This window comes from Streptomyces sp. NPDC006259 (assembly GCF_042870975.1).
Lineage (GTDB): Bacteria > Actinomycetota > Actinomycetes > Streptomycetales > Streptomycetaceae > Streptomyces.
Genome location: NZ_JBIAHY010000010.1, coordinates 170,638 through 228,308, shown reverse-complemented (window position 1 = coordinate 228,308; position 57,671 = coordinate 170,638). Strand labels below are relative to the sequence as shown.

At 72.8% G+C, this 57,671-nt stretch carries 43 protein-coding genes (2 of these 43 only partly in view); 33 read left to right on the top strand and 10 right to left on the bottom strand.

The window, feature by feature from the left end; all coding sequences use genetic code 11:
• Positions 1–458: the 3' portion of a response regulator transcription factor gene (locus ACFYO5_RS34065; RefSeq protein ID WP_356566793.1), read on the top strand. Its footprint begins 226 nt before the window's first position; only the last 458 of its 684 coding nucleotides appear in the window; its start codon lies off the left edge, out of view; its stop codon occupies positions 456–458.
• Positions 459–467: 9 nt separating this feature from the next.
• Complete coding sequence (locus tag ACFYO5_RS34060; protein ID WP_356566795.1) at positions 468–1,883, top strand: HAMP domain-containing sensor histidine kinase; 1,416 nt, start codon at positions 468–470, stop codon at positions 1,881–1,883.
• A 355-nt stretch (positions 1,884–2,238) separates the two neighbouring features.
• On the opposite strand, the gene ACFYO5_RS34055 is transcribed toward ACFYO5_RS34060, so the two are convergent.
• Positions 2,239–3,237, bottom strand: coding sequence for a TAXI family TRAP transporter solute-binding subunit (locus tag ACFYO5_RS34055; protein ID WP_388716394.1), 999 nt, complete (start codon positions 3,235–3,237; stop codon positions 2,239–2,241).
• Between the two features lie 97 nt (positions 3,238–3,334).
• Here ACFYO5_RS34055 and ACFYO5_RS34050 point away from each other — a divergent pair, with 97 nt between their 5' ends.
• Positions 3,335–3,742 carry a MazG nucleotide pyrophosphohydrolase domain-containing protein gene (locus ACFYO5_RS34050; protein WP_388716391.1) on the top strand — a complete coding sequence of 136 codons (408 nt, stop codon included), beginning with the start codon at positions 3,335–3,337 and terminating at the stop codon, positions 3,740–3,742.
• A 92-nt stretch (positions 3,743–3,834) separates the two neighbouring features.
• Here the strand turns inward: ACFYO5_RS34050 and ACFYO5_RS34045 are convergent, their stop codons facing one another.
• Together ACFYO5_RS34045 and ACFYO5_RS34040 are read right to left on the bottom strand one after the other, a co-directional pair.
• The gene (locus ACFYO5_RS34045) at positions 3,835–5,070 is read right to left on the bottom strand and encodes a cation:proton antiporter (protein WP_388716388.1); all 1,236 of its coding nucleotides are present in this window, start codon (positions 5,068–5,070) and stop codon (positions 3,835–3,837) included.
• Between the two features lie 4 nt (positions 5,071–5,074).
• The gene (locus ACFYO5_RS34040) at positions 5,075–5,560 is read right to left on the bottom strand and encodes a TrkA C-terminal domain-containing protein (RefSeq protein ID WP_356566801.1); all 486 of its coding nucleotides are present in this window, start codon (positions 5,558–5,560) and stop codon (positions 5,075–5,077) included.
• A 463-nt stretch (positions 5,561–6,023) separates the two neighbouring features.
• On the opposite strand from ACFYO5_RS34040, the gene ACFYO5_RS34035 reads away from it, so the two are divergent.
• Together ACFYO5_RS34035 and ACFYO5_RS34030 are read left to right on the top strand one after the other, a co-directional pair.
• Positions 6,024–6,992 (top strand): histidine kinase, encoded by a 969-nt coding sequence (locus ACFYO5_RS34035; protein WP_388716385.1) that lies wholly within the window; start codon positions 6,024–6,026, stop codon positions 6,990–6,992.
• Positions 6,993–7,269: 277 nt separating this feature from the next.
• Positions 7,270–7,941 (top strand): response regulator, encoded by a 672-nt coding sequence (locus ACFYO5_RS34030; RefSeq protein ID WP_388716382.1) that lies wholly within the window; start codon positions 7,270–7,272, stop codon positions 7,939–7,941.
• A 66-nt stretch (positions 7,942–8,007) separates the two neighbouring features.
• Here ACFYO5_RS34030 and ACFYO5_RS34025 read toward each other — a convergent pair whose 3' ends face one another.
• Positions 8,008–12,618: a CHAT domain-containing protein gene (locus ACFYO5_RS34025; protein ID WP_388716379.1), complete on the bottom strand. Its 4,611-nt coding sequence runs from the start codon at positions 12,616–12,618 to the stop codon at positions 8,008–8,010.
• A gap of 64 nt (positions 12,619–12,682) precedes the next feature.
• Between ACFYO5_RS34025 and ACFYO5_RS34020 the strand changes: the two genes are divergently transcribed.
• The 4 genes from ACFYO5_RS34020 to ACFYO5_RS34005 all read left to right on the top strand — a co-directional run bounded on the left by ACFYO5_RS34020 (position 12,683) and on the right by ACFYO5_RS34005 (position 16,519).
• Complete coding sequence (locus ACFYO5_RS34020; protein ID WP_388716376.1) at positions 12,683–13,066, top strand: hypothetical protein; 384 nt, start codon at positions 12,683–12,685, stop codon at positions 13,064–13,066.
• A gap of 70 nt (positions 13,067–13,136) precedes the next feature.
• Complete coding sequence (locus tag ACFYO5_RS34015; RefSeq protein WP_388716373.1) at positions 13,137–13,949, top strand: hypothetical protein; 813 nt, start codon at positions 13,137–13,139, stop codon at positions 13,947–13,949.
• A gap of 219 nt (positions 13,950–14,168) precedes the next feature.
• Complete coding sequence (miaB, locus tag ACFYO5_RS34010; RefSeq protein ID WP_388716370.1) at positions 14,169–15,698, top strand: tRNA (N6-isopentenyl adenosine(37)-C2)-methylthiotransferase MiaB; 1,530 nt, start codon at positions 14,169–14,171, stop codon at positions 15,696–15,698.
• 104 nt (positions 15,699–15,802) lie between these two features.
• Positions 15,803–16,519 carry a class III extradiol dioxygenase subunit B-like domain-containing protein gene (locus tag ACFYO5_RS34005; protein WP_388716367.1) on the top strand — a complete coding sequence of 239 codons (717 nt, stop codon included), beginning with the start codon at positions 15,803–15,805 and terminating at the stop codon, positions 16,517–16,519.
• Positions 16,520–16,622: 103 nt separating this feature from the next.
• Here the strand turns inward: ACFYO5_RS34005 and ACFYO5_RS34000 are convergent, their stop codons facing one another.
• Positions 16,623–16,892: an antitoxin gene (locus tag ACFYO5_RS34000; RefSeq protein WP_356566815.1), complete on the bottom strand. Its 270-nt coding sequence runs from the start codon at positions 16,890–16,892 to the stop codon at positions 16,623–16,625.
• A 23-nt stretch (positions 16,893–16,915) separates the two neighbouring features.
• The gene (locus ACFYO5_RS33995) at positions 16,916–17,203 is read right to left on the bottom strand and encodes a hypothetical protein (RefSeq protein WP_356566817.1); all 288 of its coding nucleotides are present in this window, start codon (positions 17,201–17,203) and stop codon (positions 16,916–16,918) included.
• Between the two features lie 181 nt (positions 17,204–17,384).
• Here ACFYO5_RS33995 and miaA point away from each other — a divergent pair, with 181 nt between their 5' ends.
• The 6 genes from miaA (at position 17,385) to hflX (ending at position 25,745) form a co-directional block, all read left to right on the top strand.
• On the top strand, positions 17,385–18,323 hold the full coding sequence (gene miaA / locus ACFYO5_RS33990; RefSeq protein WP_388716362.1) for a tRNA (adenosine(37)-N6)-dimethylallyltransferase MiaA: 939 nt from the start codon (positions 17,385–17,387) through the stop codon (positions 18,321–18,323).
• 108 nt (positions 18,324–18,431) lie between these two features.
• Positions 18,432–19,088: a hypothetical protein gene (locus ACFYO5_RS33985; protein WP_388716477.1), complete on the top strand. Its 657-nt coding sequence runs from the start codon at positions 18,432–18,434 to the stop codon at positions 19,086–19,088.
• Between the two features lie 66 nt (positions 19,089–19,154).
• A complete protein-coding gene (gene dapF / locus ACFYO5_RS33980; RefSeq protein ID WP_356566821.1) occupies positions 19,155–20,024 on the top strand; it encodes a diaminopimelate epimerase in 870 nt (289 codons plus the stop codon).
• Between the two features lie 298 nt (positions 20,025–20,322).
• A complete protein-coding gene (locus ACFYO5_RS33975) occupies positions 20,323–22,476 on the top strand; it encodes a RelA/SpoT family protein (protein ID WP_388716358.1) in 2,154 nt (717 codons plus the stop codon).
• 122 nt (positions 22,477–22,598) lie between these two features.
• The gene (locus ACFYO5_RS33970) at positions 22,599–24,119 is read left to right on the top strand and encodes a M1 family metallopeptidase (RefSeq protein WP_388716356.1); all 1,521 of its coding nucleotides are present in this window, start codon (positions 22,599–22,601) and stop codon (positions 24,117–24,119) included.
• A gap of 132 nt (positions 24,120–24,251) precedes the next feature.
• Positions 24,252–25,745 carry a GTPase HflX gene (gene hflX, locus ACFYO5_RS33965; RefSeq protein WP_388716353.1) on the top strand — a complete coding sequence of 498 codons (1,494 nt, stop codon included), beginning with the start codon at positions 24,252–24,254 and terminating at the stop codon, positions 25,743–25,745.
• Between the two features lie 70 nt (positions 25,746–25,815).
• Here hflX and ACFYO5_RS33960 read toward each other — a convergent pair whose 3' ends face one another.
• Positions 25,816–27,039 (bottom strand): trypsin-like serine peptidase, encoded by a 1,224-nt coding sequence (locus tag ACFYO5_RS33960; RefSeq protein ID WP_388716350.1) that lies wholly within the window; start codon positions 27,037–27,039, stop codon positions 25,816–25,818.
• A 373-nt stretch (positions 27,040–27,412) separates the two neighbouring features.
• Here ACFYO5_RS33960 and ACFYO5_RS33955 point away from each other — a divergent pair, with 373 nt between their 5' ends.
• The 4 genes from ACFYO5_RS33955 to ACFYO5_RS33940 all read left to right on the top strand — a co-directional run bounded on the left by ACFYO5_RS33955 (position 27,413) and on the right by ACFYO5_RS33940 (position 33,634).
• Positions 27,413–28,879 (top strand): diaminobutyrate--2-oxoglutarate transaminase family protein, encoded by a 1,467-nt coding sequence (locus ACFYO5_RS33955; RefSeq protein WP_388716347.1) that lies wholly within the window; start codon positions 27,413–27,415, stop codon positions 28,877–28,879.
• Positions 28,876–30,756, top strand: coding sequence for an IucA/IucC family protein (locus tag ACFYO5_RS33950; RefSeq protein WP_388716344.1), 1,881 nt, complete (start codon positions 28,876–28,878; stop codon positions 30,754–30,756). Before ACFYO5_RS33955 ends, ACFYO5_RS33950 begins: the two co-directional genes overlap by 4 nt.
• 28 nt (positions 30,757–30,784) lie before the next feature.
• Positions 30,785–31,486 (top strand): GNAT family N-acetyltransferase, encoded by a 702-nt coding sequence (locus ACFYO5_RS33945; protein ID WP_388716341.1) that lies wholly within the window; start codon positions 30,785–30,787, stop codon positions 31,484–31,486.
• Between the two features lie 174 nt (positions 31,487–31,660).
• Entirely contained in the window at positions 31,661–33,634 is a 1,974-nt protein-coding gene (locus ACFYO5_RS33940) for an ATP-dependent DNA helicase (protein WP_388716338.1), read from the top strand.
• Positions 33,635–33,783: 149 nt separating this feature from the next.
• Here ACFYO5_RS33940 and lexA read toward each other — a convergent pair whose 3' ends face one another.
• Positions 33,784–34,563, bottom strand: a complete 780-nt coding sequence (gene lexA, locus ACFYO5_RS33935) for a transcriptional repressor LexA (RefSeq protein ID WP_388716335.1) — start codon at positions 34,561–34,563, stop codon at positions 33,784–33,786.
• A 593-nt stretch (positions 34,564–35,156) separates the two neighbouring features.
• Between lexA and nrdR the strand changes: the two genes are divergently transcribed.
• The gene (nrdR, locus tag ACFYO5_RS33930; RefSeq protein WP_356566839.1) at positions 35,157–35,741 is read left to right on the top strand and encodes a transcriptional regulator NrdR; all 585 of its coding nucleotides are present in this window, start codon (positions 35,157–35,159) and stop codon (positions 35,739–35,741) included.
• A gap of 165 nt (positions 35,742–35,906) precedes the next feature.
• Positions 35,907–38,801: a vitamin B12-dependent ribonucleotide reductase gene (locus tag ACFYO5_RS33925; RefSeq protein ID WP_356566841.1), complete on the top strand. Its 2,895-nt coding sequence runs from the start codon at positions 35,907–35,909 to the stop codon at positions 38,799–38,801.
• An 89-nt stretch (positions 38,802–38,890) separates the two neighbouring features.
• Here the strand turns inward: ACFYO5_RS33925 and ACFYO5_RS33920 are convergent, their stop codons facing one another.
• Positions 38,891–39,424: a TerD family protein gene (locus tag ACFYO5_RS33920; protein WP_388716331.1), complete on the bottom strand. Its 534-nt coding sequence runs from the start codon at positions 39,422–39,424 to the stop codon at positions 38,891–38,893.
• Between the two features lie 154 nt (positions 39,425–39,578).
• Between ACFYO5_RS33920 and ACFYO5_RS33915 the strand changes: the two genes are divergently transcribed.
• From ACFYO5_RS33915 to ACFYO5_RS33895, 5 genes are all read left to right on the top strand, one after another.
• Positions 39,579–40,184, top strand: coding sequence for a YdbC family protein (locus ACFYO5_RS33915; protein WP_388716328.1), 606 nt, complete (start codon positions 39,579–39,581; stop codon positions 40,182–40,184).
• 118 nt (positions 40,185–40,302) lie between these two features.
• Positions 40,303–40,983, top strand: coding sequence for a histidine phosphatase family protein (locus tag ACFYO5_RS33910; RefSeq protein WP_356566847.1), 681 nt, complete (start codon positions 40,303–40,305; stop codon positions 40,981–40,983).
• On the top strand, positions 40,973–41,878 hold the full coding sequence (locus tag ACFYO5_RS33905; RefSeq protein WP_388716325.1) for an ADP-ribosylglycohydrolase family protein: 906 nt from the start codon (positions 40,973–40,975) through the stop codon (positions 41,876–41,878). The genes ACFYO5_RS33910 and ACFYO5_RS33905 overlap by 11 nt, the downstream gene beginning before the upstream one ends.
• A 524-nt stretch (positions 41,879–42,402) precedes the next feature.
• Positions 42,403–43,104 (top strand): ribonuclease HII, encoded by a 702-nt coding sequence (locus ACFYO5_RS33900; protein WP_388716322.1) that lies wholly within the window; start codon positions 42,403–42,405, stop codon positions 43,102–43,104.
• Positions 43,105–43,171: 67 nt separating this feature from the next.
• Positions 43,172–43,816, top strand: a complete 645-nt coding sequence (locus ACFYO5_RS33895; protein ID WP_388716319.1) for a hypothetical protein — start codon at positions 43,172–43,174, stop codon at positions 43,814–43,816.
• A gap of 474 nt (positions 43,817–44,290) precedes the next feature.
• Here ACFYO5_RS33895 and ACFYO5_RS33890 read toward each other — a convergent pair whose 3' ends face one another.
• Positions 44,291–44,908, bottom strand: a complete 618-nt coding sequence (locus tag ACFYO5_RS33890) for a hypothetical protein (protein ID WP_388716316.1) — start codon at positions 44,906–44,908, stop codon at positions 44,291–44,293.
• A gap of 398 nt (positions 44,909–45,306) precedes the next feature.
• On the opposite strand from ACFYO5_RS33890, the gene ACFYO5_RS33885 reads away from it, so the two are divergent.
• The 7 genes from ACFYO5_RS33885 to ACFYO5_RS33855 form a co-directional block, all read left to right on the top strand.
• Positions 45,307–47,460, top strand: coding sequence for a RecQ family ATP-dependent DNA helicase (locus ACFYO5_RS33885; protein WP_356566856.1), 2,154 nt, complete (start codon positions 45,307–45,309; stop codon positions 47,458–47,460).
• Positions 47,461–47,628: 168 nt separating this feature from the next.
• Positions 47,629–49,476 (top strand): DUF4192 domain-containing protein, encoded by a 1,848-nt coding sequence (locus tag ACFYO5_RS33880; RefSeq protein WP_388716313.1) that lies wholly within the window; start codon positions 47,629–47,631, stop codon positions 49,474–49,476.
• 551 nt (positions 49,477–50,027) lie between these two features.
• Positions 50,028–51,947 (top strand): glycogen debranching N-terminal domain-containing protein, encoded by a 1,920-nt coding sequence (locus ACFYO5_RS33875; RefSeq protein WP_388716474.1) that lies wholly within the window; start codon positions 50,028–50,030, stop codon positions 51,945–51,947.
• A 128-nt stretch (positions 51,948–52,075) separates the two neighbouring features.
• Positions 52,076–52,834 carry an NUDIX domain-containing protein gene (locus ACFYO5_RS33870; RefSeq protein ID WP_388716310.1) on the top strand — a complete coding sequence of 253 codons (759 nt, stop codon included), beginning with the start codon at positions 52,076–52,078 and terminating at the stop codon, positions 52,832–52,834.
• Between the two features lie 282 nt (positions 52,835–53,116).
• Complete coding sequence (locus tag ACFYO5_RS33865; protein WP_388716307.1) at positions 53,117–55,735, top strand: ATP-binding cassette domain-containing protein; 2,619 nt, start codon at positions 53,117–53,119, stop codon at positions 55,733–55,735.
• Positions 55,736–55,898: 163 nt separating this feature from the next.
• Positions 55,899–56,786, top strand: a complete 888-nt coding sequence (locus ACFYO5_RS33860) for a FadR/GntR family transcriptional regulator (RefSeq protein WP_388716304.1) — start codon at positions 55,899–55,901, stop codon at positions 56,784–56,786.
• 448 nt (positions 56,787–57,234) lie between these two features.
• Positions 57,235–57,671 carry the beginning of an RNA polymerase sigma factor gene (locus ACFYO5_RS33855; protein ID WP_356566865.1) on the top strand. 1,105 nt of this gene lie beyond the right edge of the window, so only the first 437 of its 1,542 coding nucleotides appear in the window; its start codon is at positions 57,235–57,237; its stop codon lies off the right edge, out of view.

Genomic DNA, 57,671 nt, shown 5'->3' with positions numbered 1-57,671 from the left:
TGATCATGGTGACGGCACGCTCCGACGTGCGCTCCCGCATCCACGGCCTCAACCTGGGCGCCGACGACTACGTGGTGAAGCCGTACGACACCGGTGAGCTGCTGGCCCGTATCCACGCCGTGAGCAGGCGCACCGTCCCCGAGGACGCGGCCGCCGCAGGCGACAGCGAGCTGCTGCTCGGGCCCGTACACATCGAACTGCCCACCCGACGCGTCACCGTGGGCGGTTCCGTCGTCCAGCTGACCCGCAAGGAGTTCGACCTCCTGGCGCTGCTCGCCCAGCGGCCCGGCGTGGTCTTCCGGCGGGAGCAGATCATCAGCGAGGTCTGGCGCACCAGCTGGGAGGGGACCGGGCGGACCCTGGAGGTGCACGTCGCCTCCCTGCGCGCCAAGCTGCGTATGCCCGCCCTGATCGAGACCGTGCGCGGCGTCGGCTACCGGCTCGTGGCTCCGGCCTAGCGGGGACCGTTGCGCACACGTCTCCTGCCGCTGCTCATCGTCCTGATGGCGGCCGTCCTGCTCGCCCTCGGAGTGCCGCTGGCGGTCAGCGTGGCCGGTGCCGAGCAACAGGACGTCGTCGTCGACCGCATCGACGACACGGCGCGCTTCGCCGCCCTCGCCCAGTTCGTCACCGCCCCGACCGGCGACTCCACCCCCGTTTCCACGACCAACGACGAGCGGCGCGGGGCGCTGATCCGTGAACTGGTCAACTACTACGACGTCTACGGCATTCGGGCCGGTGTCTTCTACGGCGGCGACACCCCCATGGCTCATGCACCGAGGGACTGGTACCTCCCCGAAAAGGGTGAGGTGAGGGAAGCGTTCAAGGAGGCGCTGCTGAGCCGGCGCAGCCACGACCCGAAGCAGGTGTGGCCCTGGCAGCGCAACCGGCTCGTGGTGGCCTCCCCGGTGATCCGGGACGGTGACGTCGTCGCGGTCGTCGTCACCGACTCGCCGACCGGGGCGATGCGTTCGCGCATCCTGCACGGGTGGCTGGTCGTCGGCGCCGGCGAGATCGCGGCGATGCTCCTCGCCATCGGAGCGGCCCTGCGCCTGACCGGCTGGGTGCTCCGGCCCGTACGTGTCCTGGACGCCACCACCCATGACATCGCCACCGGACGCCTCAAATCCCGGGTCGCGGTCGCGAGCGGCCCGCCGGAACTGCGGCGGCTCGCCCGGTCGTTCAACGAGATGGCGGACAACGTCGAGGACGTGCTGGAGCAGCAGCGCGCCTTCGTCGCCGACGCCTCGCACCAGCTGCGCAACCCGCTCGCGGCGCTGCTCCTGCGCATCGAACTGCTCGGCTACGCACTTCCGGAGGGCAACGAGGAGATCGCGTCCGTGCAGAACGAGGGCAAGCGCCTCGCCCAGGTCCTGGACGACCTGCTCGACCTGGCCCTCGCCGAGCACACCCAGGCCGACCTGCGGGTCACCGACATCGGCGCGCTGACCGCCGAGCGCGTCGCCGCCTGGGCGCCCACCGCCGAGGCCAAGGGCGTCCGCCTGGTCGGCGACTGCCCGCCCACCACGGCCTGGGCCGACCCGGTCACCCTCTCCAGCGCCCTGGACGCGGTGATCGACAACGCGGTCAAGTTCACGCCGGAGGGCGAGCGCGTCGAGGTGACGGTCGCCGTCGACGGCGACACCTCGACCGTCGTCGTCACCGACCACGGTCCCGGCCTGACCGACGAGGAACTCACGCGCGTGGGCGACCGCTTCTGGCGGAGCGGCCGGCACCAGAACATCAAGGGCTCCGGCCTGGGCCTGTCCATCTCCCGCGCCCTGCTCGCCGCCGGCGGCGGCACGATCTCGTACGACCGTCACGAGCCCACCGGGCTGAAGGTGTCGGTGTCGGTACCGAGGTCGAGACCTGTGGCCGCCTGACGCCGGTCCCGCCACGCGACACGGACGCGGACGCGGACCGGCAGCGGCGGGTGTGGTCCCTGTCGGGGCTCGACGCGTTGGGCGCTGGTGTCGGTCCCCTGCCGCGGCTCGACGCGGGCGCGGTGGTGTCGGCCCGGCCCACGGCTCGACGGCGGCCCGCGTTGGCGTCCGGCCCTGGTGGTGTCCGGCTCTGGTGGTGTCCGGCCCCGGCGGGCTCGACGGCGGCCCGCAGCGGGCGTCGACCCCCGCTACGGCGTTACGGCGGCGGCGGGCGTCAACCCCCGCTACGGCGAGACGGCGGCGGTGGTGTCCGCTGCGCCAGGGCTCCACGGACGGACCGTGGCGCCGGCACGCGTCACGGCTTGACGGAGCGGTAGTAGCGCCGGGCGCCCTCGTGCAGAGGGAGCGGGTCGGTGTAGATCGCCGTGCGCAGATCGACCAGCTGGGCGGAGTGGACGTGGCGTCCGATGCCGTCGCGGCTCTTGATCACGGTCCGGGTCAGCCACTCGGTGAGCCGGGGGTTCACGTCCGTGCGGGTCATCAACAGGTTGGAGACCGCGATGGTCGGCACCGTGGAGCCGTTCTGGATGGTCGGGTAGGCCGACTCGGGCATGTTCGTGGCCCGGTAGAAGCCCGTCGCGTCGTCCTGCTGATGCATCTTGGCCACCAGCGCGGCGTCGATCGGCACGAACCGGAAGGGGAAGTTGTCGGCCAGCTTCTCCAGTCCGGCCGTCGGCACCCCGCCGGACCAGAAGAACGCGTCGATCTTCCCCTGTTTCAGCCGCTCCGGGCCGGTGTCGATGCCCTGCGACACGGCCTCGATGTCCTTCGCCGGATCGACGCCCGCCGCCTTCAGGACCCGCTCGGCGATCAGCCGCACCCCCGAGCGGGGCAGCCCGGTCGCGACCGTCCGCCCTTTCAGGTCCGCCACGGACCGCACCTGCGAGTCGCGCGGTACGACCAGCTGCACATAGTCGTCGTAGAGCCGCGCGACGCCGCGGAGCCGGGCGGCCGCGCCGTGATGCTCCCGCTCGTACGTCTCCACCGCGTCGGCAGCGGCGATGGTGAAGTCGGCCTCGCCGGTCGCCACGCGCGCGACGTTCTCCTGGGAGCCGTTGCTGGTGGTCAGCTTCACGTCCATGTCGGGCATGTCCTCGTCCAGCTCGGTGCGCAGCCGGCTGCCGTACTCGTAGTAGACGCCGCTCGTGGTGCCGGTGCTGAAGGTGATCGTGCCGCTCGGCGGGTCCTCGCCCAGGGGGAGCAGCCACCACAGCAGCAGCCCGAGGACGACGACGGCGGCCGCGGCGCCCTGAAGGGCCCGGCGCCTGCCGATGGGAGCGAACACCTTGGACATGCGCGCGATCCTGCCAGGTGGCGCGCCGCACTGGCCAGGGCGGGGCGCACCGGGCGACGCCCGGTGACTGTCAGTGGCCGTCGTTACCGTCGGTCGCATGAGTTCTTCGCCCGCCGACCTGGTCCGTCAGTTCCACCTCGCCTTCGGCCTCGACGCCCGCGGTACACCGTCGGAGGTGTCGCCCGGCCTCGCCGCCCACCGCGGGGAACTCCTCGCGGAGGAGGCCGCGGAGGTCGCCGAGGTGTCGGTGACCGGCCCCCTGGACCGCCTCGCGCACGAACTGGCCGACGTCGTCTACGTCGCGTACGGCACGGCTCTGGTGCACGGGATCGACCTCGACGCCGTGACAGCCGAGATCCACCGCTCCAACATGACCAGACGGGGACCCGACGGGCAGATCGCCCGCCGCGAGGACGGCAAGATCCTCAAGGGCGAGCACTACGAGGCACCGGACGTGTCGGCGATGCTGCGCCGCCAGGGCTGGGTCCCCGGCGGCGCGGCCTGACGGGCGGCCGGGACCTGTCGTCGGCGCCGATGCCGATGCCGGTGCCGTTCCGTGCCGGTCCCGGTGCTCGCGCCCGTGACGGCGTCCCTCAGTCAGTCGCCCACCGGCGTCTCCGCGCGCGCCTCGGGTGCCCGTTGCTCCCGTTGCTCCGCCGGGGGCCGACGCGTCTCGCGGAGGCGGGTCCAGCGGGTGGCCAGGGGTTCCGTCCAGCGGGCGGTGAGCGGGCCGAGGACGACCAGGATCAGTACGTACGCCGTCGCCAGCGGGCCCAGGGACGGCTCGATGCCGGCGGTGACCGCGAGCCCCGCGATGACGATCGAGAACTCCCCGCGGGCCACCAGTGCCCCACCGGTGCGCCAGCGCCCCTTGACCGATATCCCGGCGCGGCGCGCCGCCCAGTACCCGGTCGCGATCTTCGTCGCCGCGGTCACGACGGCCAGCGCCAGGGCGGGCACCAGCACCGGGGGAATGCTGGCCGGATCGGTGTGCAGCCCGAAGAAGACGAAGAAGACGGCCGCGAACAGGTCCCGCAACGGACTCAGCAGCGTGTGCGCGCCCTCGGCCACCTCACCGGACAGTGCGATGCCGACCAGGAACGCGCCGACCGCCGCCGACACCTGGAGCTGCTGCGCCACACCGGCCACCAGGATCGTCAGCCCCAGGACCACGAGCAGCAGCTTCTCGGGGTCGTCGCTCGACACGAATCGGGAGACGACCCGGCCGTAGCGCACCGCCGCGAAGAGGACGAGCCCCGCGGCGCCCAGCGCGATCGCCAGCGTGAGGCTGCCGGCGGCCAGTCCCACGCCGGCCACCAGCGCGGTGACGATCGGCAGGTAGACCGCCATCGCCAGATCCTCGAGCACCAGGACGCTGAGGATCACCGGCGTCTCCCGGTTGCCGACCCGGCCCAGATCGCCCAGCACCTTGGCGATCACCCCGGACGAGGAGATCCAGGTGACGCCCGCCAGCACCACGGCCGCCACCGGGCCCCAGCCGAGCAGCAGCGCGGCGGCGGCGCCCGGCAGCGCGTTGAGCGAGAAGTCCACGAGGCCGGACGGATAGTGCGCCTTGAGGTTGGAGACCAGATCGCTCGCCGTGTACTCCAGGCCGAGCATCAGCAGCAGGAGGATGACGCCGATCTCGGCACCGATGGCCACGAACTCCTCGCTGGCGCCCAGCGGCAGCAGCCCGCCCTCGCCGAAGGCCAGACCGGCGAGCAGATAGAGGGGGATCGGCGAGAACTGGAAGCGGGCGGCGAACCGGCCGAGCAGTCCGAGGGCGAGAATGATGGAACCGAACTCGATCAGCAGGACCGCGGAGGAGTGCACGGGTTCACTCCCGACCGAGTATCGCCGCGGCCGCGTCCACGCCCTCGCGGGTGCCGATCACGATGAGGGTGTCTCCGCCCGCCAACCGGAAGTCCGGCGCCGGCGAGGGGATCGCCTCGGCCCGTCGCAGGACCGCCACGATCGACGCCCCGGTGTCCGTGCGCATCCGGGTCTCGCCCAGCAGGCGCCCGTTCCATCGGGAGGTCGCGGCCACCTCGACGCGCTCGGCGACCAGTCCGAGGTCGGTCGTGTAGAGCAGGCTCGCGCTGTGGTGGGACGGCTTCAGCGCGTCGATCAGCGAGCCGGCCTCGGCACCCGAAAGGCGCAGCGACTGGGCGCAGGAGTCCGGGTCGTCGGCCTGGTACACGCTCACCGTCCGGGTCCCGTCGCGGTGGGCCACCACGGACAGGTGGCGCTGTTCCCGCGTCACGAGGTCGTACCGGACCCCTATGCCTGGCAGTGGTGTCGTCCGGAGGCGTGGAGCGGACACGGTTTCTTCCCCTTGCTGGTCGTCGGCGGTGGTCGCCGGAGTACTGGCGGTATCGGGGCCGGCGCGGGTTCCGGCGTCGGCACTGGTCCCGGCCCGGTGCCGATTCCGGTTCCGGTGCCGATTCCGGTCCCGATTCCGGTCCCGGTTCTGCCACCAAGGACGGGCGCCGGTCGGCGGTGCCCGACCGGTCTTCGGGACCGTCGATCACCAGTACCCCGAACCGCCATGCTGTCATCCCCCGTACCGTGGCGACATGGGTGTCGTCACGGATGGACAGGGCCGGCGCGGGGCGGAGAACCTGGTCAGGGGGACGGCATGGTCCCGGACGGACCGTGCGGACTGTGCTGACCGGACGGACCGTGCGGACCGGGCGGACCGGGCGGACCGGATGGACCGTGCGGGCACGGCTGGGCCGCAGCGGGCGAACCGGCCGTCGACGAGGACCGGGGGAGGAGTCGCGCGCGTGTCGTTGTTCTGGCGGATCTTCGCTCTCAACGCCTGCGGTCTCGTCGTGGCCGCCGCCCTGCTCCTGGGTCCGGTCACCGTCTCCACCCCCGTTCTGCCGACCGAGGCGTTCGTCGTCCTGGCGGGCCTGGCCTCGCTGCTGACCGTCAACGCGGTCGTGCTGCGCGTCGGGCTGGTTCCGCTCAAGCGGCTGGGCCGGGCCATGAGCGACGCCGACCTCCTGCACCCGGGAGCGCGTGCCGTCGTCTCCGGCCCGGTGGAGACGGCCGAACTGATCAGGACGTACAACTCCATGCTCGACCGGTTGGAGGCCGAGCGCACGAGCAGCGCCGCCCGAGCCCTGTCCGCGCAGGAACGCGAACGCCACCGCGTCGCCCGCGAACTGCACGACGAGGTCGGCCAGACCCTCACCGCCGTACTCCTCCAGCTCAAGCGCGTCGCCGACCGGGCCCCCGACGAGCTTCGCGGCGAGGTGGGGCAGGCGCAGGAGGCCACCCGCGCCGGCCTCGACGAGATCCGCCGTATCGCCCGCCGCCTGCGCCCCGGCGTCCTGGACGAACTCGGCCTGGTCAGCGCCCTGCGCTCGCTCGCCGGGGAGTTCACCACGCACGGGCTGACGGTCCGCCCCGACCTGCGGACCGTGCTGCCCGCACTGACCGAGGAGACCGAACTCGTGCTCTATCGGGTGGCGCAGGAAGCCCTCACCAACACCGCCCGGCACGCCGGTGCCGACCGTGCCGAACTCCGGCTCCGCCCGGTCGCCGACGGCGTCGAACTCCTCGTGCGCGACAACGGCCGGGGCCCTGGTCCGGCCGACGGGGAGGGAGCGGGCGTCCTGGGCATGCGGGAGAGGGCCCTGCTGATCGGGGCGGCGTTCAGCTTCGGCCCCGGCCTCGGCGGCGGAACCGTCGTACGCCTGCGGACCGGGCCCGGCACCGCCGCGTCGGCCGAAGGCGGCCCCCGGTGACGGAATTCCGCCCGTCTCGGTACGGGGCCTCGTCGACCGCGCTCCGTGCCCTTCCCGCAGCCTCGCCGACCGTGCCCCATGTCCTTCCCACGCCCTCGCCGACCGTGCCCCACGCGTTCCCCACAGCCTCGGTGACCGTCCCCCACGCCCTCCCCACCGCCTCGCCGACCGTGCCCCACGCGTTCCCCACAGCCTCGGTGACCGTCCCCCACGCCCTCCCCACCGCCTCGCCGACCGTCGTCCCCCACGCCCTTCCCACCCTGCCCGGAGGCCGCCGATGACCGACGAGCGCGCACCGATCCGTGTGCTCCTCGCCGACGACCACACCCTCGTGCGCCGCGGAGTACGGCTCATCCTGGACGGCGAACCCGACCTGACGGTCGTGGCGGAGGCGGGCGACGGGGCCGAGGCGGTCGAGCGGGCCCGCGCGGGCGACATCGACCTGGCCGTCCTCGACGTGGCCATGCCCCGGATGACCGGTCTCCAGGCGGCCCGCGAACTCTCCCGCCTCCTGCCCGACCTGCGGATCCTCATCCTCACCATGTACGACAACGAGCAGTACTTCTTCGAGGCCCTCAAGGCCGGGGCGGGCGGATACGTCCTGAAGTCCGTCGCCGACCGTGACCTCGTCGAGGCGTGCCGGGCGGCCGTGCGCGACGAGCCGTTCATCTATCCGGGAGCGGAGCGCGCGCTCGTGCGGTCGTACCTCGAACGGCTGCGCCGCGGCGCCGACGTGGACGGTCTGCCCGACCGGTTCATCACCGAGCGCGAGGAGGAGATCCTCAAGCTCGTCGCCGAGGGGCACACCTCCAGGGAGATCGGCACGCTCCTCTTCATCAGCGTCAAGACCGTCGAACGGCATCGCGCCAACCTCCTCCAGAAGCTCGGCATGCGCGACCGCCTGGAACTCACCCGCTACGCCATCCGGGCGGGCCTGATAGATCCCTGACCCGGCTGCCCCAGCCGTCCCGCGGACGGCGGCGCCATGCTGGTGCGGATCCGGCCGCCCGCGCGCTCACGCGCCCGCGTGCACGTACGCCGCCCAGACGTGGGGGCGCTCCGGCAACCGCTCGCGCAGGGCTCGGACGCTGTGGTGCAGGGCCAGGGCCGGGCCCTGCCCCGAACCGCCCACGGCCCGGCGGTAGAAGTCGCGGGTGACGTGGTCCGCGTACGTGCTGTCGATCTCCCAGAGCGTGCCCACGGCGGTGGGGAAGCCGGCGAGCAGGAAGGCGCTGGTGATGTGGATCGCCTCGTCGCTGAGCCGCTCGGAGGTGCGGGCCGTACCGCACGCCGCGAGGAAGGCCAGGCGCGCGGTGCCCGGCCGCGCGCGGCAGATGTCCAGCACCGGGAGCGACTCACCGCTGGGCAGGTGGAGCAGGGCACCGGACGGAGCCCCGGGGTCGGTCGCCGCGTGGCAGCCGAAGTGCGCCCAGGCCGCGCCGCCCAGCCCGGCCAGGACGGCCTCCCGCGTCGCGGCGGCCCCGATCAGCGGCTCACCCGCCCCCAGCAGCCCGGCGGCGTAGCGGGTCGCGGCCGCGACACCGGGCAGCTCCTCCTCGGACGAGGCGACCAGCAGCGCGTCGCCGTCGGAGGCCAGGCCGCGTCGCCCCGCCCGGTCGCGTGCGTAGGCGAGCGTCTGGAAGCCGGGTACGTACGACGACACCACCGTGTCCAGCGCGGCACCGCAGCCGTCCAGCTCGCAGTCCGGCAGGGTGCACTGGGCCGCGTGCAGGGGCAGGGCGTGGAAGGCGCCCGTGGGCACCCACCAGATCCGGGGCCACGGCCCTGCCTCGGGAACCGGTTCGGCGGCACCGACATGCTCCAGGACGGGCCGCACGATCCGGTGCCAGGCCCAGGACAGGGTTCGGCGGATCTCCGCCCCGGCGCCGACCAGCTCGGCCGGGGAACTCCTCGCCGCGCCCTGGGCGTTGATGACGTCGACGGACTCCCGGAGTCGGCGGGCCGCCTCGGCCGCGTCCTCCGCAGTCGGTTCGAGGACCAGCGCGGCGATCGACCGTTCCGTCACCACGAGGGCGTGGCACAGCCGTCGCGCGTGGTTGAGCAGTACCACCGGCCCGTCGACCGCGAGGGCCCGCAGCCGCTCCGCCGTGAGCGGGCGCAGGAAGCTGTCGAATCCGGGGCGGTCACGGATGCCCTCGACCAGCCCGTCGAGGGCACGTGAGGTTCGGAGCTTGTCGAGCCGGTGCCGTTCGGCGTCCCCGGGGGCCGTCGGCTCCTGCTCGGCGGCCAGCAGATCGGTGAGCCGCTCGAACTCGTCCGCCAGCTCCGGATGGGCCGACCGCAGCTCGCCGAGGTCGGCCCGCGCCTCCATCCGCCGGGACAGCAGCAGACCGCGGCCGCGCTCCAGAAGCTCCGTGGCACGGTCGACGTCGGGACCGGTCACGGTGCGCCGGAGCGCGGAGAGGTCGGGCATCGCCTCCGGCGGGCGGCCGTCTCGTCTGACCGCGGCCAAAATCCTCTTCAGCCTCTCCATGTGGTCCCGGAGCCGGGCGGAGCCGTCACGGACCAGGACCGCCGCCAGGATCAGCTCGACGATGCCCCGGATGTCCCCCTCGAACTGCGTCAGGCCGTGCTCGGCGGACTCCTGGTCGCTGCCCCGGTCGGTGATGCCCGGCAGCACGGCGACCGCCGCTTCGAGATGGGACAGGGCCAGGTCGATGCGCGGCCGCGGCCTGCCCAGCGCGCCCGCCGCGGCCCCGATCTCGCCGTGCGCCCGGAACAGGGCCGGAATCCTCGGATCACGTATCGAGGCCGGGTCGTCGACACCGGCGAGGCGGTTGCGCAGCGGCGTCATCAGCGCCTCGAACACCTCCGGCAGGGACGACGCGACCTGCGGTGCCGGGGGAGCCTGCTCCGAGGTGACCGGGGGAAGCCGACCGCCGCCGGTGACGCCGATGGCGGTCATCGTGACGAACGGACGCATCGAGTCGGCCCAGCCGGCGGGCGCCTCCGGCGCGACGGCGTCCACCAGGTGCCCCGCCTCGGCGACGAGGCTCCGCGCGCGCTCCGGTTCGGTCTCTCGCAGGGTGAGGGCGCGCATGGCCAGCACGCGCATCAGCGTCATCGCGGTGAGGACCCGCGTCCCGGGGACGGCGGCCGACTCGTACCTGCGGCGACACTGGTCGACCAGGTCGTCGGTGACGTCGCTCCTCGGGCCACCGCCCGGCCCGACCGTCTCCAGCAGGTCGAGAAAGGCGTCGCTCATCATCTCGGCCCCAGGCGCGCCGACCTGTGATGTCGCGGTCTCCGCCGTCGCGGTGTGTCGCGTCCCGGTTCGTGGCCTCCCGCTCCGTCGCCTCCCGCTCCGTGGCCTCCCGCTCCGCGGTGTCCCGGTCTCCGTCGTCGCGGTCTCCGCCCTGTCTCCGCCGAGGGTGCGCAGCCGCCGGGCGATCCCGCGGGCCCGGTCGAGCTGCTGCGGATCCTGGCCGAAGAGGTAGAGCTGCAGGGCGTTGTGGAGTTCGGTGTGGGCGGCCATGAAGGCGTGGGCCGGGTCGGCCGAGGGGGCGCGCGTGGCGGCGTCCGGTGAGGCGGCACGCGCCCCCGATGCTCCCGTCGCTCCGGATGCGTCCGCCACCCCCGGGGTTGCGGGGGTCCCAGGGGCTTCCGAGGTTCCCGTCGCCCCCGACGTCGTCGCGAGGAGCACCGCCGCCTCGCGCGCGGCCTCGGTGTCCATCGTGGTGGCCGATACGACCGTGAGCGCCTGCGCGAGCACCACGTCGATGCCCGCGGGAAGTTCCGAGGCGTGCGCGCGGGCGTATCGCAGCAGCGGCACGGCTTCTTCCAGGAGGGCGGGATCGCCGAGGTGGGCGGCGTGCGAGGACAGCGCGCTGCCGAGCGCCGCGGACAGCTGGGCCCGCTGCTCGGTGGCGTCCTCGGGGAGCCCGTCCAGGAGTTCGCGCAGTACGGCGATGTCGGAGCCGAGGTCGGCGGGATCGTCGAGCCTGACGTCGGCCATGCGGGACAGCTGGGACACCACGCGGGCCAGCTCGGGGTCGGTCCGGCCGTCGGGTTCGCCGGTGAGGACGGTCGTCGCGGCGACGGCCAGCGCGACATCGAGAGCGCCCTTGCGGAACAGACCTGGCAGCAACAACCCGTCCGGAGCGGTGGCGGTCACCTCCCGCACCAGCGCGCGGGCCTCCGCGTCCAGCCGGTCGGCGGCGCGGACGGAGCCGGACTCCCGCAGCTCCCCGGCCCGCAGACCGGTGAGCGCGGCCAGTACGGCCACGCACGCGTACCGCTGCGGCGCGTCCGCCGGCACCCCGGCCAGCGCGGCACGGTAGCGGGTGATCCGCTCGTCGCGGGCGGTGTCCGAGGCGCCGTCGGCGAGGCTCTCGGAGAGCGACGACATGACGCCGTAGGTCTCCAGCGTGATGTCCGGGGCCTCGCCCCGCCGCGCGGAACCGTCCCGCAGCCGGTCGAGCAGCGGGCCGAGCGCCGCCACCGTGCCGTCCTCACCGCCCGACGGCGAACCGTCCTGGTCGAGCGACAGCCGGCGCAGTGCGCGGACCACTTCCAGCCGCTCCCTGTCGGCGTCGCCCAGAGCGGCCGCGTCGACGGCGTCGAGGAGCGCCGTCGCCTCGCGCGCGGCCGTGTCGTCGCCCCGCTCCTCGGCGAACGCGGCGAGCGCCTCGCTCAGGGCCATCGTGACGGCCAGGTGGGCCGGATGACCGGCCGGAGCATGGCCGAGAGCCGCGCGCAGCCGTCGTACGGCGCAGGCGATGCGGGCCGCGTCGTGCTCCCGTGTCCCCGCTTCGGCGACCACCGCACCGATCCGGAGATCGGGCTCGCCCGGCCAGGCGGAGCGCTGGGCGTGCAGGGCGCGCAGGAAGCGCAACCCCTCCGTGCCCTCCGGGTCGAGCGTGCCGTCGGGGGCCGCCGCCACCAGCCGTTCGACCTCGGCGAGCGAGGGCTCACCGAGCAGCCGGGCCGCGTCCACGACCGTCCTCAGCGCGAGGGCGGCCGCGTCGGCGGCGGCCGGGCCGAGGACGTCGGAGCCGAGGCCGGGCAGCCGCTCGCACACCGTCCTCGCGTGCCGGGCCGCGGCGGCGAGCGCGTCCGGCTCCGCCTCCAGCCGGAACCGGAACAGTTCGACGTCGAGGGCGTGCAGCGTCAGCTCCACGACCCCCTCGTGTCCCTCCGGCAGCAGCTTCCGCGCCGTCTCCGACCAGCTCAGCGCACGCTCCAGCGCGGTCCGCCGCTCGGGGTCGGGCAGGTCCGGGTCCTGGAGCAGCTCGCCGTGCGCCGAGCTGACGAGAGAGGCGAACTGCGCGTCGAGAGCCGGATCGTCAGGGTCGTGGGCCTCCTCCAGGACCGGCGGGAAGGGCACACCCTCCGGGGCGCGCGGCCGGAGGAAACCGAAGGTGCCGACGGCGATCGTCATGTTCAGCCGGATGTCCGGATCGTCGGGGCCCAGATGCCGGAACCAGAACGTCCAGAAGACGGCGGCGACCGCGTCCAGGTCGACGGCCCCCTCCGGTGAGGGCGCCGCCGCCCGCAGCAGGGCGAGCGCCTCGGCGACCGCCACCGGCTCGCGCAGGGGCGCCGGGTCGCGGCTGTTCTGGGCCGCCAGCAGACGGGCCACGACATGTTCATGAAGTTCCGTCATCCCACCCATGGTGTGGTGATTTACCGTCAGAATCGAGTGGTCGTCGCGAAGTCGAGGGGGCACGGTGGGGCACGGGGCCAAGGCGCAGAGGCTGTACGAGGACGCCGTCGCCTACGTGTGCCGCAATGCCGGCCCACTGCGCGACCTGATCGGCGCCGCCCACTGGGACGCTCCGTTCGCCGTCGTCCGGGACGGCGACCCGTCCGCGCGGTCCTGGCGGGACGCCGTACGCGCGCTGCACGACGCGGCGGAGACGGCCGGGATCCCCGGTGGACTCGGCCTGCGCCCCACGATGGGCGTGGGCGACTGGCCGTCCGCCCCGGCCCCGCGGTCGACCGGCTGGGTCTGCCCCACGGGTCGCTGCGCGCGCGTGGACCTGCACGAGGAGAGCGCCCCCGACACGGGCGTCTGCGCCCTGGCGGACGGCCCGATGAGGCGCGTGGACTGACCGCCGGGGCAAGGGGTTCGGGGCACGGCACCGCGGATTCACGGGGACACCCGGGGGAGGGGCTGAGACGGTGGCACTGCTTCTCGAACTCCAGAGGCGCATCCCCGACGGATGGTTCCTGCGGCGGCTGCTGCCCGCCCTGCTGTTCGTCGTCGTGGCCGTCGTGGGCGGCGGTCAGCTCGGTCATCGCCGCTGGGACGACGTGGGGCTCGCCCGCGACCGGATCGCCGGCGCGCTGCCGCTGGACCCGGGGCTCACCGCCGACGGCGCCGCCACACTGGTGCTCGTCGTCCTGGCGGCGGTGACGGCCGGGCTGGCGGTGCCCTTCGCCGCGGACGGGGTCGGCGCGCTGTCCGCCGGGGCCTGGCCCTGGTGGCTGGCGCCGTCGGCCCGGCGCCTCACCCGGTGGCGGGCCCGCCGCTGGACCTCCCCGCAGGAGATCGGCCGGGACGCCGTACGGGCCCGCGCGGCCGGGCACGAACTGCGCGCCGCCCGGCTGGACGCCCGAAGGGTCCGCGCCGCACCGGTCAGGCCCACCTCCCCGACCTGGTCGGGGGACCGGATCCGCGCCGCGGAGCGGAGCGCCGGGGCGGAGACGGGAACCGACCTCCCCGGCGAGTGGACCAGGCTCCTCCTCGAAGTGCCGGACGCCTCCCGCGCCGCGCTGGGCGAGGCCCGCGACGCCTACCAGGCGGCCTGCGAGGCGCTCGTCTGGAGCGTCGCGTTCACCGCCGTCGGCCTCTGGTGGTGGCCCGCCGGCCTCGGCGGGACCGTCCTGTGGCTGGTGTCCTGGCGGGCCCTGCGCCGGGCCGCGGACGGCCTGTGCCGTACGGCCGAGGCGGTCGTGGCCCTGCGCGGGACCGCTCCGCCGCCATCGGGCTGAGCCCCGTCGTCGCGGACGGGGCAGGGAGGGCAGCGGACGAAGGCCGGGAAGCGGCGGCCGGGGGGCGGGAAGCACCGGGCAAGGGTCGGGAAGCGGCGGCCGGGGGTCGGGAAGCACTGGGCCGGGGCTCGGGAAGGACTGGGCCGGGGCCGGGAAGCAGCGGCCGGGGGCGGGGACGCACCGGGCAGGGGTCTCCTGGGGACCGCCTACCCTTGAGGCATGACCAGCAGCAGCGACCGGAGCCTCGCAGTGGACGTTCCCGCACCCAAGAGCTACGAGATTCGCACCTACGGGTGCCAGATGAACGTCCACGACTCCGAGCGATTGTCCGGGCTGCTCGAAGACGCCGGGTACGTGCGCGCCCCCGAGGGCTCGGACGGTGACGCGGACGTCGTCGTCTTCAACACGTGCGCCGTACGGGAGAACGCCGACAACCGGCTCTATGGCAACCTCGGCCGCCTCGCGCCGAAGAAGGTCTCGCGGCCCGGCATGCAGATCGCGGTCGGCGGCTGCCTGGCGCAGAAGGACCGCGACACCATCGTGAAGAAGGCCCCCTGGGTCGACGTCGTCTTCGGCACGCACAACATCGGCAAGCTCCCGGTGCTGCTGGAACGCGCGCGCGTGCAGGAGGAGGCGCAGGTCGAGATCGCCGAGTCCCTGGAGGCGTTCCCCTCGACCCTCCCCACGCGCCGCGAGAGCGCCTACGCGGCGTGGGTGTCGATCTCCGTCGGCTGCAACAACACCTGCACCTTCTGCATCGTCCCGGCCCTGCGCGGCAAGGAGAAGGACCGCCGCACCGGTGACATCCTCGCCGAGATCGAGGCCCTGGTGGGCGAGGGCGTCAGCGAGATCACGCTGCTCGGCCAGAACGTCAACGCGTACGGCTCCGACATCGGCGACCGTGAGGCCTTCGGCAAGCTGCTGCGGGCCTGCGGGACGATCGAGGGCCTCGACCGCGTGCGGTTCACCTCCCCGCACCCGCGCGACTTCACCGACGACGTCATCGCCGCCATGGCCGAGACGCCGAACGTGATGCCGCAGCTGCACATGCCGCTCCAGTCCGGCTCGGACACCGTCCTGAAGGCGATGCGCCGCTCCTACCGCCAGGAGCGCTACCTCGGGATCATCGAGAAGGTCCGCGCGGCCATCCCGCACGCCGCGATCACCACCGACATCATCGTGGGCTTCCCCGGCGAGACCGAGGAGGACTTCGAGGAGACCCTGCACGTGGTGCGCGAGGCCCGGTTCGCCCAGGCGTTCACCTTCCAGTACTCCAAGCGGCCCGGCACCCCGGCCGCCACCATGGAGGACCAGATCCCCAAGGCGGTCGTCCAGGCGCGCTACGAGCGTCTCGTCGCCCTCCAGGAGGAGATCTCCTGGGAGGAGAACAAGAAGCAGGTCGGCCGCACCCTGGAGCTGATGGTCGCCGAGGGCGAGGGCCGCAAGGACGGCGCCACGCACCGCCTCTCGGGCCGCGCCCAGGACAACCGCCTGGTCCACTTCACCAAGCCGGAGCAGGAGGTCCGTCCCGGCGACGTCGTCACGGTCGAAGTCACCTACGCCGCCCCGCACCACCTCCTCGCCGAGGGCGCCGTCCTCGACGTGCGCCGCACGCGCGCGGGAGACGCGTGGGAGAAGCGCACCGCCGAGAAGACGGCCGAGTCGGCCGGCGTCATGCTGGGCCTGCCCAGGATCGGCGTCCCCGCCCCGCTCCCGGTGGCCACCGGCAGCGGCTGCGGCTGCGACTGACCCGCGCGGGCGACGTCCGTCCGGACCACGACGTCCGTCCGGACCACGGCGTACGCCGGTCCCGCCGCGCGCGAGGCCGGCGCCTCGGGGTTACCCTGCCGGTCATGCTTGTCGCCGCCGCAGTCTGTCCCTGTCCGCCCCTGCTCGTGCCCGAGGTGGCCGCGGGTGCCGCGCCCGAGCTGGCCGCCGCGCGTACCGCCTGCTCGGACGCGCTGTCGGTGCTCGCCGCCGCCCGGCCGGACCGGCTCGTGGTGATCGGCCCCGCCGAGAAGGCCGGGCGGGGCACGTACCCCGCGGGCACGCCGGGTTCCTTCCGCGGCTTCGGCGTGGACCTCTCCGTACGGCTCGGCCGGGCCGACGGGGACGTGGTGGCGGAGCGCGAGCTGCCGCCCTCCCTCGCCGTCGGCGCCTGGCTGCTGGAGCGGGTCGGATGGTCGCACGCCCCGGTCGAGGGCCTGGGCGTGGGGGAGTCCCTCGCGCCCGAACGGTGTGCCGAGGCCGGCCGCGAGATCGGCGCCCGGCCCGGCCGGATCGCGCTCCTGGTGATGGGCGACGCGAGCGCGTGCCGCACGCTGAAGGCGCCGGGCTATCTGGACGAACGGGCGGCGCCCTTCGACGCGGCGGCCGGGCGGGCGCTCGGCGCCGCCGACATCGCGGCCCTCGAGGCGATCGACGCCGAACTGGCCCGCGAGCTGAAGGCGGCCGGACGGGCCCCCTGGCAGGTGCTCGCGGGCGCGACCGGGAACGCCGGTCTGTCCGGCACCCTGCTGTACGAGGACGCGCCGTACGGCGTCGGATACGTGGTCGCGGCCTGGTCGTAGCCGGTTCGGTCCCGCCGGCCGGGTCGGCCGGCGGGAAAGGCGGACGGCCGCGTGCGCCAGGCGCCTCGCGACCGTCCGTCGGTATGCCGCTGCCGACCGTCGCTCAGGGAGTCGGCGGGGGCGTGGTCGGCGGCGTGAACGTGTCGCCGCCCGCCCCCGGCTCGTCCTTGTGCGCGAGCCGGTCCACCGCGCCCTTGGCCTTGCCGGTGCCCGACTGGATCCTGTCCGAGTACTTGCCCTTCGTCCTCTCGTCGACGACGTGGGCGGCCTTGTCGATCCCGTGCTGGATCTTGTCCCCGTGCTGTTGCGCGAGACCGGAGACCTTGTCCTTGGCGGGGCTGAGTCTGGCCTTCAGGTTGGTCAAGAGACCCATGGGTCACCTTCCCTAGCGGTCCGTCAGGTGCGGGCGCTCCCGCCGGCCTCACTGTCGACGGCCTCCCCGGACGAGTCGGCGGCCTCCCCGGACGACTGCTGCCGCGGGATGCCGACACCGTCCTCGGCGGGCTGCTCCGCCCCGGGCCCGTCCTCGGACGGACCGGTGAGCGCTCCGGCGGCGCCGGTCGCCTCCTGTCCGGCTTCCTCGGCAGCCGCTCCCGCGGTACCCGTCTCCTCCGTGACCGTCTCGCCCGTGGCCGCCTCCTGTGCCGTCTTCGACCTCCGGAAAAGCCGTGCCAAAACGCCCATATTCACTCCATACGGTACTCGTGCGGGCGAAATCCCGCGTCGCCCGGTGCGTCCGTTTGCGTCACCGGGTTGCGCCGCCCCGTGAACGGCGACGGATATCTCGCAACGGGCAACGACTCGGGACGAGTCCTGTCACCTAACTCGTTCGAGGGCATGGTGTGACGTTTGGGAGACTGGTCCCGTGAGCAGCGCACCCCCCGCCCCCCGCGTCATCGCCGTCGTCGGACCCACCGCGGCCGGAAAGTCCGATCTGGGCGTCTTCCTGGCCCAACGGCTCGGCGGCGAGGTCGTCAACGCCGACTCCATGCAGTTGTACCGAGGGATGGACATCGGCACCGCCAAGCTGACGCCCGAGGAACGCGGCGGCGTTCCGCACCACCTCCTCGACATCTGGGACGTCACGGTCACCGCCTCGGTCGCCGAGTACCAGCGACTGGCCCGCGCCCGCATCGACGCCCTGCTCGCCGAGGGCCGCTGGCCGGTCCTCGTCGGGGGCTCGGGGCTGTACGTCCGCGGCGCCGTCGACAACCTGGAGTTCCCCGGCACCGACCCCGAGGTCCGGGCCCGGCTGGAGGAGGAGCTGACGCTGCGCGGCTCCGGCGCCCTGCACGCCCGTCTGGCCGCCGCCGACCCCGGGGCGGCGCAGGCGATCCTGCCGAGCAACGGCCGCCGCATCGTCCGCGCCCTCGAAGTGATCGAGATCACCGGGAAGCCCTTCACGGCCAATCTGCCGGGGCACGACTCCGTCTACGACACGATCCAGATCGGTGTCGACGTGGCCCGCCCCGAACTCGACGAGCGCATCGCCCGCCGTGTCGACCGGATGTGGGAGGCCGGGCTCGTGGACGAGGTGCGCGCGCTGGAGGCGCGAGGCCTGCGCGAGGGGCGTACGGCCTCCCGCGCGCTCGGCTACCAGCAGGTCCTCGCGGCGCTGGCCGGTGAGTGCACCGACGACGAGGCGCGCGCGGAGACGGTCCGTGCCACGAAGCGCTTCGCGCGCCGTCAGGATTCCTGGTTCAGGCGCGATCCGCGGGTGAACTGGTTGAGTGGAGCCGCGGCGGACCTCACGGAACTTCCGCGGCTCGCGCTGGCATTGGTCGAACGACCGGTCACAGCCTGATCACGTCATGGCATCGGGACGCTCAGGCCGTCATACGGGCCTCCGGCACCATGCCATCATCGAGCTTCGATCGACCAAGTGGAGTCCGAGTTGGGAGGGCGCGTGGCGATGGAGGCCGGCCCTCGCGACACCGCACAAGGCACCGAGCACGGCACCACCGGGCGTGGTGAACCGGAGCCGGAGGAAAGCCGTCCGGATCTTGCCGGACCGGACGGCACCGACGCCGTCGACGGACCGGACGCCATCGACGGACCGGACGGCACCGACAGCGGGAGCGGCGTCGACGGCGTCGAGATCGCCGGTGGCGCCGACGACCTCCACGGTGCCGGCGCCATCCATGGTGTCGACGACCTCGACGACACGGACGACGCCGAGGACGGTGTGACCGCCGACGGTCCGGAGCCGGAGGAGATGTTCCCCGGCGGCCCGGAGGTCGAGGTCGAACTGCGCCCCCAGCGCAGGCTGCGGATCTGGCAGCTCGCCCCGATCGTCGCCCTGGCCGCCGCGGGCTCCCTGATGTTCGCCTTCCCGCTCGCCTTCGACTTCGGCGACAGCGGGGCCGTGATCGCCATGCTGGGCCTGCTGATCTGCTCCTGCGCGGCCGGCTGGGGCATGACGGCCGCGCGCCGCGTCGGCTACACCTGGCCCGGCCTGCCCCAGCGCGGCTCCGGCCGCCGCCCCGACTGGCGGGTCGTCCTCGCCTACGTCGTCCTGGTCGCCGCGGTCGTGGTCCTGGCCGTCTGGCGGGTCGCCCGGCTGCGCTAGCCGTGTCCGTCCGCCCACGGTCGCGCTCCGGGCGGGACGGTCGTGGTCACCCCGTACGATCGAGGGATGAGCACGCGGATCGCCTTCCTCAAGGGGCACGGCACCGAGAACGACTTCGTGATCGTCCCGGACCCCGAGAACGCCATCGACCTCTCCCCGGAAGCCGTCGCCGCGCTGTGCGACCGCCGGGCGGGCATCGGCGGCGACGGGCTGCTGCACGTCGTGCGTTCCGCCGCGCACCCCGAGGCCAGGGACCTGGCGGCCGAGGCCGAATGGTTCATGGACTACCGCAACGGCGACGGCTCGATCGCCGAGATGTGCGGCAACGGCGTCCGGGTCTTCGCCCGCTACCTCCGGCACGCCGGTCTGGTCCCCGAGGGGGACCTCGCGATCGCCACGCGCGGCGGCGTGAAGAGCGCGCATCTCGCCAAGGACGGCTCCATCACCGTCGGCATGGGCAAGGCGCGCCTCCCCGAAGGGGACGTCACGGTGAGCGTCGGCGAGCGCAGCTGGCCCGCACGGAACGTGAACATGGGCAACCCGCACGCCGTCGCCTTCGTCGACGACCTCGCGCACGCGGGCACCCTGCACTCCCCGCCGCCCTTCAGTCCCGCCTCCGCCTACCCGGACGGGGTCAACGTCGAGTTCGTCGTCGACCGCGGCCCGCGCCACGTCGCGCTGCGCGTGCACGAGCGCGGCTCCGGCGAGACCCGCTCCTGCGGCACGGGCGCGTGCGCGGTCGCCGTGGCCGCCGCCCGCCGGGACGGAGCCGACCCGTCCGTCACCGGTACTCCGGCCACCTACACCGTGGATGTGCCCGGTGGTCGGCTGGTGATCACCGAGCGGCCCGATGGCGAGATCGAGATGACCGGCCCGGCGGTGATCGTCGCCGAAGGCGAGATCGACCCGGAGTGGCTGGAAAACGCCGTCCGCTGAGGAGCGGGGCGGCTTGGCATCGGAGGCCGCGACCGTCCGGCACACACGGGAGTGCCGGCGGGGCAGGTGATGTGCGTGCGAAATCAAGACCGACTCCAGGTCGGCGGCGCGAACTCGTAAACCTCTGAGCCTTCGCTCGAATGGGTGATCCGTTTCACGCTCGGCGAGAGGCGGTCGGTCGGGCGTGATGGGCTCGGTAGCATCAAGCACCGGCCCGGACGGGGGATTGTCGCCGGCCCCCTGAGCCGTGTCCGCCCTGGGGCACCCCGTCCGCCGGTCAACGCAGCCGGAGGTGCCCATGAGTGCGGAGGCCACGAACCCCGCGACCCCAGGCCCGGTAGTGCCTGCCGCGCCCCGCAGGCGCAGCCGCCCCCGGATCGACCTGCGCCGTCTGGGCCGGGCGGCCCTGCTCGGCCCCGCCTCCCGCGGCAGGCTGCCCGACGCGATCGGCCACGTCGTCGAGGCCCACCGCTTCCACTATCCGGACGCGGACCTCGAACCGCTGCGCCGCGCCTATGTGCTCGCGGAGTCCTCCCACCGCGGCCAGATGCGCAAGAGCGGTGAGCCGTACATCACGCACCCGCTGGCGGTGACGCTCATCCTGGCCGAACTCGGCGCCGAGACCACCACGTTGACGGCCTCGCTGCTCCACGACACCGTGGAGGACACCGACGTGACGCTGGACCAGGTCGGTGACCAGTTCGGCGCCGAGGTGCGCTATCTCGTCGACGGCGTCACGAAGTTGGAGAAGGTCGGCTACGGCGCCGCCGCCGAACCCGAGACCTTCCGCAAGATGCTCGTCGCCACCGGCAACGACGTCCGCGTGATGTCCATCAAGCTCGCCGACCGGCTGCACAACATGCGCACCCTGGGCGTCATGCGTCCCGAGAAGCAGGAGCGCATCGCCAAGGTGACCCGCGACGTCCTGATCCCGCTCGCCGAACGCCTCGGTGTCCAGGCTCTGAAGACCGAGCTGGAGGACCTGGTCTTCGCGATCCTGCATCCCGAGGAGTACGCGTACACGCGTGAGCTGATCGTCGGCAACGCCTCGCGCGCGGACGATCCCCTCGCCGAGTTCGCCGACGCGATGCGCGCGGTGCTGCGCGACGCCGACATCCAGGCCGAAGTCCTCATCCGGCCGCGGCACTTCGTCTCCCTGCACCGCACCGCCCGCAAACGCGGGCGGCTGCGCGGCTCCGACTTCGGGCGTCTCCTCGTCCTCGTCAACGAGGACGCCGACTGTTACGCGGTCCTCGGCGAACTGCACACCTGCATGACGCCCGTGGTGTCGGAGTTCAAGGACTTCATCGCCGTGCCCAAGTTCAACCTGTACCAGTCGCTGCACACGGCCGTCGCCCGCGAGGACGGCCAGGTCGCCGAAGTCCTCATCCGCACCCACCAGATGCACAAGGTCGCCGAGGCCGGGGTCGTCGCGCTCGGCAATCCCTACGCTCCTCCCTCCGAGGAGCAGTCCGCGCCGGACGGCGAGCGCGTGGACCCCACCCGTCCCGGCTGGCTGTCCCGCCTCCTCGACTGGCAGGAGGCCGCGCCCGACCCGGACACCTTCTGGTCCACCCTGCGCGAGGACCTCGCCCAGGACCGCGAGATCACCGTCTTCCGCCCCGATGGCGGCGCCCTCGGCCTGCCCGAGGGCGCCACCTGCGTGGACGCCGCGTACGCGCAGTACGGCGAGGACGCCCACGCGTGTCTCGGCGCCCGCGTCAACGGCCGCCTGGCGACCCTGAGCACCGTGCTGCGGGACGGCGACACCGTCCAGCTCCTCATGGGCCAGGACCCGGCCTCCGAGCCCTCCCGGGAGTGGCTGGAGCACGCGCACACCCCCGCTGCCCGTATCGCCATCCAGCGGTGGCTGGCGGCCCACCCGGGCGCGGACGGCCCGGCCGCCGAGGCCGACGACACCAGGACCGGCCCCGCCCAGCCCCCGTCCGACGCCCCGGCGACCCGCCCGGCGCCCGAGGCCCCCGCACCCCGGCCCGGCGCCGCGATCACCGTCGTGGACCGCCCCGGCGCCGGGGTCCGGCTCGCCGGGTGCTGCACGCCCGTACCGGCCGACGAGATCACGGGCTTCGCCGTACGCGGGGGAGTGGTGACCGTGCACCGCGTGGAGTGCGTCGCCGTGGAACGCATGGCGCAAGCGGGGCGCGCGGCGGTCGACGTGCGCTGGGGGGACACCACCGAGTGCCGGGTCACCCTGTTCGCCGAATCGTTCGGCCGCCCCCACCTGCTGGCCGACCTCACCGAGGCGATGGCCCTGGAAGGCGCCGAGATCGTCTCCGCGACCGTCGAACCCCCCACCGAGCAGAGGGTCCGCCACACTTACACCGTCCAGCTCCCCGACGCGGCCCACCTGCCCACCCTGATCCGCGCCATGCGCAACGTTCCCGGCGTGTACGACGCGGGCCGCGCGCACCACCAGGCGCCGCCCTCCTGAGACGCGGCTCCGGCCGCCGTGTCCGCCCCGTCCGTCATCGCACGCGCGCGTCGGCAACCCGTTCGGGTGGGCCGGTCGCGCGTCGGCGCCGTACGGACGGGGCGCGCTGGTAGCGGTGGTGCATGCTGCTCTCCCCCCGCGCCCAGGCCCACCGGTACGGCACCGGCGTCCGCCGGCCCCGTACCGCCCGCTCCCGGCGGCTCGCCTCCGCCCTGCTCGCCTCGGCCGTCTCCGTCTGTCTCGTCGCCGCGGGCGCCCCGCCCACCCCGCTCGGCGTCGGCGACCGTCTCTACCCGCACCTGGGCAATCCCGGGTACGACGTGGCGTCGTACGACCTGGCCCTCACCTACTCCGGAAGCAACAGTGAGCCGCTCCAGGCGGTCACCACGATCGACGGCTGGACCACCGACGCCCTGGAGAGGATCAACCTCGACTTCGCGCACGGCGACGTCCGGTCGGTCGAGGTCGACGGGGAGCCCGCCTCCTTCGCCACCGCCGGCGAGGATCTCGTGATCACGCCTGCGGACCCGCTGTCCCGCGGTGACTGGACGCGCGTCACCGTGCGTCACACCAGTGATCCGGTGAGCGCCGAGGACCGGGACGGCGGCTGGGTGCGGACCGCGGACGGGCTCGCCCTGGCCAACCAGGCCGACGCCGCCCACCTGGTGTTCCCGTGCAACGACCACCCCTCCGACAAGGCCATGTTCACCTTCCGGGTCACCGCGCCCAACGGCTACACGGCCGTCGCCAACGGCCTGCCGACCGGCGTCGACCGCGCGGGCCGCACCACGACATGGACGTACCGCACCCTGCACCCGATGGCCACCGAACTCGCCCAGGTCTCCATCGGCCGCTCCGCCGTCCTGCACCGCGAGGGACCGCGCGGGCTGCCCGTACGGGACGTCGTCCCCGCCAAGGACCGCGAGACCCTCGAACCCTGGCTGAAGAAGACCCCCGACCAGATCGCCTGGATGGAGAGCAAGGTCGGCCCCTACCCCTTCGAGACGTACGGCGTCCTCGTCGCCGACACGGCCACCGGCTTCGAACTGGAGACACAGACCCTCTCCCTCTTCGAGAAGGGCCTGTTCACCGAGCCCGCCTACCCCGAGTGGTACGTCGATTCGATCATGGTGCACGAACTGGCCCACCAGTGGTTCGGTGACAGCGTCAGCCCGCGCACCTGGTCCGACCTGTGGCTCAACGAGGGACACGCCACCTGGTACGAGGCCCTGTACGCGGAGGAGAAGGCCGACCGCACCCTGCGGGCGCGCATGAAGGCGGCGTACGGCGCCTCCGACCGCTGGCGCACGGCTGGCGGCCCGCCCGGCGCCCCCAAGCCGCCCGCCCGCGGCCAGAAGATCGGCATCTTCCGTTCCAACGTCTACGACGGCGCGGCCCTCGTGCTGTTCGCCCTGCGCCAGGAGATCGGCGAGCAGGCTTTCGACCGCCTGGAGCGGGCCTGGCTGACCGACCACCGCGACGCCACCGCGAGCACCGCCGAGTTCGTCCGCCTCGCCGGCCGGGTCTCCGGCCGTGACCTCGCGAGCTTCTTCCAGCACTGGCTGTACGACGAGAAGACCCCGGCGATGCCCGGCCACCCGGAGTGGAAGACGGTCGCGCCCGCCGCCAGGGCTCCCGAATAAGGCGATGACGAGACGGGCCGTACCGTGCGACCATCGTCGAGTCGGCGGGCACGCGACCCGGGAATCTCCCGAGGTGCTCGTGCGTTGAGCACTATGCCCGCCGAACAGGCAACCCAACGACGTAAGGACCCAATGACCTCCTCTTCTTCCCCTTCCCAGGACACCAAGCGCTTCGCGAACGCCTACCCCGAAGGTCTTCGGGCCGATGCCCTGATGGAAGAGGACGTCGCCTGGAGCCTCGACACCGACGGAGACCGGGACGGCGACCAGCTCGACCGCTCCGAGCGCGCGGCCCTGCGCCGCGTGGCCGGCCTCTCCACCGAACTCGAGGACGTCACCGAGGTCGAGTACCGTCAGCTCCGCCTGGAGCGGGTCGTGCTCGTCGGCGTCTGGACCTCGGGGACCGCGCAGGACTCGGAGAACTCCCTCGCGGAGCTGGCCGCCCTCGCGGAGACCGCGGGCGCCCTCGTGCTCGACGGCGTGATCCAGCGCCGCGACAAGCCCGACGCGGCCACCTACATCGGCTCCGGCAAGGCCGACGAGCTGCGCGACATCGTCCTCGAAACGGGCGCGGACACCGTCATCTGCGACGGTGAGCTGAGCCCGGGCCAGCTGATCCACCTCGAGGACGTCGTCAAGGTCAAGGTCATCGACCGCACGGCCCTGATCCTGGACATCTTCGCCCAGCACGCCAAGTCCCGAGAGGGCAAGGCACAGGTCGCCCTCGCGCAGATGCAGTACATGCTGCCGAGGCTGCGAGGCTGGGGCCAGTCGCTGTCCCGTCAGATGGGCGGCGGCAAGGGCGGCGGCCTCGCCACCCGTGGCCCCGGTGAGACCAAGATCGAGACGGACCGGCGCCGGATCCGCGAGAAGATGGCGAAGATGCGCCGGGAGATCGCGGAGATGAAGACCGGCCGCGAGATCAAGCGCCAGGAGCGCAAGCGCCACAAGGTGCCCTCCGTCGCCATCGCGGGCTACACCAACGCCGGCAAGTCCTCGCTGCTCAACCGCCTCACGGGCGCGGGCGTGCTGGTGGAGAACGCGCTGTTCGCGACCCTCGACCCGACCGTGCGCCGGGCCGAGACCCCGAGCGGCCGGCTGTACACGCTGGCGGACACCGTCGGCTTCGTCCGGCACCTGCCGCACCACCTGGTCGAGGCGTTCCGCTCCACCATGGAGGAGGTCGGCGAGTCCGACCTGATCCTGCACGTGGTGGACGGCTCGCACCCGGCCCCGGAGGAGCAGCTCGCCGCCGTACGCGAGGTGATCAGGGACGTCGGCGCCACCGGCGTTCCCGAGATCGTCGTGATCAACAAGGCTGACGCGGCCGACCCGCTGACGCTCCAGCGACTGATGCGCAACGAGAAGCGCTCCATCGCCGTCTCGGCCCGCACCGGCCAGGGCATCGGCGAACTGCTGGCGCTGATCGACGCCGAACTGCCGAGGCCGTCCGTCGAGGTCGAGGCGCTCGTGCCGTACACCCACGGCCAACTGGTCGCGCGCGCCCACGACGAGGGCGAGGTGATCTCCGCGGAGCACACGGCGGAGGGCACCCTGCTGAAGGCGCGGGTGCACGAGGAACTGGCGGCCGATCTCGCGCCGTACGTTCCCGCGCCGCTCGGCTGACGCGTCGAACACACACCAGGGCCCGCCTTCCGCTCGTCGCGGAGGGCGGGCCCTCGTCGTGCGTGCCGGTCTACCGGCCGGCGAACTTGTCGCTCACCGAGTCGTACACGCCCTTGGCGACCTCGCCCAGCCGCGGTCCCGCGAGCCAGCCGGCGCCGACCGGGCCGATCGAGGTGTTGGACACCAGCGCGGGCTTGCCGTCCGACCCCGCGGCCACCCAGCCGCCGCCGGACGAACCGCCGGTCATCGTGCAGCCGATGCGGTACATCGTCGGGTCGGTGCCGTTGAGCGACAGCCGCCCGGGCCTGTCCTGGCACTGGTACAGCGTCTGCCCGTCGTACGGCGCCGCAGCCGGGTAACCGGTCGCGGTGATGCTCTTCACCTTGGTCACGGCGGGAGCCGCGAAGTCCACCGGCAGCGCCGAACCGACCATCTCCTCCAGCGACTTGCCCGAGCCACCCTCCTCGGGCGTCACGTGGATGACGGCGAAGTCGTACGAGGCCCCGTCGCCGCCGGTCTGACCGCCCTGCTCGATCCACTGGTCGGACGTCTGCGCCCAGTCACCCCACCAGACCCCGTACGGCGCCACCTCCTCCTTGGTGGCGGTCTGCAGCTTCGCGGCCGACATGCCCGAGTCGTTGTACGACGGCACGAAGGCGATGTTGCGGTACCAGCCGCCCTTCTTGCCGGCGTGCACGCAGTGGCCCGCCGTCCACACCATGTTCGACTTGCCCGGGTTGGCCGGGTCCCGCACGACCGTAGCCGAGCAGACCATCGTGCCCTCGGGGGAGTCGAAGAACACCTTGCCCGCCTCGGGAGCGTTGGCGTGGTACGTGGTCGGCACGGCCGCCGCGTCCACCGCCGCCGGCTCCGGATCGGTGACGCCCTGATCGTCGGAGAGGTCGTTCTCGTCGACGCTTCGGTCCGGGTCCTCCGCCTCACGCATCCGGTCCGGGTCCCACAGGCCCTTGATGATGGGGTTGACGTAGTCCTGCGCCTCGCGCAGCCAGTCGTCCCTGTCCCAGTTCTTCCAGGCGCCGTTCTTCCACTTGTCCAGGTCGATCCCGTGCTCTTTGAGCCGGTCCTTGATGTCGTCCGGGATCGTGATCTTTCCGTCGCCCGCGGCCGACGCGGAGGCGCTGGCCCGGCTGTCCGCGTCGGTGCCGCCCGAGTCGCAGGCGGTCGCGGTGAGGGCGAGCGCCGAGGCGAGGGCGACGGCGGTCAGCGCGGGGGGGATTTGGCGTGAGGCCTTCCTCCCCCGTCGGGCGACGAACGACGGCCGTATGGATCGCATGGTGTGACTCCCCGTGGTGTCAAGGAACTTGGAGCGGTGGCCGTGCCCGGCACGGGAACCCGGCGTCTTCTCATGCCTGGTTCACGTGGGTCTCACGGCCGGGTGGGACGGCATCACACGATAGGCGTTCGCCGCGGGCGACTGCCGACGGAACAGCAACGGTTCCGTCACGGCAAGGATCTTGAGGCAACCCGTAACCCGGTGGGAAACCGGCGGTTGGTAGCCGTGGGGCGGCCGCCCGAGCGTGGCCCGTCCAGCGGAACTCCCCCCGAGGGCGGAGCCGCCGCCCTCCGCCCGGCGCACCGGCGCGGACCCGGCGAGGGGGTTCCGCGGTGAACCGACTCGCCTCTGGACAGCGGGAGGACAGGAAGCCGTGGCCGTGACGGAGCCAGTGCCGGGGGAGACGCCCACGGGGCGCTTCACCGGCGGAAGTGACCTCGTGCCCACATCGGTTCGCGGGAGCGAGGGCGCCCCCACCCTCCCGGCCCCCGCGCCGGGGCGCGTCGTCCAGGAGGGCATCCTGCGCCGGCAGGCGGCACGCGAGTCGGCGGCGCGCACCTACGCCCGCGCCCTGCCGATCGTGCCGGTACGAGCCCGGGGACTGACCGTCGAGGGCGCCGACGGCCGCCGTTACCTCGACTGCCTCTCGGGCGCCGGAACCCTCGCCCTCGGCCACAACCACCCCGTCGTCCTGGAGGCCGTCCGCAAGGTTCTCGACTCGGGCGCCCCGCTGCACGTGCTCGACCTCGCCACTCCGATCAAGGACGCCTTCGTCACCGAGCTGTTCCACACCCTGCCACCGGGGCTGGCCGACCACGCGCGCGTGCAGTTCTGCGGACCGGCCGGCACGGACGCCGTGGAGGCCGCGCTCACACTGGTCCGGGCCGCCACCGGCCGGACCGGAGTCCTGGCCTTCACCGGCGCCTACCACGGAATGACCGCGGGTTCCCTCGAGGTTTCCGGCGGCGCCTCGGAGGTGCGGGTGACCCGGCTGCCGTATCCGCAGGACTACCGCTGCCCCTTCGGGGTCGGCGGCGGGCGGGGCGCCGAACTCGCCGCCCGCTGGACGGAGTCGGTCCTCGACGATCCCAAGTCGGGTGTGCGCCCGCCGGCCGGGATGATCCTCGAACCCGTCCAGGGAGAGGGAGGCGTGATCCCCGCGCCGGACGCCTGGATGCGCCGCATGCGCCGGATCACGGCCGACCGGGCGATCCCCCTGATCGTCGACGAGGTCCAGACGGGCGTCGGACGGACCGGCGCCTTCTGGGCGGTCGAGCACAGCGGCGTCACCCCCGACGTGATGGTCCTGTCCAAGGCCATCGGCGGCAGCCTCCCCCTGGCCGTGATCGTCTACCGGGACGAACTCGACGTCTGGGAACCGGGCGCCCACGCGGGCACCTTCCGCGGCAACCAGCTCGCCATGGCCGCCGGCACGGCCACCCTCGCCCACGTCCGCGCCAACGGCCTCGCCGAACGCGCGGCCACCCTGGGCGACCGCATCCTGCGCCAGCTCCGCCCCCTGGCCGACGACCACCCGTGCGTCGGGGACGTGCGCGGGCGCGGCCTCATGATCGGCGTCGAGATGGTGGACCCGGAGGGGGACCGGGGCGGACCCGACGCCGTCCGGAAGAGGCCTCCCGCCTCTCCCGAACTGGCCGCCGCCGTCCAGCGCGAGTGCCTGCGCCGGGGCCTGATCGTCGAACTCGGCGGACGCCACGCCGGCGTCGTACGCCTGCTGCCGCCCCTGACGATCACCGACGAACAGACGGCCGCCGTACTCGACCGACTGTCGGACGCGGTGCGGGCCGTGGCCCGCGCGCGAGCGAAGGAACGACCATGAGCACCCCACCCCTGCCACCGTCCGCCCCGCCCGTCCTGCCGGCCCCCCGCCGGCACACGGGCAGCGAGGCCGACCCGCTGAACCACCCCGACCCCCACCGGGCGGCCCAGGCGTCGGCCGTGGAGAACCTGCTGCGCTGCTGGGTCCGCGAGAGCGGCCTGCCCGCACCCGACGACGACGTGCTGAGCATCCCGCTGCCGGCCACCGCCACCGCGCTCCTCGTCCCCGTCCGCTACTGGTCGCCCACCGGCTGGCACCGTTTCGGGCCTCCCCGGCTGGCCCACACCCCCGAGCACTCCCCGCCCGCGGACGCGGTCACGGTCGCGGCGCTGCTGAGCCGGGAGACGTCGGGGACGGTCGCGGCGACCGGGGTCGCCCCGGCCGACGCCCGCCACCCGGAGCGCGCCCTCCCCGGCGGCGCGGCGGAGGGCCTCGACCTCGTCGCCCGTGTCGCCGACTCGGTCCGTCGCACGGCCGACTTCATCGGCGCCCACCGGGAACGCCCCACGGACCGGCCCGACCTCTTCCTCTCCGCCGAGCAGGCTCTGACGCTCGGGCACCCCCTCCATCCGACCCCCAAGAGCCGTGAAGGCCTCTCCGACTCCGAAGCCCGGCTGTACTCGCCCGAGTCGCACGGCTCCTTCCCCCTGCGATGGCTGGCTGTCGCCCCTCAGCTGCTGGCCGCCGACTCCGCGTGGACCGAGCGCGGCCGCCCGCTCGCCGCCCAGGTGCTCACGGCCCGGCTCGCCGGAACCGGACTGCCGCTGCCCGACGGACACGCGGCCCTGCCCGTGCACCCCTGGCAGCTCCGCGAGGCCCGGCACCGTCCCGAGGTCGCGGCCCTGCTCGACGCCGGGCTGCTCCGGGACCTCGGCGCCCACGGCCTCCCGTGGCACCCCACCTCCTCCGTGCGCACCGTTCACCGCTCCGGCGCTCCGGCGATGCTCAAGCTCTCGCTCGGACTGCGCATCACCAACTCCCGCCGCGAGAACCTCCGCAAGGAACTGCACCGGGGAGTCGAGGTCCACCGCCTGCTGCGCACCGGCCTCGGTGAGCGGTGGCGGGCGGCCCACCCGGGCTTCGACATCGTCAGGGACCCGGCGTGGCTGGCCGTGGACGGACCGGACGGCCGCCCCGTGACCGGCCTGGACGTCATGATCCGGCACAACCCGTTCGCTCCGTCCGACGACGTCTCCTGCCTCGCCGGGCTCGTCGCGCCCCGCCCCGGCCCGCACCGCACGGAGGGGGGAGGCCCCGCGCCCTCCCGGCTCGCCGCGCTCGTGTCGCGGCTCGCCGCCGCGACGGGCCGGCCGCGCGAGACCGTGGCCGCCGAGTGGTTCCTGCGCTACCTGCACCAGGTCGTACGGCCCGTGCTGTGGCTCGACGGCGAGGCGGGCATCGCACTGGAGGCGCACCAGCAGAACACCCTGGTTCTGCTGGACCCCGACGGCTGGCCCCGGGGCGGCCGCTACCGCGACAACCAGGGCTACTACTTCCGGGAGTCCCGCCGCCAGGAGCTGGACGCCCGGCTGCCGGGCATCGGCACGGCCAGTGACACCTTCGTGCCGGACGAGGTCACCGACGAGCGCTTCGCCTACTACCTCGGCATCAACAACGTGCTGGGACTCGTCGGCGCCTTCGGCTCCCAGCGCCTCGCCGACGAGCACATGCTGCTCGCCGCCTTCCGGCGGTTCCTGACGCATGCCGACGCCACCTCCGGCCGGACCGGGAGTTCCCTGCCCGCCCGGCTGCTCGACTCACCCGTGCTGCGCTGCAAGGCCAACCTCCTCACCCGCCTCCGCGGCCTGGACGAACTCGTCGGCCCGGTCGACACCCAGTCCGTCTACGTCACCGTCGCCAACCCCCTCCACCGCTGAACCACCGTTTCCCGCGAGGAGCCGAGCCGTGCCCGCCACCGTCACCGCCATCGACACCGAGGACGCGCGGGAGGCACGTCTGCCCGACGGCCTCCTAGGCCCGCCCGCGGAGGCGGCGTCCGGGACCGCGGCGGGCGGGACGGGTGCCGCGCTCCCCGGTGAGCCGCTCGACCACGTGGGCGACTGGGGACGGGCAGCCACCCCCGCCGGGGCCTTCCACCTGCTCCCCGTCCGGATCGAGAGGGACCTGCCTCGCGTCGCCCGGTGGATGAACGACCCCGCGGTCGCGGCCTTCTGGGAACTGTCCGGCCCGGAGGAGGTGACCGCGGCGCACCTGCGCCGCCACCTCGCCGGCGACGGCCGCTGTGTGCCGTGCCTGGGTGTCCTGGAGGGCACCCCGATGAGCTACTGGGAGATCTACCGGGCGGACCTCGACCCCCTGGCCCGCTGCTACCCGGCCCGCCCCCACGACACCGGCGTCCACCTTCTCCTCGGCGGGGCCGCCGACCGGGGCCGCGGGCTCGGTCCCGTACTGCTCAGGGCGGTCGCCGATCTCGTGCTCGCCAGGAGGCCCCGGTGTTCGCGGGTCGTCGCCGAACCCGACATCCGCAACACCCCCTCCGTCGCGGCCTTCCTGACCGCCGGCTTCCGGTTCTCCGCGGAGATCGTCCTGCCGGCGAAGCGAGCCGCCCTCATGATCCGGGACCGGGCGCCGCGTGATCCGTCCTGACACCTCGCCGACTTCCCCGATCACGGGCCGGTCCCGCAGGCGAACCGGATCGGTCATGCCCGAACGGAAACCGGCACCACTGGCTCGCCGAGCGGGCGGCCCCGTCCTGATCGCGTGCCTCCCGTCCCCCGTGACCACACCTTTGTCAGTGCCGCCCCGTAGGGTGGTCGCGCTATGACGAAGCCCTCACTCCCCGAACTCCTGCATGCTGCCGTCGCCGCCGTCGGCGGCACGGAGCGCCCCGGCCAGGTGACCATGGCCGAAGCCGTCGCGGAGGCGATCGACGACGGATCCCATCTGCTGGTGCAGGCAGGCACCGGCACCGGCAAGTCGCTGGGGTACCTGGTCCCCGCGCTCGCGCACGGGGAGCGGGTCGTCGTGGCGACCGCCACCCTCGCGCTGCAACGCCAGCTCGTCGAGCGCGACCTGCCGCGCACGGTCGACGCGCTGCATCCGCTGCTGCGTCGCCGCCCAGAGTTCGCGATGCTCAAGGGCCGGTCGAACTATCTCTGTCTGCACCGGCTGCACGAGGGCATGCCCCAGGACGAGGAGGACGGCCTCTTCGACCAGTTCGAGGCGACCGCGCCCACCAGCAGACTCGGCCAGGACCTGCTGCGGCTGCGCGACTGGGCCGACGAGACGGAGAACGGCGACCGGGACGACCTGACACCCGGCGTCTCCGACCGCGCCTGGGGCCAGGTCTCGGTCTCCTCCCGCGAATGTCTCGGCGCCACGAAATGCGCGTACGGCGCCGAGTGCTTCGCGGAGATGGCGCGGGAGCGGGCCAAACTGGCCGAGGTCGTCGTCACCAACCACGCCCTGCTGGCCATCGACGCCATCGAGGGCGCTCCCGTCCTTCCGCCGCACGAGGTGCTGATCGTCGACGAGGCCCATGAGCTGGTCTCCCGGGTCACCGGCGTCGCGACCGGCGAGCTGACCGCGGGCCAGGTCAACAGGGCCGTACGCCGCGCGGCGAAGCTCGTCAACGAGAAGGCGGCCGACCAGCTCCAGACCGCCGCCGAGGGCTTCGAGCGGCTGATGGAGCTGGCCCTTCCGGGCCGCCTGGAGGAGATCCCCGAAGACCTCGGGTACGTCCTGATGGCGCTGCGCGACGCCGCCCGCACCGTCATCTCCGGGATCGGCGCGACCCGGGACAAGTCCGTCCAGGACGAGGACTCGGTCCGCAAGCAGGCGCTGGCCTCGGTGGAGAGCGTCCACGACGTGGCGGAGCGCCTCGTGAACGGCTCCGAGTACGACGTCGTCTGGTACGAGCGGCACGACCGTTTCGGCGCCTCCCTGCGCGTCGCCCCCATGAACGTCTCGGGCCTGCTGCGGGAGAAGCTCTTCGCGGACCGCTCGGTGGTCCTGGCCTCGGCGACGCTGAAACTGGGCGGGGACTTCAACGGCGTGGGCGCCTCCATGGGGCTCGCCCCGGAAGGCACCCAGGGCGAGGACGTGCCGCAGTGGAAGGGCATCGACGTCGGCTCCCCCTTCGACTACCCCAAGCAGGGCATCCTGTACGTCGCGAAGCACCTGGCACGCCCGGCGCGCGACGGCGACCGCGCGGACATGCTGGACGAGCTGACCGAGCTGATCCAGTCGGCCGGCGGGCGGACCCTCGGTCTCTTCTCCTCCATGCGCGCGGCCCAGCTGGCCGCGGAGGAGTTGCGCTCCCGCATCCCCGAGTTCCCGATCCTGTTGCAGGGAGAGGAGACGCTCGGCGAGCTGATCAAGAACTTCGCGGCGGACCCGGAGACCTGTCTCTTCGGCACGCTGTCACTCTGGCAGGGCGTCGACGTGCCCGGTCCCAGTTGCCAGCTGGTGGTGATGGACAAGATTCCGTTCCCGCGTCCGGACGACCCGCTGATGAGCGCGCGCCAGAAGGCGGTGGAGGAGGCGGGCGGCAATGGCTTCATGGCGGTCGCGGCCACCCACGCGGCGCTGCTGATGGCGCAGGGCGCGGGCCGGCTCGTCCGTGCGTCGGGCGACCGCGGTGTCGTGGCCGTGCTGGACCAGCGGCTCGCCACCGCGCGCTACGGCAGCTATCTGAAGGCGTCGATGCCCGACTTCTGGTTCACGACGGACCCGAACCAGGTCCGCAGATCGCTGGCGGCCATCGACGCGGCGGCCAAGCGGACGGAGGCATAGGGAAGAGGGCCTGTCCCGCACGGGGACAGGCCCTCTTCCGGTGGGTCCTGTCGGTGACCGGCTCCCGGACAACACAGGGCCCCGGAACCGGCGCAGGGATCCCGGGGCCCAGTCAGGGAGGCGGTCGGAAGGCCCGTCCGCCGCCGCTCTCAGACGCGGCGCAGTACGGCCACCACCTTGCCGAGGATGGTCGCGTCGTCGCCGGGGATCGGCTCGTACGCGGCGTTGTGGGGGAGGAGCCAGACGTGGCCGTCCTCGCGCTTGAAACGCTTGACGGTGGCCTCGCCCTCCAGCATGGCGGCCACGATGTCGCCGTTCTCCGCCACCGGCTGACGGCGGACGGTGACCCAGTCGCCGTCGCAGATCGCGGCCTCGATCATCGAGTCACCGACGACCTTCAGCACGAACAGCTCACCGTCGCCGACGAGCTGCCGGGGGAGCGGGAAGACGTCCTCGACCGACTCCTCGGCGAGGATCGGGCCACCGGCGGCGATGCGGCCGACCAGCGGGACGTAGGACGCGGCGGGCTTGCCGGCGGTGTCCGTGGGCTGCACCGCCGCGGCCTGGTCGGACCCACGCACCTCGTACGCGCGTGGGCGGTGCGGGTCGCGGCGCAGGAAGCCCTTGCGCTCGAGTGCCATCAGCTGGTGTGCGACCGACGAGGTGCTGGACAGGCCGACCGCCTGGCCGATCTCCCGCATCGACGGTGGGTATCCGCGCCGCTGCACGGAATCCCGGATGACCTCGATCACCCGACGCTGACGGTCGGTGAGCCCCGAGCTGTCCGCCCGGATGCCTGGAGGTCGGCCCGGCAGGGACCGCTTGTGGCCCTCCGGGTTCGTGGGTTCGTTCATCGCATGCACCGGCTCGAGTCGGCCCTGGGAGCGGTCCTGGGCGGTGATGGTGGCACTGTCTGCGGTGGTGGTCACGTCGGCCCCTCTCGGTTGTCTCCCTGCTGGACAACGGTAGTTGCTTTCGAAAGGTTGCGCCAAACACACGTTCGAGTGAAAAAGCGTGGATAACCTGACTTGATCATGTGTCTGGGTGTATTGGCTGACGCGTTGCCCGCCGGGGAAGGGCTGCTCGGCCTACCCTTCGCCGCCGGAGCCGATGACCTCGTGGAGGCGTGCCCCAGTCTGCCATCCGTCTTCCCGCCGGGCGGGAGCCGGGCCCGGGTCTGCGCGAGAGTCCCACCTCTCCTCCTCCTGGCGCTCACGCTATCCCTCCGCGCGCCCCGGCTCCACGGCCGTACGCGCGCGCGTACGGCGAGCCGCGCGGGGCCGCTTCCGTGTGCTCGCTGTGACCGCCGGGCCGCGGCCTGTGAAGGCCGTCGGTGCGACACGCGACACAGCCTGGGTGAATGAGCAAAGCCCCATATCTAGTGGTTGGATGTCCCCAGTGGCCCACAAGTTGTGGTCCCCCGGGACTTCGGACCCTCTGGGATCGCCTATGCTGAGGGCTGCTTCGAGGGGCCCCTGAGGTCCTGCGAGGCCCATGAGACCGCTGTGAGGAGGGATGGACCATGCACTGCCCCTTCTGCCGGCACCCCGACAGCCGCGTCGTCGACAGTCGTACGACGGACGACGGCACGTCGATCCGCAGGCGCCGCCAGTGCCCTGACTGCTCCCGTCGTTTCACGACCGTGGAGACGTGCTCGCTCATGGTGGTCAAGCGGTCCGGGGTCACCGAGCCCTTCAGCCGCACCAAGGTCATCAACGGCGTGCGCAAGGCCTGCCAGGGACGGCCCGTCACCGAGGACGCGCTCGCCCAGCTCGGCCAGCGGGTCGAGGAAGCGGTGCGGGCCACCGGGAGCGCCGAGCTGACCACTCACGACGTGGGACTGGCCATACTCGGTCCCTTGCAGGAACTCGACCTCGTCGCCTATCTGCGGTTCGCCTCCGTCTACCGGGCGTTCGACTCGCTCGACGACTTCGAGGCCGCGATCGCGGAACTCAGGGAGACGGGGCGCCCCGCCGCGGACGACGGAGACCGCGAAGACGCCGAGGAGGCGGACGAGGCGGAAGGCGCTGCCGCGGGGAGCCAGGAGGACGACGGCGGGCGCGAAGGAACCGTACGGGTTCCCGAGCCCGCCCACTCCGCCGACTGACCGGCGGGCCGGTTCCGGGACGGCAGCTCCGGATTCCGGCCGGACGGCGGCGGACCAAAGACCTGTTGCGGGCGTGGCCAGCCATGCCCAAAACACAAGACAGAACACCGTGTCACGGGAACAACGTGGCATTTATGGGCGTTTTCGCCCGTACAGGGAGGCGGCATGACAGAGACGGCGAGCGGTCCGGCTCGGGGTACCCGAGCGAAGGGCGCCAAGGCGACCAAGGGCCTGCGTATCGAGCGCATCCACACGACCCCCGGCGTGCACCCGTATGACGAGGTGGCCTGGGCGCGCCGTGACGTCGTCATGACCAACTGGCGCGACGGCTCGGTCAACTTCGAGCAGCGTGGCGTCGAGTTCCCCGACTTCTGGTCGGTGAACGCGGTCAACATCGTCACCAGCAAGTACTTCCGTGGTGCCGTGGGCACCCCGCAGCGCGAGGTCAGCCTCAAGCAGCTGATCGACCGCATCGTGAAGACGTATCGGAAGGCCGGCGAGGACCACAAGTACTTCACGTCGCCCGCCGACGCCGAGATCTTCGAGCACGAGCTGGCGTACGCCCTCCTGCACCAGATCTTCAGCTTCAACAGCCCGGTCTGGTTCAACGTGGGCACCCCGCAGCCCCAGCAGGTCTCCGCCTGCTTCATCCTGGCCGTCGACGACTCCATGGAGTCGATCCTCGACTGGTACAAGGAAGAGGGCATGATCTTCAAGGGCGGCTCCGGCGCCGGCCTGAACCTCTCCCGCATCCGCTCCTCCAAGGAGCTGCTCTCCTCCGGCGGGAACGCCTCCGGCCCGGTCTCCTTCATGCGCGGCGCCGACGCCTCCGCCGGCACCATCAAGTCCGGTGGTGCCACCCGGCGCGCCGCCAAGATGGTCGTCCTCGACGTCGATCACCCCGACATCGAGGACTTCATCGAGACGAAGGTCAAGGAGGAGGAGAAGATCCGCGTCCTGCGTGACGCGGGCTACGACATGGACCTGGGCGGCGACGACATCACGTCCGTCCAGTACCAGAACGCCAACAACTCCGTCCGCGTGAACGACGAGTTCATGACGGCCGTCGAGCAGGGTGGCAAGTTCGGCCTGCGCGCGCGGATGACCGGTGACGTGATCGAGGAGGTCGACGCCAAGTCGCTCTTCCGCAAGATCGCCGAAGCCGCCTGGGCCTGCGCCGACCCGGGCATCCAGTACGACGACACCATCAACACCTGGCACACGTGCCCCGAGTCCGGCCGGATCACCGCGTCGAACCCGTGCAGCGAGTACATGCACCTGGACAACACGTCCTGCAACCTCGCCTCGCTGAACCTGATGAAGTTCCTGAAGGACGACGGCCAGGGCCACCAGTCCTTCGAGGCCGACCGTTTCCAGAAGGTCGTCGAGCTGGTCATCACCGCGATGGACATCTCCATCTGCTTCGCGGACTTCCCGACCCAGAAGATCGGCGAGAACACGCGAGCGTTCCGCCAGCTCGGCATCGGCTACGCCAACCTCGGCGCCCTGCTGATGGCGACCGGCCACGCGTACGACTCGGACGGCGGCCGCTCCCTGGCCGGCGCCATCACCTCCCTGATGACGGGCACGGCCTACCGCCGCTCCTCCGAGCTGGCCTCGGTCGTCGGCCCGTACGACGGCTACGCGCGCAACGCCGACGCCCACAACCGCGTCATGAAGCAGCACTCCGACGCCAACCAGAAGGCCGTCGGCATCGACGACCTGGACAGCCCCGTCTGGGCCGCCGCCACGGAGGCCTGGCAGGACGTGCTGCGCCTCGGCGAGCGGAACGGCTTCCGCAACTCCCAGGCGTCCGTGCTCGCCCCGACCGGCACCATCGGTCTCGCGATGTCCTGCGACACCACCGGCGTCGAGCCCGACCTCGCCCTGGTCAAGTTCAAGAAGCTCGTCGGCGGCGGCTCGATGCAGATCGTCAACGGCACGGTGCCGCAGGCCCTGCGCCGCATGGGCTACCAGGAGGAGCAGATCGAGGCGATCGTCGCCCACATCGCCGACCACGGCAATGTGATCGACGCCCCCGGTCTCAAGCAGGAGCACTACGAGGTGTTCGACTGCGCCATGGGCGAGCGCGCCATCTCCCCGATGGGCCACGTCCGCATGATGGCCGCGATCCAGCCGTGGATCTCCGGCGCCATCTCCAAGACGGTCAACATGCCGGAGACGGCGACCGTCGAGGAGGTCGAGGAGATCTACTTCGAGGCCTGGAAGCTCGGCGTCAAGGCGCTCGCGATCTACCGCGACAACTGCAAGGTCGGCCAGCCCCTCTCCGCGAAGACCAAGGAGAAGGAGAAGGCCGAGGTCACCGAGAAGGCCGAGGACACCATCCGTGCCGCGGTCGAGAAGGTGGTCGAGTACCGCCCGGTCCGCAAGCGCCTCCCCAAGGGCCGGCCCGGCATCACCACCTCCTTCACCGTCGGTGGCGCCGAGGGCTACATGACCGCCAACTCCTACCCGGACGACGGTCTCGGCGAGGTCTTCCTGAAGATGTCCAAGCAGGGCTCGACGCTCGCGGGCATGATGGACGCCTTCTCCATCGCGGTCTCCGTCGGCCTGCAGTACGGGGTGCCGCTCGAGACGTACGTCTCGAAGTTCACCAACATGCGCTTCGAGCCGGCCGGTATGACGGACGACCCCGACGTGCGGATGGCCCAATCGATCGTCGACTACATCTTCCGCCGCCTGGCGCTCGACTTCCTGCCCTTCGAGACGCGCTCCGCGCTCGGCATCCACTCCGCCGAGGAGCGTCAGCGCCACCTGGAGACCGGTTCCTACGAGCCGTCCGACGAGGACGTCGACGTGGAGGGCATGGCCCAGTCGGCCCCGCGCCCGACGGACCTGAAGGCCGTCGCCACGCCGAAGGCCGAGGTCGAGGCCGCCAAGCCGGCCCCGCAGCAGGCCCACACCAGCGCCGAGCTGGTCGAGATGCAGCTGGGCATCCAGGCCGACGCCCCGCTGTGCTTCTCCTGCGGCACGAAGATGCAGCGCGCCGGTTCCTGCTACATCTGCGAGGGCTGCGGCTCGACCAGCGGTTGCAGCTGAGCGAGTAGTACCGGCCAGGCCTGAATGACCTGGCAAGAGGGCGGTGGAGCCGGTCCCGGCTGCACCGCCCTCGTCCGTCCCCGGGATGTTCAGGACCGGCGCAGTCGCCCCATGATCCTGGTGAAGGTCGCCGGATCGTCCTCGTAGCCCTGCACGCCGTCGTGGAGCGACCAGCCGTCGGCCGGGTCACGCACGAACTCCGCGACCGTGGCGGCCGTCGCGCCGAGCACGCCGCCGAAGTCGTCCTCCGCCAGCACGGTGTAGCCCTCCCGGATCCGGAACGCCGGATTGAGCACGCTGACGAAGGTGCGCTCCTCGGGGCGCTGCTGGATCACGACGCCGACGACCACGCGCGTGTACCGGGCGTCCAGCCGGTCGAGTTCGAGCGTCATGACCTCGTCCCAGCCGAAGCCCTTGCCGTCCGTGCTGTCGCGGTTGAGCGTGATGGTGCCGTCCGGGGAGCGGCTGTCGAAGTGCACCACGTAGGCGGGCTCGCCCCGCGGGTCGTCCGCCAGGTAGGTCCCGGCCACTATGTCCAGGTCGGTCGGGGGTTCACCCGCCGGACTCGGGTCCCACTTGAGCGCCATCTCGACCTTGCGGATCCCCTTGTTGAGCCCGTTCACCGGTCTTCCCCTCCCCGTCCCCGTCTGCTGTCGCGCCGAACTGGCCGCTCATCAGGGCCGGTTGTCCATCCTGCCACGCCCGTGCGACAGCCCGCACGGATGCCGGTCGTCCAAGAGTGACCGACGCCACGCCTGCTGGCCTTACCATGGCGCGGTGCTGGTCAAGTGGATTCGCTGCACCGTGGTGGACCGCCGCGGTTTCGAGCGGGGGCAGCGGAAGTGGGCGGGGCTTCTGGGGGAGCCGGGATTCAGGGGACAGGGCGGGGGCTGGAGCAGGGCGCGGCCCTCGGTCGCGCATGTCTTCGCCTTCTGGGAGAGCCGGGCCTTCTACGACTCCTTCATGGCACGCTCCCACGACCGGCTCGCGACCGCGCAGGCGGGCACGTTCAAGGACGCCCAGGTCAGGCTGTTCGACTACCGCTTCGACGTGAAGACGGGTTTCGAACCCCGCTTCACCGACTCCGACCTGGTGCGGGTGGCCCTGTGCCGGGTCCACGGGGAACGCGCCGAACACTTCAGCCTGATGCAGGAGAAGGTGTGGAACCCGGCCATGGCCGGGTCGCCCGGCATGATCCGCGGCCTGTTCGCCGAGGCGCCGGGACACGAGTTCCTCGTCCTGTCGATGTGGCGCTCGCAGGCCGAGCACGGCAAGTACCGCACCGAGCGGGTGGAGCGGCTCGCCCTGCGCGCGCAGACGGAGGCGGACGTCTCCGCCCTCACGGGCGACATCGTCGAGCTGGAACCCACCTGGATAGTGTGAACCGGGACCCACCGGTGGTGCGGGCCGACGCCCTCCCAGGTGCGGGTTTGGTGTGACCTACGCCGTATGGAGGCCGTACGAGTGCTCGATCGGCCGCTACCCGATCTAGTGTTTTCGCATGGCAAGACCACGGCGCATCGTCCTTGTCCGGCACGGGGAGTCAACGGGCAATGTTGATGACACCGTCTACGAGCGTGAACCCGACCACGCACTGGCCCTGACGGAGCGGGGCCGGCAACAGGCGGAGGAGACGGGCAAGCGGCTGCGGGAGGTGTTCGGCAACGAGCGGGTCAGCGTCTACGTCTCGCCCTACCGGCGCACGCACGAGACCCTGCGCGCCTTCCACCTCGGCCTCGACCTCATACGCGTGCGGGAGGAGCCCCGGCTGCGCGAGCAGGACTGGGGGAACTGGCAGGACCGCGACGACGTCCGCCTCCAGAAGGCCTACCGCGACGCCTACGGGCACTTCTTCTACCGTTTCGTCCAGGGCGAGAGCGGCGCGGACGTGTACGACCGGGTCGGTGGCTTCCTGGAGAGCCTGTTCCGCAGCTTCGAGGCGCCCGACCACCCGCCGAACGTGCTGATCGTGACGCACGGCCTCGCCATGAGGCTGTTCTGCATGCGCTGGTTCCACTGGACGGTCGCCGAGTTCGAGTCCCTGTCGAATCCGGGGAACGCCGAGATGCGGATGCTCGTTCTCGGGGACGACGGCAAGTACGCCCTCGACCGGCCCTTCGACCGCTGGCGAGATCCGGAGCCGTACGGGATCACTGGAGAGTGGCAGAGCGATGACCGTTGACACCTCCCCCGAGGGGCGCCTGGGGCGGGCCCTGGCAGCGTTGCGCGGACTGGCGGTGGGGGACGCGCTGGGCTCACAGTTCTTCGTACCGGCGCACTACCCGCTGCTGAAGCACCGCGAACTGCCCCCCGGCCCGTGGCAGTGGACGGACGACACGGAGATGGCCTGCTCCGTCGTGGCCGTCCTGGCCGCCCACCACCGTATCGACCAGGACGCCCTGGCCCACTCCTTCGCCGCACACCACGACTTCGACCGCGGCTACGGTCCCGCCGTCAACCGGCTGCTGAGACTGGTCCGGGAAGGCGGCGACTGGCGTGAACTCGCCGCCGCCCTGTTCAACGGCCAGGGCTCCTGGGGCAACGGCGCCGCCATGCGGATCGCCCCCCTGGGCGCCTGGTACGCCGACGACCCCGAGCAGGCGACCCACCAGGCGGAGATCTCCGCCTACCCCACGCACCAGCACAGGGAGGCCGTGGTCGGCGCCATGGCCGTCGCCGCGGCCGCCGCGCTGGCCGGTGCGCCGGGCGGCCCACCCGGCGCGGACGCCCTCCTCGAGGGAGTCATCGGCCTCATCCCCAGGAGCGCGGTGACCGCGGGACTGAGGCGCGCCCGCGACATGCTCGACTACGACGACGCCGGCACCGTCGCGGCGGTGCTGGGCTGCGGACGCCGAACGACGGCCCATGACACGGTGCCGTTCGCGCTGTGGTCCGCGGCCCGCTCCCTTGGGGACTACGAGGAGGCCTTCTGGACCACCGCTCAGGTCGGCGGCGACGTGGACACGACCTGTGCCGTCGTGGGCGGCGTCATCGCCTCCAGCCGGACCGGGGCGCCTCCGGCCGACTGGGTGGAGCGGGTCGAGGCCCTGCCGGCCTGGATGCTGTCGCCCGCCTGAGCGGTGCCGCGTCTGGTCTTCGCGACGCCCTCCGTGCCGGACGGCCGCGACCGGACCCGCTGCTCGACCTCGGGCACGTCCGCGAGGACCTGCCCGCCCTGACGCGCAGGCACGCTGCGCCATGTACACCGGCCCGGTGTCGCGCCGCGTTCCGCCATTCGCGAACGCGATCCGCATCAGGCGGAACGCTTCCCCAGCTTGATCGTCATGGGGTCGTCGAGCCGACCGTACGGCTGCTGCGCGAGGTCGTCAGCCGTGGCATCGAGCGTGCACGGGTGCGTCCCAGGACCATGAACGGCTATGTCTCGGATGCGATCCGCGCCGTGATGACGTACCGCTCCAAGGTGTGCGACAGCGAATGGAGCGATCGGTGAGCTGGAGGAGTCGATCGACCAGCCCATGCTCCCGCCGCCGCGGCCGGACGCGGGCTGAGCGGGGCGCCGCGCGTCCCTCGGCGATCGCGCGGACGGTCCAGGCGACCGGGGTGTCGCGGGGGGATCAGGGCGGCGTAGGCTAGGCCCGCCATGCCGTACGAACCACCCACTCACACCGTCGAGCGCTCCCTCCGCGCCACGACCGGAGCCAAGATCATCGCCGGTGTCGACGAAGTGGGCCGCGGCGCGTGGGCCGGCCCCGTCACCGTCTGCGCGGCGGTCACCGGACTCCGTCGGCCTCCCCTCGGCCTCACGGACTCCAAGCTCCTCTCCGTCAAGCGTCGCAACGAACTCGCTGTGGAACTGCACAAGTGGGTGACCTCCTATGCCCTGGGGCACGCCTCTCCGGAGGAGATCGACGACCTCGGGATGACCGCCGCCCTGCGGCTCGCAGCGGTGCGCGCTCTGGACGCCCTGCCGGTCCGTCCCGAGGCGGTGATCCTCGACGGGAAGCACGACTATCTCGGCGATCCCTGGAGGGTCCGCACCGTGATCAAGGGCGATCAGTCGTGCGTGGCGGTCGCGGCGGCCTCGGTGCTCGCCAAGGTGCGGCGCGACAAAATGATGGCCGAACTGGGTGTCGAGCATGCAGACTTCGGTTTTGCGGACAACGCCGGGTATCCGTCACCCGTCCACAAGGCCGCACTGGAGGAGCGGGGCCCCACCCCGTACCACCGGTTGTCGTGGGCGTATCTTGATGCGCTGCCCCAGTGGCGGCATCTCAAGAAGGCCCGTACCTGGGCGAACGTAAGCGTCCCGGAGATCGAGGGCCAACTCGGATTCGACTTCTGACGATTCGCTCGCACTGATGTGCCACCCGCTGGCGCGAGCCGCACCAATGTCTGATAGATAACAGCCCATGCCTCTCATTCCCGAGGAGCCTCAGATTCACGAGAGTGCCCAGGGTCCCCGCGCCACTCCGGCCAGCGGCCGTATCGCGCCGACCCCTCGCCCCGTACCCGGTCCCCGTCCCGCGGCTCCGTCGCGTCCCGGTCGGCCTGGTCCCGTCCGGCCCACGCCGCCCGTGCAGCGCACGCCGCGCGATGTGGCCGCAACGCTCGGGCCTTCGGCCCCGGCCGTCCCCGCCGCTCCCGTCTCCGTGTCCGCTCCGGCGGGCCCGCAGGTCCAGCTGATCCCGGCCTCGGCCGAGGGCGCGCTGGACGCCGCCGAGGAGGCCGTCGACCTGCTGCTGGAGTCGGGCCGCGCCCCCGGTGAGGTGCTGGTGGTCACCACCGGCGAACAGCACCCCTGGGCGGCCCACGAACTGTCCTTCGGTGAGGCGTCCTACTGGGCGCAGCACGACACGGGGGACGACGTCTTCTACGCCGACGCCGCCGCGTTGGAACGGACGGCGGTGCGTCCCGTGGTCGTCGTCGCGGTCAACGGCGGGCCCGATGCCGTCGTCGCCACCGCTCTGCCGAAGGCCCGCGCCCGGGCCGGTGCCCTGTTGATCGTCTGTGGCACGCCGCAGCAGGTCAACTCGGTGCTGGCCGCGGGGATCTGAGCCCACTCCCGGTCGCCCCGGGCGCGTACCCGGGGCGGGTGGCGCCGTTCGCGGCACCTGCACCACGGGCCTTCGCCTGCGTGGGACGGGGGACGTCGGGGAGGTCCGGGGGGCGTCGGGGTCAACGCCTCGGCGCACGCGCGGACCGGGCCTCTGCGTCCTCCGGTGTCGAGGGAGCCCGGACTCCCGCCTGTTCGTCCGGCGCCGGGACAGCGTCATGGGCGGAGCCGACGCCCGGACTTCGTCAGGAGCGGTGGACGTCGTCGTGACCGGTGCCGGCGCCCAGCTGCGTTTCCGCACCACACGGCACCGGGCGCTCGGTCACATCCGGAGGGCCGCTGGGTACTTCGTTCCCCGCGACCCACCGGGCGCTCGGTCATCCCGGGGGCCGCTGGGTACTCCGTAACCCGCGACCCTTGACGGCGGCGAAGGCGCATCGTCTCTGCCGACCCGGCGAGGGAGTCGGCGGCCTTTTCAGCGGGCGGCCGCGCGGCGCAGCACCTCCGAGGCCGCGCCGCCGGTCCGCGGCAACGGTGGCGGCGCCTCGGACAGCCCGAAGGGCTCCGGCGGCGAACCCGCGTGCGGCCGACGGCCCCCGCGGCCCTCGCCGAGGACCTGCCAGCCGTCCCGGGTCAGCGTGATGTACGCCCCGCAGCGCAGCCCGTGCAACGTGCAGGCGTCACGCAGCCCCCACATCCAGGCGCCGTCCTCCTCCGTCCAGCGTGCGTCACCCTCGCGGCAGTAGAGCAGTACGGCGGTGCGCACCGGCGTGCGACGCCGTAGGTCGTGCGGGATGACCCGGCGCAACTGGGCGAGGAGCGCGTTGCGGAACATCCAGCCGTCGGCCTGAGCCTGGCGCCGCGTGAACGAGGCGCTGGCCAGCAGCCGTTCGTCCGGATCGAGCACCGCCACGATCGCCGTGTCGGGCGTCGGCCGATGTCGTGTGTGCAGGCCGCTGACGACCTCCCGCGGGCTGCGCAACAACGGAATGCCGGCCGAAGCCCACTCCGCGGGTTCGAGCAAGCGGTTGGAGGAAGCGGCGGACGTTGAGGTCGACAACGGTGCCGAGGACGGAGCGATTCCGAGGGTCACGAGCCTCCCTTCGGCTACGGCCCACACCTGCGGGCGGGTCGGATTCGGGGGCGCGCACACCGCAGGAGAGCCCTACCGGACCACGGGCGAGCCGTGCGGGGAGCGGAACTCAATTCTTCCTGTCGAACTTGGATGCGGCAACGAGCAATTGGGGCCACCGACCCTTATGTGGCAGAGAGTGTCTTATATCCTTACCCCATGAGCGCAGGGTGACGCGTGCGCCGGCCGAACACCGCACCTTCACCCGCGCCGGAGGCGGCCGTTCCCCGCCTGCGCGCATGCGGCGGCCCCCTGCCTCGGTTCCTGCTTCGGCCTCTGCTCCGCCGTGCACCCGCGGCCGCGATCGCTCACGGAGCGTGAGGTGGCCGATTGTCAGTGCCATCGGGTTGCATGGGGGCATGGACAACCTGGAGCTCCGCACCGAAGCAGATGCCATCCTCGCCGAGCTGGTGGGTACGCCGGGCGCGCGGCTGCGGGAGGACCAGTGGCAGGCGGTTGCGGCCCTGGTCGAGGAGCGCCGACGGGCACTGGTGGTGCAGCGCACCGGCTGGGGAAAATCGGCGGTGTACTTCGTCGCCACCGCTCTCCTGCGCCGACGCGGTTCGGGGCCGACGGTGATCGTCTCGCCGCTGCTGGCGCTGATGCGCAACCAGGTCGAGGCGGCGGAGCGCGCCGGTATCCAGGCCCGCACCATCAACTCGGCCAATCCGGAGGAGTGGGAGACGATCTACAAGGAGGTCGAGCACGGCGAGACCGACGTTCTCCTCGTCAGCCCCGAACGCCTCAACTCCGTCGACTTCCGTGACCAGGTGCTTCCCAAGCTGGCGGCCACGACCGGTCTCCTGGTGGTCGACGAGGCGCACTGCATCTCCGACTGGGGCCACGACTTCCGCCCCGACTACCGCAGGCTGCGGGCCATGCTGGGCGACCTCGCCCCCGGCGTGCCGGTCCTGGCCACGACCGCGACCGCCAACGCGCGGGTCACCGCGGACGTGGCCGAGCAACTGGGCACCGGGGCCGGCGAGGCGCTCGTGCTGCGCGGTTCGCTGGAGAGGGAGAGCCTTCGGCTCGGAGTCGTCCGGCTCCCGGACGCCGCGCACCGCCTGGCATGGCTCGCCGAGCACCTGGACGAGCTGCCGGGCTCCGGGATCATCTACGCGCTCACGGTCGCCGCGGCCGAGGAGGCCACCGCCTTCCTTCGGCAGCGCGGCTTCACGGTGGACTCCTACACGGGCCGCACCGAGAACGCCGACCGGCTCCAGGCCGAGGCCGACCTCCAGGGGAACCGGGTCAAGGCGCTCGTGGCGACCTCCGCGCTGGGCATGGGGTTCGACAAGCCGGACCTGGGATTCGTCGTCCATCTCGGCTCGCCCTCCTCACCGATCGCCTACTACCAGCAGGTGGGCCGCGCCGGCCGAGGAGTGGAGCACGCCGAGGTGCTGCTGCTGCCCGGCAAGGAGGACGAAGCCATCTGGCGCTACTTCGCCGACACCGCCTTCCCGCCCGAGGCCCAGGTCCGCCAGACCCTCTCGGCCCTCGCCGACGCCGGGCGGCCGCTGTCCGTCCCGGCCCTGGAGGCGCTGGTGGACCTGCGGCGCACCCGGCTGGAGACGATGCTGAAGGTCCTCGACGTCGACGGGGCCGTCAAGCGGGTGAAGGGCGGCTGGGAGAGCACCGGGCAGCCCTGGACGTACGACGCCGAGAGGTACGCCTGGGTGGCCCGGCAGCGGGCCGCCGAGCAGCAGGCCATGCGCGACTACGTGAGCACGACCGAGTGCCGGATGGAGTTCCTGCGCCGGCAGCTGGACGACGAGGGCGCGGTCCCGTGCGGCCGGTGCGACAACTGCGCCGGTGCCTGGATCGGCTCATCGGTCTCCACCGAGGCCCTCACCGGGGCGACGAAGGAACTGCACCGCCCCGGCGTGGAGGTCGAGCCGCGCCGGATGTGGCCGACGGGCATGCCTGCCCTGGGCATCGACCTCAAGGGACGCATCCCCGCCCGCGAGCAGTGCGCCACCGGGCGCGCCCTGGGCCGCCTCTCGGACATCGGCTGGGGCAACCGGCTGCGCCCCCTGCTGGCCGAGAACGCCTCCGACGGGCCCGTACCCGACGACGTCCTGAAGGCCGCGGTGGCCGTCCTCGCCGACTGGGCGCGTTCCCCGGGCGGCTGGGCACCGGACGTCCCGGACGCCTCGGCGCGCCCCGTCGGCGTCGTCGCCGTCCCGTCCCTGGCCCGCCCCCAGCTGGTCGGCTCCCTCGCCCAGGGAATCGCGACCATCGGCCGCCTTCCCCTCCTGGGCACGCTGACCTACACCGGCCAGGGCGGCGCCCACGCGGTACGCCGCAGCAACTCCGCCCAGCGGCTCAGGGCGCTCTCGGCCGCCTTCGGCGTCTCCGACGAGCTGGCCGACGCCCTGGCGGCCTCGCCGGGCCCGGTACTGCTCGTCGACGACTACACCGACTCCGGCTGGACCCTCGCGGTCGCCGCCCGCCTTCTCCGCCGGGCGGGCAGCGAAGGAGTCCTTCCGCTGGTCCTCGCCGCAGCGGGCTGAGTCCCCCTGTCCGCGGCGATGTCCAGGCCACCGCTGCGGCCGCCGGGGAGGGGCTGCGGTCCGCACGGCCAGGGCTTCCGGTTCGCAGGAGCTTGCAGGTGATGTGTCCCTGATCGGACTTATCCACAGGCTCAACCGGAAGCTTGCGGTCCGCGAGATCGTCTCCTCATGACGAATCACAGCGAAACGACTGGATCCTTCGAAAACGGCGACATCGCTGGGCGCGAGGGGCGTACCGGATCCGGTCGGCACGACGGCCGGGCCGCGGACGAGGACAGGGTCGCGTGCGGCGACAAGACGGAGTGCGGCGACACGGGCGCGTTCGGCGACAGCGGCGCTTACGGCGACACGGGCGCCGCGTACGACCATGCGACCGCGCACGACCGGGAGGCGGCCTACGAAGGCCACGTCCCGTACGGCGGACGCCCCGCGTACGACGAGGGTTCCGGCGCACACCAGGTCACCCTGCGCTCCCCGGCCGAGCTGGCCGACGCCCTGCCCTACCTGCTCGGGTACCGGCCCGAGGACAGCATCGTGCTCGTCGCCCTCCACGACCGGGGCGGCCGGGGCAGGTTCGGCGGCCGGGCCCGTCTGGGCATCCCCGCCAACCCCGAAGACTGGCCCGCGGTGGCCCGGCAGCTGGCACAGGGCCTCGTGATCAGCGGCGAACGCAGGGGAGCCCGGCCCGCGCAGATCGTGGCGTACCTCTGCCAGGAACCGGCGCACGGCGAGACGGGCGGTCGCGTGAGGGAGCGCCTCCAGCCGCTCGCGCACACGCTGCGTGTCGAATGCGGGCGACTCGACATCCCGGTGATCGAGGCGTTGTGCATCTCGGACGGCCGCTTCTGGTCGTACTGCTGCTCGGGCGAGGGGTGCTGCCCCGTCGAGGGAGTGCCGATGGGCCTGCCGGGCACATCGGTGCTGGCGGCGGCCGCCACCTACGCCGGCATCCAGGTCCGCGGCACCCTGCGGGAGTTGAGGGCCCGGCTGCTGCCTCTGGAAACCGGCGCCGCCGTGGAACAGGAGGTGGCATTGGACGCCGCGAGCATGGAGCTGGTCCCGAAGATGCTTCACGAGCTGAGTCGTGCGGTTGTCGCGGAGGAGACTCTCGCTCTAGCGGCACGCATGATGGGCAGGTTCTCCGAGGCGCCCACGGTGGTCGGCGCCCTTCCCGCGGACCGCAGGGACGACGCACTCCTGGCCCCGGACGAAGCGGCTGCGCTCATTCTCGGCCTCCAGGACCGGGTGACCCGCGACCGGGCGGCCGAGTGGATGGAGGGCGAGGAGGCGGCACCCGCCCTGCGGCTCTGGCGAGCCCTGGCCCGCCGCTGCGTCGGCCCCTACGGCGAGCACGCGGCGGCCCCCCTCACCCTCGCCGGCTGGGTCGCCTGGTCCAGCGGTGACGAACTGGAGGCCCGCGAGGCCCTCGCCATGGCCCTCGGCGCGGACCCGAGCTATCTCTTCGCCCGCCTCCTGCACCAGGCATGCAACGAAGGCCTCGACCCCGAGTCGGTCCGCCGCTGCCTGCGCTCCGAGCGCGAGGTGCGCGTGCCGGGGACCGGCGGAGGAACTGACTGTCCGGACGACGGCGGGACGGCAGACAGGGCTGGGGCCGGAGCCGCTGTTGCGGCCCGAGCCAGTACCGGAATCGACAGTCAGGGAAACGGCGCCGACGAAACCGGCGGGCGGGGCGAAGACCAGCGCTGTACGGCGGCGCCGGAGGCCGACAGTGCGACGGGTGGCGCCCCGGGATCGGTGTGGGCCCCCTCACCGGCTCCCGGCCGTCGCCGCCGCCGTACGCGCTCGGCCGGTGCCGCCGGCTCTCTCACACGCACGGCGGCGGTGCCCGGACAGGAGCGCGGAGCGACACCCCTCGGTGCCCGTCCGGCCGCCTCGACCCGTCCCACCGCTCCCGGCCAAGGCGAGAAACGCTCACGCGCCCGCACCTCTGACAAGGCCACCGCACGGCGGCGGAGCGGCTGCGTGGACGGCGACGAGACCAATGGGCAGAGGTGAGCCGTATCGGCCGCGCCGGTCGCAGTACCTCGGGGTGCCCGGCCGGTACTCCCGTCTGACCGGCCCGGTGACGCTCGCAGCCGTCAGCCGTCAGCCGTCAGCCGTCAGCCGTCAGCCGTCAGCCGTCAGCGCCGGGCGCCATAGCCAGGCGCCGGCCGACAGCGCCTGGCCGGCTGCCCGGCAGTGCGGCAGCCGAGCAGCCAGGTGAGTGGCCGATCGCCCTCTCCACCACCGCCGTCGGCGGGCCGCTGCCTCCACGGGCGTGACCTGGCGGAGTCCGGCTCCGTTCACCTGAGTGGCGGACAGCCCGCACGGGTTGTGCCGCCGTGCCCTGCCGAGCCGGCCGTCGACCCTGCCCGAGGCGTCCAGCAAGCGGAAGAAGTCACCTCATGCATCAACCGACTCCGCCCTCCGCCACCGACGAACGCCAGGACATCCCAGAGCGGGGGCCGACACCGCAGTCCAGGCGGGGCACGGTGCCCCCGGCCCCGGCCCCGGCCCTCGCAGCGCACTCGCCTCGCCCCGCCGAACTGCCCCCCGTCCACACAGCGATGATCTGCGTGGCCCTGCCCGGACTCGCCGTCTCCTCCGAAGAGGGCCAGCTGACCGGGCGCGGACTGGAGGGCTTCTACCGGGCGGGCCGACGCGTCCTGTCCCGCTGTCAGGTGCGGGTCGCCGGACGCGAGCCGCTCGTCGTCCAGGCGCGGATGACGTCGGCCGACCGGGCCCGTTTCGTCGCCACGCTGCGGGCCACACCCCATGGCGGACCGGACCCGGACGTCCTCGTCGAGCGGACCCGTTCCGCGGACGGTGTCGAGCGGATCACGCTGCACAGCGCGGCCGGGCGCCCCCTGCGCCTCCCGGTGGAGGTGGCCCTCGGCACGGATCTGGCCGACCTGGGCGCCATCGCCGCCGGTACCGTCGGACCCGAGCTGCCCGCCAGCGTCCATGACTCAGGTCTTCGCTGGTCCGGCCCCGCCGGGAACGCCTGCGTCACGGCCGACCCACCGCCCGCCGACGCGCTCGCCTCCGCGGGAGTCCTGCGCTGGGAGTTCGACGTGCCTCCGGGCGGCAGCGTGACCGTGGAACTCAGAGCCCGCCTCGAGGGTGTGGGACCGGTGCGGGCCGCGGGGCGCGCCGCGACGAGCCCCCTGGCCGCGGCGCGGGCGACCGGGGACGACCCGCGGATCCGTCCATGGCTGAACACGAGCATCGAGGACCTGGAGGCGCTCCTCGTACGCGATCCCACGCACCCCATGGACATCCAGCTCGCCGCAGGAGCCCCCTGGCGCTGCGGGCCGGCCCCCGCCGAGGCGTTGGCCGCGGCCCGCATGACCCTGGCGCTGGGGACGCGACTGGCCGCCGGCACACTGCGCACCCTCGCCCGCACCCAGGTCAGGGGCGACGGGCCACGGTCGGGCATGATCCCGGGACCACGGCGGGACGCGGGCGCACACCTGCCCCCGGGCTGCACCGGGACGGAGGCGACCCTGATCTTCCCCGTGCTCCTGGCCGAGGCACGCCGATGGGGGCTGCCCGAGCGCGAGACGGAGGAACTGCTGCCGGCGGCCGAGCGGTGCCTGACCTGGATGCGGGACACCGTGGGGGAGGGCGAGTACCTCCGCGACCCCCAGCCCGGTGGGCCCGTCCGCTGCGAGACGCAGGCCCAGGCCCACCGCGCGGCACTGCTCGGCGCCGACCTGCTCGACGCCCTGGGCAGACCGGGAGGCCAGGAACTGCGGGAATGGGCGCAGGCACTGCGGACCGCGTTCCGCAGGGACTTCTGGATCGACGGCCCAGGAGGTGGCCGGCCAGCCGCCGCGCTGACCCCGGACGGTCGCCGGCTGCCCCACCTGGGAGCGGCCACCGTCCACCTCCTGGACACCGGTCTGCTGGGCGGCGGCGAGTACGCCCCGGGACTCCTCGACGAGACGCGCACCGAACAGCTCGCCCGGCTCCTCGGCAGCCCGGTCATGGACTCCGGCTGGGGGCTGCGCGGACTCGGTCTGAAAGAGGCGGGTCACAACCCCTTCGGCCACCGCAGCGGTGCCGTACGGGTCCACGAGAGTGCGATCGGGGTCTCCGGGCTGGCAGCGGCCGGATACGAGAGGGAGGCCGGGTCCCTGCTGCGGGGCGTGCTGGCGGCGGCCGAGGCCTTCGGCCACCGGCTCCCCGAGATGTACGGCGGGGAGCAGCGAACCGAGGGAAGCGCCCCGCTGCCCCACCCCGCCGCCTGCCGCCCCGCCGCCACCGCGGCCGCCGCCGGAGTCCTCCTCCTGACCACGGTGGCGGGCGTCCGGCCCGACGCCCCGGCCGGGACCGTGACCCTGCGCCCCCTGCGCAGCGCCCCCCTCGGCGAAGTCGGTCTCACGGGGCTGCGGATCTCCGGAGCCGCCTTCTCCGTACGGGTCAGCCGACTCGGGCTGGCCATGGTCGAGGAAGCGGCGGACGGGCTGCGACTGGGTAGGTGACCTGCTGTGACGCGAGATGGGCGGCAGCTCTGGGCAAGGGGGGCGGCCGCCCCGGACGCCGTGGACCAGCGGCCGAAGCCGTGGATGAAGAGAGTGTTTATCGTCAGGAAGACGACTATGATCGCCGCATGCCCTACGACCCGTCAGCGTTTCCGCCCTTCGCCGTCACTGTGGACCTGGTCGTGCTGACCGTGCGCCGCCACGCCCTGTGCGCGCTGGCGGTGCGCAGGGGCGAGCCGCCGTTCCAGGGACGGTGGGCGCTTCCGGGCGGCTTCGTGCGGGACGACGAGGACCTCTCCCAGGCCGCGGCGCGCGAACTGGCGGAGGAGACCGGACTGCGTGCCCACGGCCCCGCGGCCCCCGACCAGGACAACGGCGCGCACCTGGAACAGCTCGCCACCTACGGCGATCCCGAGCGTGACCCCCGGATGCGGGTGGTGAGCGTCGCCCATCTCGCCCTCGCCCCCGACCTGCCCGCGCCGCGCGCAGGCGGCGACGCGAGCAACGCGCGGTGGGCACCGGTCGAGGAACTGCTGCAACAGGGCGGCTACGGCCGTGACGGCGAACCGGTGACGCCCCTCGCCTTCGACCACGCGCGGATCCTGGCCGACGGCGTCGAGCGGGCCCGCTCCAAGATCGAGTACTCCTCGCTGGCGACCGCGTTCTGCCCCACCGAGTTCACCGTCGGGGAGCTGCGCCGCGTCTACGAAGCGGTGTGGGGCGTGGCGCTGGACCCGCGCAACTTCCACCGCAAGGTGACCGGCACGCCGGGGTTCCTGGTGCCCACGGGCGGCACCACCACCCGTCAGGGCGGTCGCCCCGCACAGCTGTTCCGTGCCGGAGGCGCGACCCTGCTGAACCCGCCGATGCTGCGACCCGAGGTCTGATCCGGACGCACGCGCACCCGACGGCAGGCGGCGCGGTCACGACCACCTCACGTCGCTGATCCCGCCTACCGAGGCCGCGCGACGATCCCGCGTGGCCCGTGGCCCCGTGGCCCGCACTCCCGCCCGCCGCCCGCGGCTCGCACTCCCGCCCACCGCTCCCGGAGAAAGCGCGCGCGTCGAGCGTCTTGCTGTTGGGGGTGGTTGGCGTCCCTCGCTGATAAGGCGCCTCTGACCAGCCGCGCTATAACCCAAAAAGGGACATAGCGCGCTATCTTGCTACGGGTGATCCAGGCCTTCGGACTGACCGACAATCCCCGCAAGGGCCTCCCGCTCGCGCTCGACGACGTTTCCTTCGAGGCGAGGGCGGGACGCGTGACCGTGCTCCTCGGAGCACCGGGCGCGGGTAAGACCACGGCGTTGAGGCTCATGCTCGAACTCCAACACGGCCGTGGCCTGACCTACTTCAGAGGCCGGCCCCTGCACCGCATCGCCCACCCGTCACGCGAGGTCGGCGTCCTCCTGGGCGATGTGGCGGGGCATCCCGCCCGCACCGTCCGAGGCCATCTGCGCATGCTGTGCGCGGCCGCCGGGGTTCCGGTCCGACGGGCCGACGAAGTCCTCGAAGCGGTCGGCCTGGTCAGCCTGCGCGAGGAACGCCTCGGCACGCTCTCCCGCGGCATGGACCGTCGGCTCGGCCTCGCCTGCGCCCTCCTCGCCGACCCGCACACCCTGGTGCTCGACAACCCGGCCGACGGGCTCTCCGAGCGCGAAGGGCGATGGCTGCACGGCCTGCTGCGCGCACACGCGGCCCAGGGCGGCACGGTCCTCTCGACCACGGCCGACCCCAAGGAGGCCGCCCGCACCGCGGACCGGGTCGTCACGCTTGACCAGGGCAGACTCGTCGCCGACCAGGAGGCGGCGCACTTCGCCCGCACCCGGCTGCGCCCTCGGGTCGCTGTCCGCAGCCCGCACGCCGTGCGCCTTGCGGCCCTGCTCGCCAAGGAGGCCCGCACCGCTCGACGCTCGGTCGAGGTCGTGCAGGAGGACGGCAACCGCCTCTCCGTGTACGGCAGTACGTGTGCCGAGATCGGTGAGACGGCGTTCCGGCACCGCATCCTCGTCCACCAACTCGCGGACGAGATCGGCGACATGGGTCCGGGAGCCGACGGCACACACACGGGCCCCTCGTGCGCCGGGCAGGACACCGGCGGTTCGGGCGGAGAACCCCGCCCGGCCGACGCCCGCGACGACCGGATCGCCGACCACATGCCTCCCGCGCAGCCGCCCACCACGACCGGCGACGTCACCCCCACGGCTTCGAGCCGCTCGGACCCAGCCCTCACCGGTACCGTGGTCCGCCCCCGCCCGACAGCCGCCGGTTCAGCGCCCACAGCCGGAACCACGGAGGCGCCCGCCGGAGGGTCGGCCCCGTCGGGAGCGGCCGGAGCGGGGTTCGCAGCCTCCGAGGCAACGGCTTCCGTCGGTGGGTCGGCCCCGTCGGGAGGGGCCGGAGCGGGATTCACGGCCGTCGGTGCGGCGGTGTCCGAGGGTGAGCCGGCCGAGTCCGGAGCCGTCGGAGCGGGATTCGCAGCCTCCGAGGCAACGGCTTCCGTCGGTGGGTCGGCCCCGTCGGGAGCGGTCGGAGCGGAATCCACGGCCGTCGGTGCGGCGGTGTCCGAGGGTGAGCCGGTCGAGTCCGGAGCCGTCGGAGCGGGGTTCGCAGCCTCCGAGGCAACGGCTTCCGTCGGTGGGATGGCCCCGTCGGGAGCGGCCGGAGCGGCACTCGGCGCCGTCGGCGCAGCGGTGTCCGACGGTGAATCGGCGGGATTCACGGCCGTCGGTGCGGCGGTGTCCGAGGGTGAGCCGGCCGAGTCCGGAGCCGCCGGTTCAGTACGCACAGCCGCCGACGCGGAGGCGCCCGACGAAGGGACGGTCCGGCCCGGAGCCGTCGCCACAGGACCCACCGCCGCCGACACACCCGCACTTCCCGGACAGTCGGCCCGGCCCGGAATCGTCGTCGCCGACTCCACGGCCGGCATGCCTCGAGCCACCCGGGCCTCGGCCCAAGGTCACTCCCGCGCTCTCGATGGCGCCCTGCCCGACCTGCCGCCCCCCATCGCCGTCCGTTCCGCCCCCAGTCCGCTGCACCCTCTCCGCTACGAACTGCGCCGCGCCGCCGGCATCGGCACGGGCTTCCTCACCGGTGCCGTCGTCCTCGTCGTCTCCGCCCTCACCACCCTCGTCCTGGCCCGCATCGGACACACCTCGCAAGCGCGGCTGCTGGTCGCCTGGCCCGTGCAACTGCCACTGCCCCCGGCGGCGCTCGGCGCGGGCCTGCTCGGCGCGCTCGCCTTCGGGGACGAGTTCCGCCACCCTGCCCTGGCGGTGGACCGCGCAAGCGTGCCCCGCAGGCTGGGCCTGCTCACCGCCAAGCTGCTCGTCTCCGCGCTCACCGCGCTGACACTCGCCGTCCTCAGCGTGGGCTGTGACGCCGAGGCGCTCTATCTCGTCCACGGACGGGAGCTGGCACAGGTTCCCGCCGACTGGCTGCGACTGAGCGCGAGTTGGCTCGCGCTCACGGTGGGCTGCGGCTGGGCCGGCGTCCTGGCCGCGGGCCTGTTCCGGTCCACCACGGCCGGGCTGGCCGCGGTGGTCGCCGTACCGGTGGCCGTCGTACCGCTCCTGGGCAAAGCCGTGGAGAGCGCCTCCGTGCGGACGGCGGCCGGGTTCTCGGTGCGGCTGCGGGAGGTGCTGCTCTCGCAGTGGCCCTTCGGGGGAGGGCGCTATGTGGCAGCCGCACTGCGTGTGGTCGCTCAACCCGTGGGTGGGGCGCTGGCGTTGTCGCTGAGCGGCCTGCTGTGCGCGTATCTGCTCACAACCCTGCGTAGCAAGGCCCGGTGATGACCGTCTGTGTCCGTTTCGAGGAAGGATTGTGCGCAACTCCCCGGAGAAAGCCCATTTCTTTCCGATAAGGCGTCAATTGCGACGGGGTGAGCGATCACCCTTTCGTGTGCTTTTCACCAAAGCCCTCAAGGGAGTTGGAGACGGCGCCGACAAAAGATCCGTGAGTACCCTTGCGCACACCATGATGACCGCCGCCCGCTCCACCGACTCCGGTCTGTCCGGCCCGGGCGAACTCGACCGCTACCCCTTCGCGGAGGGCCCCGCCGCCGACCGCGTCGGCGCTCCTGTCTGGGAGAATGCGGAACCCGAGCTGGGCCGTGTGGGCCGGCGTGGCGCGGGCAGCCGCGGCCGCGGACTGCACGGCCAACTCGTCCAGCAACTCGGCCAGATGATCGTTTCCGGCGATCTGGGTGCGGACCGCCCTCTCGTGCCGGAGGAGATCGGACAGCGCTTCGAGGTCTCCCGCACCGTCGTCCGTGAGTCGCTCAGGGTCCTCGAGGCCAAGGGCCTCGTCAGTGCCCGGCCGAACGTGGGCACCCGGGTGCGGCCCGTGAGCGACTGGAATCTTCTCGACCCGGACATCATCGAATGGCGGGCCTTCGGTCCGCAGCGCGACAACCAGCGACGCGAGCTGACCGAACTGCGCTGGACGATCGAGCCGCTCGCCGCCCGCCTCGCGGCCGGGCACGGTCGCGAGGACGTCCAGCAGCGGCTCTCGGACATGGTCGAGATCATGGGGCACGCCATGGGGCAGGGCGACGCGCTCACCTATTCCCGGGCCGACACCGAGTTCCACTCGCTGCTCATCCAGATCGCGGGCAACCGCATGTTGGAGCATCTGTCCGGCATCGTGTCCTCCGCGCTCCAGGTCTCCGGCGGTCCGATCGCGGGTTGTGAACGGCCGACCGAGGCGTCCCTGGGCCACCACGGCAGAATCGCCGACGCCCTCGCCACCGGCGACGGCGCCGGCGCCGAAGCGGCCATGCGCCAGCTGCTCACCGTCCACCCCGAGGTGGAGCGGGTCGTGCCGGCGCCCCGCGAGCACTGACCTCACACCCGAGGCGGGGCGCTCGGAGCGGCTTTCGCCCTCCCCGCGTCGTCCGCGGCCTCCCCCGTTCTCCCGTCGGACCCCGCAGGACCCTTCACGGGCCTGCGGGGTCCGACCGCGCGTCGGGTCCCCTTGGGTCGCAACGGTGTCCGATTGGGTCGCAACGGTGTGGGTAGACACTGCGGGTGACCGTATCTGCCCTTGTCCGCCCGTTTTTGAGCGCTTACGCGGTGTGACTCGGGCCACGAAGATTGGGCGTAACGCTCATGGAAGCAACGCGATGACCTAAGAGGTGACTGCCGCGGAGGGAATACGGACGCCGTACAAGGCGCTGTGCAACTTCCCGGCCCCCGCCCGCACCGTCGGCCCGCCCCCAAGGCCGGTGGTCGGCTCCTGTCCGTACCGGACGGGGCCGGAAGCCGTTTTCCAACGTTCCGAGAGGTTGTTCGTGTCGGCCAGCACATCCCGTACGCTCCCGCCTGAGATCGCCGAGTCCGTCTCTGTCATGGCGCTCATTGAGCGGGGAAAGGCTGAGGGGCAGATCGCCGGCGACGATGTGCGTCGGGCCTTCGAAGCTGACCAGATTCCGGCCACTCAGTGGAAGAACGTACTGCGCAGCCTCAACCAGATCCTCGAGGAAGAGGGTGTGACGCTGATGGTCAGTGCCGCGGAGCCCAAACGCACTCGAAAGAGCGTCGCAGCGAAGAGTCCGGCCAAGCGCACCGCCACCAAGACGGTCGCGGCGAAGACGGTGACCACCAGGAAGGCCACCGCCACTTCCCCCGCCGCGCCGGCCGTCCCCGCTGTGGACGACCCCACAGACGAGGCCGCCACCGAGAAGAAGGCGACTGCCAAGAAGACGGTCGCCAAGAAGGCCACCGCCAA

Excerpts from the sequence above, each read along its gene's own strand:
- ACFYO5_RS34055 (WP_388716394.1), bottom strand. The coding sequence starts at position 3,237 with ATGTCCAAGGTGTTCGCTCCCATCGGCAGGCGCCGGGCCCTTCAGGGC.
- ACFYO5_RS33950 (WP_388716344.1), top strand. The coding sequence starts at position 28,876 with ATGAGCACCCCACCCCTGCCACCGTCCGCCCCGCCCGTCCTGCCGGCC.
- ACFYO5_RS33875 (WP_388716474.1), top strand. The coding sequence starts at position 50,028 with ATGATCTGCGTGGCCCTGCCCGGACTCGCCGTCTCCTCCGAAGAGGGC.
- ACFYO5_RS33960 (WP_388716350.1), bottom strand. The coding sequence starts at position 27,039 with ATGCGATCCATACGGCCGTCGTTCGTCGCCCGACGGGGGAGGAAGGCC.
- ACFYO5_RS34005 (WP_388716367.1), top strand. The coding sequence starts at position 15,803 with ATGCTTGTCGCCGCCGCAGTCTGTCCCTGTCCGCCCCTGCTCGTGCCC.
- ACFYO5_RS33975 (WP_388716358.1), top strand. The coding sequence starts at position 20,323 with ATGAGTGCGGAGGCCACGAACCCCGCGACCCCAGGCCCGGTAGTGCCT.
- ACFYO5_RS33995 (WP_356566817.1), bottom strand. The coding sequence starts at position 17,203 with ATGGGCGTTTTGGCACGGCTTTTCCGGAGGTCGAAGACGGCACAGGAG.
- ACFYO5_RS34025 (WP_388716379.1), bottom strand. The coding sequence starts at position 12,618 with ATGACGGAACTTCATGAACATGTCGTGGCCCGTCTGCTGGCGGCCCAG.
- ACFYO5_RS33970 (WP_388716356.1), top strand. The coding sequence starts at position 22,599 with ATGCTGCTCTCCCCCCGCGCCCAGGCCCACCGGTACGGCACCGGCGTC.
- ACFYO5_RS33895 (WP_388716319.1), top strand. The coding sequence starts at position 43,172 with ATGCCTCTCATTCCCGAGGAGCCTCAGATTCACGAGAGTGCCCAGGGT.
- ACFYO5_RS34050 (WP_388716391.1), top strand. The coding sequence starts at position 3,335 with ATGAGTTCTTCGCCCGCCGACCTGGTCCGTCAGTTCCACCTCGCCTTC.
- nrdR (WP_356566839.1), top strand. The coding sequence starts at position 35,157 with ATGCACTGCCCCTTCTGCCGGCACCCCGACAGCCGCGTCGTCGACAGT.
- ACFYO5_RS33910 (WP_356566847.1), top strand. The coding sequence starts at position 40,303 with ATGGCAAGACCACGGCGCATCGTCCTTGTCCGGCACGGGGAGTCAACG.
- ACFYO5_RS33940 (WP_388716338.1), top strand. The coding sequence starts at position 31,661 with ATGACGAAGCCCTCACTCCCCGAACTCCTGCATGCTGCCGTCGCCGCC.
- ACFYO5_RS33880 (WP_388716313.1), top strand. The coding sequence starts at position 47,629 with ATGACGAATCACAGCGAAACGACTGGATCCTTCGAAAACGGCGACATC.
- miaB (WP_388716370.1), top strand. The coding sequence starts at position 14,169 with ATGACCAGCAGCAGCGACCGGAGCCTCGCAGTGGACGTTCCCGCACCC.
- ACFYO5_RS33905 (WP_388716325.1), top strand. The coding sequence starts at position 40,973 with ATGACCGTTGACACCTCCCCCGAGGGGCGCCTGGGGCGGGCCCTGGCA.
- hflX (WP_388716353.1), top strand. The coding sequence starts at position 24,252 with ATGACCTCCTCTTCTTCCCCTTCCCAGGACACCAAGCGCTTCGCGAAC.
- ACFYO5_RS33925 (WP_356566841.1), top strand. The coding sequence starts at position 35,907 with ATGACAGAGACGGCGAGCGGTCCGGCTCGGGGTACCCGAGCGAAGGGC.
- ACFYO5_RS34030 (WP_388716382.1), top strand. The coding sequence starts at position 7,270 with ATGACCGACGAGCGCGCACCGATCCGTGTGCTCCTCGCCGACGACCAC.
- ACFYO5_RS34000 (WP_356566815.1), bottom strand. The coding sequence starts at position 16,892 with ATGGGTCTCTTGACCAACCTGAAGGCCAGACTCAGCCCCGCCAAGGAC.
- ACFYO5_RS33870 (WP_388716310.1), top strand. The coding sequence starts at position 52,076 with ATGCCCTACGACCCGTCAGCGTTTCCGCCCTTCGCCGTCACTGTGGAC.
- ACFYO5_RS33900 (WP_388716322.1), top strand. The coding sequence starts at position 42,403 with ATGCCGTACGAACCACCCACTCACACCGTCGAGCGCTCCCTCCGCGCC.
- ACFYO5_RS33985 (WP_388716477.1), top strand. The coding sequence starts at position 18,432 with ATGGAGGCCGGCCCTCGCGACACCGCACAAGGCACCGAGCACGGCACC.
- dapF (WP_356566821.1), top strand. The coding sequence starts at position 19,155 with ATGAGCACGCGGATCGCCTTCCTCAAGGGGCACGGCACCGAGAACGAC.
- ACFYO5_RS33885 (WP_356566856.1), top strand. The coding sequence starts at position 45,307 with ATGGACAACCTGGAGCTCCGCACCGAAGCAGATGCCATCCTCGCCGAG.